Source organism: Luteibacter sp. PvP120 (genome assembly GCF_054055715.1).
The window spans coordinates 1-55540 of sequence record NZ_JBSRXP010000009.1 but is presented as its reverse complement, the minus strand read 5'-3'; the positions used below and the strand labels follow the sequence as shown (position 1 = coordinate 55540).

At 66.5% G+C, this 55540-nt stretch carries 54 protein-coding genes and 1 tRNA gene (1 of these 55 cut by a window edge); 21 read left to right on the top strand and 34 right to left on the bottom strand.

Going from position 1 to position 55540, the window contains the following annotated elements; all coding sequences use genetic code 11:
• On the top strand, positions 1-1691 hold the 3' portion of the coding sequence (dxs, locus tag ACVKN3_RS16540) for a 1-deoxy-D-xylulose-5-phosphate synthase (protein ID WP_354516282.1). 205 nt of this gene lie to the left of the window's left edge; only the last 1691 of its 1896 coding nucleotides appear in the window; its start codon lies off the left edge, out of view; its stop codon occupies positions 1689-1691.
• A gap of 13 nt (positions 1692-1704) precedes the next feature.
• On the opposite strand, the gene prmC is transcribed toward dxs, so the two are convergent.
• Positions 1705-2532: a peptide chain release factor N(5)-glutamine methyltransferase gene (gene prmC, locus ACVKN3_RS16535; protein ID WP_354516284.1), complete on the bottom strand. Its 828-nt coding sequence runs from the start codon at positions 2530-2532 to the stop codon at positions 1705-1707.
• A gap of 65 nt (positions 2533-2597) precedes the next feature.
• Here prmC and ACVKN3_RS16530 point away from each other — a divergent pair, with 65 nt between their 5' ends.
• Positions 2598-3461, top strand: coding sequence for an alpha/beta hydrolase (locus tag ACVKN3_RS16530; protein ID WP_354516286.1), 864 nt, complete (start codon positions 2598-2600; stop codon positions 3459-3461).
• 47 nt (positions 3462-3508) lie between these two features.
• Positions 3509-4426 (top strand): alpha/beta hydrolase, encoded by a 918-nt coding sequence (locus ACVKN3_RS16525; protein ID WP_354516288.1) that lies wholly within the window; start codon positions 3509-3511, stop codon positions 4424-4426.
• Positions 4427-4438: 12 nt separating this feature from the next.
• Here the strand turns inward: ACVKN3_RS16525 and ACVKN3_RS16520 are convergent, their stop codons facing one another.
• The gene (locus ACVKN3_RS16520; RefSeq protein ID WP_354516290.1) at positions 4439-5341 is read right to left on the bottom strand and encodes a phytanoyl-CoA dioxygenase family protein; all 903 of its coding nucleotides are present in this window, start codon (positions 5339-5341) and stop codon (positions 4439-4441) included.
• 140 nt (positions 5342-5481) lie between these two features.
• On the opposite strand from ACVKN3_RS16520, the gene ACVKN3_RS16515 reads away from it, so the two are divergent.
• Positions 5482-6600, top strand: a complete 1119-nt coding sequence (locus tag ACVKN3_RS16515; RefSeq protein ID WP_354516292.1) for a Gfo/Idh/MocA family protein — start codon at positions 5482-5484, stop codon at positions 6598-6600.
• Here the strand turns inward: ACVKN3_RS16515 and ACVKN3_RS16510 are convergent.
• Positions 6597-7619, bottom strand: coding sequence for a LacI family DNA-binding transcriptional regulator (locus tag ACVKN3_RS16510; RefSeq protein WP_285403682.1), 1023 nt, complete (start codon positions 7617-7619; stop codon positions 6597-6599). The two genes, ACVKN3_RS16515 and ACVKN3_RS16510, sit on opposite strands and share 4 nt — an antisense overlap.
• A gap of 436 nt (positions 7620-8055) precedes the next feature.
• Positions 8056-8448: a hypothetical protein gene (locus tag ACVKN3_RS16505; protein ID WP_285403679.1), complete on the bottom strand. Its 393-nt coding sequence runs from the start codon at positions 8446-8448 to the stop codon at positions 8056-8058.
• 241 nt (positions 8449-8689) lie between these two features.
• On the opposite strand from ACVKN3_RS16505, the gene ACVKN3_RS16500 reads away from it, so the two are divergent.
• Positions 8690-9115 carry a DUF4879 domain-containing protein gene (locus ACVKN3_RS16500; protein ID WP_354516295.1) on the top strand — a complete coding sequence of 142 codons (426 nt, stop codon included), beginning with the start codon at positions 8690-8692 and terminating at the stop codon, positions 9113-9115.
• Between the two features lie 357 nt (positions 9116-9472).
• Here the strand turns inward: ACVKN3_RS16500 and ACVKN3_RS16495 are convergent, their stop codons facing one another.
• From ACVKN3_RS16495 to ACVKN3_RS16485, 3 genes are all read right to left on the bottom strand, one after another.
• Entirely contained in the window at positions 9473-12157 is a 2685-nt protein-coding gene (locus ACVKN3_RS16495; RefSeq protein WP_285403669.1) for a M1 family metallopeptidase, read from the bottom strand.
• 179 nt (positions 12158-12336) lie between these two features.
• Positions 12337-12879, bottom strand: coding sequence for a carboxymuconolactone decarboxylase family protein (locus tag ACVKN3_RS16490; protein ID WP_285403667.1), 543 nt, complete (start codon positions 12877-12879; stop codon positions 12337-12339).
• 206 nt (positions 12880-13085) lie between these two features.
• Positions 13086-13634 carry a peroxiredoxin gene (locus ACVKN3_RS16485; RefSeq protein ID WP_036137465.1) on the bottom strand — a complete coding sequence of 183 codons (549 nt, stop codon included), beginning with the start codon at positions 13632-13634 and terminating at the stop codon, positions 13086-13088.
• 152 nt (positions 13635-13786) lie between these two features.
• Here ACVKN3_RS16485 and oxyR point away from each other — a divergent pair, with 152 nt between their 5' ends.
• Positions 13787-14749: a DNA-binding transcriptional regulator OxyR gene (gene oxyR, locus ACVKN3_RS16480; protein WP_354516297.1), complete on the top strand. Its 963-nt coding sequence runs from the start codon at positions 13787-13789 to the stop codon at positions 14747-14749.
• A 13-nt stretch (positions 14750-14762) separates the two neighbouring features.
• Positions 14763-15368, top strand: coding sequence for a hypothetical protein (locus ACVKN3_RS16475; protein ID WP_036137467.1), 606 nt, complete (start codon positions 14763-14765; stop codon positions 15366-15368).
• 4 nt (positions 15369-15372) lie between these two features.
• On the opposite strand, the gene ACVKN3_RS16470 is transcribed toward ACVKN3_RS16475, so the two are convergent.
• Complete coding sequence (locus ACVKN3_RS16470) at positions 15373-15891, bottom strand: adenine phosphoribosyltransferase (protein ID WP_354516299.1); 519 nt, start codon at positions 15889-15891, stop codon at positions 15373-15375.
• A gap of 99 nt (positions 15892-15990) precedes the next feature.
• On the opposite strand from ACVKN3_RS16470, the gene ACVKN3_RS16465 reads away from it, so the two are divergent.
• The 7 genes from ACVKN3_RS16465 (at position 15991) to ACVKN3_RS16435 (ending at position 22969) form a co-directional block, all read left to right on the top strand.
• Positions 15991-17718: a glutamine--tRNA ligase/YqeY domain fusion protein gene (locus tag ACVKN3_RS16465; RefSeq protein ID WP_354516301.1), complete on the top strand. Its 1728-nt coding sequence runs from the start codon at positions 15991-15993 to the stop codon at positions 17716-17718.
• The gene (locus ACVKN3_RS16460) at positions 17718-18275 is read left to right on the top strand and encodes a nucleoside deaminase (protein WP_354516303.1); all 558 of its coding nucleotides are present in this window, start codon (positions 17718-17720) and stop codon (positions 18273-18275) included. The genes ACVKN3_RS16465 and ACVKN3_RS16460 overlap by 1 nt, the downstream gene beginning before the upstream one ends.
• 16 nt (positions 18276-18291) lie before the next feature.
• Positions 18292-18984, top strand: coding sequence for a TVP38/TMEM64 family protein (locus tag ACVKN3_RS16455; protein WP_354516305.1), 693 nt, complete (start codon positions 18292-18294; stop codon positions 18982-18984).
• Positions 18985-19048: 64 nt separating this feature from the next.
• Entirely contained in the window at positions 19049-20959 is a 1911-nt protein-coding gene (locus ACVKN3_RS16450; RefSeq protein ID WP_354516307.1) for an ATP-binding response regulator, read from the top strand.
• An 87-nt stretch (positions 20960-21046) separates the two neighbouring features.
• On the top strand, positions 21047-21775 hold the full coding sequence (locus ACVKN3_RS16445; protein ID WP_285403651.1) for a LuxR C-terminal-related transcriptional regulator: 729 nt from the start codon (positions 21047-21049) through the stop codon (positions 21773-21775).
• A gap of 108 nt (positions 21776-21883) precedes the next feature.
• Complete coding sequence (locus ACVKN3_RS16440) at positions 21884-22828, top strand: DedA family protein/thiosulfate sulfurtransferase GlpE (protein ID WP_354516309.1); 945 nt, start codon at positions 21884-21886, stop codon at positions 22826-22828.
• A gap of 65 nt (positions 22829-22893) precedes the next feature.
• Positions 22894-22969 (top strand) — tRNA-Lys (locus ACVKN3_RS16435).
• A 48-nt stretch (positions 22970-23017) separates the two neighbouring features.
• Here ACVKN3_RS16435 and ACVKN3_RS16430 read toward each other — a convergent pair.
• The 22 genes from ACVKN3_RS16430 to clpB form a co-directional block, all read right to left on the bottom strand.
• Positions 23018-23602, bottom strand: a complete 585-nt coding sequence (locus tag ACVKN3_RS16430) for an RICIN domain-containing protein (RefSeq protein ID WP_354516311.1) — start codon at positions 23600-23602, stop codon at positions 23018-23020.
• A gap of 87 nt (positions 23603-23689) precedes the next feature.
• Positions 23690-24373, bottom strand: coding sequence for a 7-cyano-7-deazaguanine synthase QueC (gene queC, locus ACVKN3_RS16425; protein WP_285403636.1), 684 nt, complete (start codon positions 24371-24373; stop codon positions 23690-23692).
• Between the two features lie 21 nt (positions 24374-24394).
• Positions 24395-25087, bottom strand: coding sequence for a 7-carboxy-7-deazaguanine synthase QueE (queE, locus tag ACVKN3_RS16420; protein WP_285403634.1), 693 nt, complete (start codon positions 25085-25087; stop codon positions 24395-24397).
• Between the two features lie 4 nt (positions 25088-25091).
• Positions 25092-25967, bottom strand: a complete 876-nt coding sequence (ybgF, locus tag ACVKN3_RS16415) for a tol-pal system protein YbgF (protein ID WP_354516313.1) — start codon at positions 25965-25967, stop codon at positions 25092-25094.
• Between the two features lie 3 nt (positions 25968-25970).
• Positions 25971-26480, bottom strand: coding sequence for a peptidoglycan-associated lipoprotein Pal (gene pal / locus ACVKN3_RS16410; protein ID WP_036137489.1), 510 nt, complete (start codon positions 26478-26480; stop codon positions 25971-25973).
• 244 nt (positions 26481-26724) lie between these two features.
• Positions 26725-28053, bottom strand: a complete 1329-nt coding sequence (gene tolB, locus ACVKN3_RS16405) for a Tol-Pal system beta propeller repeat protein TolB (RefSeq protein ID WP_285403629.1) — start codon at positions 28051-28053, stop codon at positions 26725-26727.
• A gap of 111 nt (positions 28054-28164) precedes the next feature.
• Entirely contained in the window at positions 28165-29106 is a 942-nt protein-coding gene (locus ACVKN3_RS16400; protein ID WP_285403626.1) for a cell envelope integrity protein TolA, read from the bottom strand.
• Positions 29093-29545 (bottom strand): protein TolR, encoded by a 453-nt coding sequence (gene tolR, locus ACVKN3_RS16395; RefSeq protein ID WP_036137496.1) that lies wholly within the window; start codon positions 29543-29545, stop codon positions 29093-29095. Before tolR ends, ACVKN3_RS16400 begins: the two co-directional genes overlap by 14 nt.
• An 8-nt stretch (positions 29546-29553) precedes the next feature.
• Positions 29554-30237: a protein TolQ gene (gene tolQ, locus ACVKN3_RS16390; protein WP_036137499.1), complete on the bottom strand. Its 684-nt coding sequence runs from the start codon at positions 30235-30237 to the stop codon at positions 29554-29556.
• Between the two features lie 33 nt (positions 30238-30270).
• A complete protein-coding gene (gene ybgC, locus ACVKN3_RS16385) occupies positions 30271-30675 on the bottom strand; it encodes a tol-pal system-associated acyl-CoA thioesterase (RefSeq protein WP_036137501.1) in 405 nt (134 codons plus the stop codon).
• A complete protein-coding gene (gene ruvB / locus ACVKN3_RS16380; protein ID WP_285403619.1) occupies positions 30672-31712 on the bottom strand; it encodes a Holliday junction branch migration DNA helicase RuvB in 1041 nt (346 codons plus the stop codon). Before ruvB ends, ybgC begins: the two co-directional genes overlap by 4 nt.
• Before the next feature lie 77 nt (positions 31713-31789).
• Positions 31790-32566, bottom strand: a complete 777-nt coding sequence (locus ACVKN3_RS16375) for a hypothetical protein (RefSeq protein ID WP_285403617.1) — start codon at positions 32564-32566, stop codon at positions 31790-31792.
• Between the two features lies 1 nt (position 32567).
• Entirely contained in the window at positions 32568-32930 is a 363-nt protein-coding gene (locus tag ACVKN3_RS16370; RefSeq protein WP_036137510.1) for a hypothetical protein, read from the bottom strand.
• A 195-nt stretch (positions 32931-33125) separates the two neighbouring features.
• On the bottom strand, positions 33126-35027 hold the full coding sequence (locus ACVKN3_RS16365; protein WP_285403614.1) for a potassium transporter Kup: 1902 nt from the start codon (positions 35025-35027) through the stop codon (positions 33126-33128).
• 3 nt (positions 35028-35030) lie between these two features.
• Positions 35031-35630: a Holliday junction branch migration protein RuvA gene (gene ruvA / locus ACVKN3_RS16360; RefSeq protein WP_036137514.1), complete on the bottom strand. Its 600-nt coding sequence runs from the start codon at positions 35628-35630 to the stop codon at positions 35031-35033.
• Complete coding sequence (gene ruvC / locus ACVKN3_RS16355) at positions 35627-36148, bottom strand: crossover junction endodeoxyribonuclease RuvC (RefSeq protein ID WP_354516319.1); 522 nt, start codon at positions 36146-36148, stop codon at positions 35627-35629. Before ruvC ends, ruvA begins: the two co-directional genes overlap by 4 nt.
• 41 nt (positions 36149-36189) lie before the next feature.
• Positions 36190-36939, bottom strand: a complete 750-nt coding sequence (locus ACVKN3_RS16350) for a YebC/PmpR family DNA-binding transcriptional regulator (protein ID WP_285403568.1) — start codon at positions 36937-36939, stop codon at positions 36190-36192.
• A 49-nt stretch (positions 36940-36988) separates the two neighbouring features.
• Positions 36989-37633 carry an esterase/lipase family protein gene (locus tag ACVKN3_RS16345; RefSeq protein WP_285403566.1) on the bottom strand — a complete coding sequence of 215 codons (645 nt, stop codon included), beginning with the start codon at positions 37631-37633 and terminating at the stop codon, positions 36989-36991.
• A gap of 20 nt (positions 37634-37653) precedes the next feature.
• Positions 37654-39423, bottom strand: a complete 1770-nt coding sequence (gene aspS / locus ACVKN3_RS16340) for an aspartate--tRNA ligase (protein ID WP_354516321.1) — start codon at positions 39421-39423, stop codon at positions 37654-37656.
• Between the two features lie 74 nt (positions 39424-39497).
• Positions 39498-40091 (bottom strand): DUF3011 domain-containing protein, encoded by a 594-nt coding sequence (locus ACVKN3_RS16335; protein WP_285403562.1) that lies wholly within the window; start codon positions 40089-40091, stop codon positions 39498-39500.
• 107 nt (positions 40092-40198) lie between these two features.
• Entirely contained in the window at positions 40199-40516 is a 318-nt protein-coding gene (locus tag ACVKN3_RS16330; RefSeq protein ID WP_354516323.1) for an FmdB family zinc ribbon protein, read from the bottom strand.
• An 18-nt stretch (positions 40517-40534) separates the two neighbouring features.
• On the bottom strand, positions 40535-43123 hold the full coding sequence (gene clpB / locus ACVKN3_RS16325) for an ATP-dependent chaperone ClpB (protein ID WP_354516325.1): 2589 nt from the start codon (positions 43121-43123) through the stop codon (positions 40535-40537).
• Positions 43124-43291: 168 nt separating this feature from the next.
• Here clpB and otsB point away from each other — a divergent pair, with 168 nt between their 5' ends.
• Complete coding sequence (otsB, locus tag ACVKN3_RS16320; RefSeq protein ID WP_285403559.1) at positions 43292-44077, top strand: trehalose-phosphatase; 786 nt, start codon at positions 43292-43294, stop codon at positions 44075-44077.
• Entirely contained in the window at positions 44074-45495 is a 1422-nt protein-coding gene (otsA, locus tag ACVKN3_RS16315) for an alpha,alpha-trehalose-phosphate synthase (UDP-forming) (protein ID WP_285403558.1), read from the top strand. The genes otsB and otsA overlap by 4 nt, the downstream gene beginning before the upstream one ends.
• A gap of 7 nt (positions 45496-45502) precedes the next feature.
• On the opposite strand, the gene pgeF is transcribed toward otsA, so the two are convergent.
• Positions 45503-46237, bottom strand: a complete 735-nt coding sequence (gene pgeF / locus ACVKN3_RS16310) for a peptidoglycan editing factor PgeF (RefSeq protein ID WP_354516328.1) — start codon at positions 46235-46237, stop codon at positions 45503-45505.
• Between the two features lie 2 nt (positions 46238-46239).
• Complete coding sequence (gene rluD / locus ACVKN3_RS16305) at positions 46240-47214, bottom strand: 23S rRNA pseudouridine(1911/1915/1917) synthase RluD (RefSeq protein ID WP_354516330.1); 975 nt, start codon at positions 47212-47214, stop codon at positions 46240-46242.
• A 69-nt stretch (positions 47215-47283) separates the two neighbouring features.
• Here rluD and ACVKN3_RS16300 point away from each other — a divergent pair, with 69 nt between their 5' ends.
• On the top strand, positions 47284-48111 hold the full coding sequence (locus tag ACVKN3_RS16300; RefSeq protein WP_036137538.1) for an outer membrane protein assembly factor BamD: 828 nt from the start codon (positions 47284-47286) through the stop codon (positions 48109-48111).
• A gap of 84 nt (positions 48112-48195) precedes the next feature.
• Here ACVKN3_RS16300 and ACVKN3_RS16295 read toward each other — a convergent pair whose 3' ends face one another.
• Together ACVKN3_RS16295 and ACVKN3_RS16290 are read right to left on the bottom strand one after the other, a co-directional pair.
• On the bottom strand, positions 48196-49812 hold the full coding sequence (locus ACVKN3_RS16295; protein ID WP_036137541.1) for an NAD+ synthase: 1617 nt from the start codon (positions 49810-49812) through the stop codon (positions 48196-48198).
• A gap of 71 nt (positions 49813-49883) precedes the next feature.
• Complete coding sequence (locus ACVKN3_RS16290) at positions 49884-50579, bottom strand: M15 family metallopeptidase (RefSeq protein ID WP_354516332.1); 696 nt, start codon at positions 50577-50579, stop codon at positions 49884-49886.
• Positions 50580-50664: 85 nt separating this feature from the next.
• Between ACVKN3_RS16290 and ACVKN3_RS16285 the strand changes: the two genes are divergently transcribed.
• Genes ACVKN3_RS16285 through ACVKN3_RS16270 form a run of 4 tightly spaced genes read left to right on the top strand, consistent with a single transcriptional unit; the run spans position 50665 to position 55133 of the window.
• On the top strand, positions 50665-51822 hold the full coding sequence (locus ACVKN3_RS16285) for a DUF819 family protein (RefSeq protein WP_354516334.1): 1158 nt from the start codon (positions 50665-50667) through the stop codon (positions 51820-51822).
• Positions 51823-51836: 14 nt separating this feature from the next.
• A complete protein-coding gene (locus ACVKN3_RS16280) occupies positions 51837-53252 on the top strand; it encodes an SH3 domain-containing protein (RefSeq protein WP_354516336.1) in 1416 nt (471 codons plus the stop codon).
• 7 nt (positions 53253-53259) lie between these two features.
• Positions 53260-54351 carry a dipeptide epimerase gene (locus ACVKN3_RS16275; protein WP_354516338.1) on the top strand — a complete coding sequence of 364 codons (1092 nt, stop codon included), beginning with the start codon at positions 53260-53262 and terminating at the stop codon, positions 54349-54351.
• 26 nt (positions 54352-54377) lie between these two features.
• On the top strand, positions 54378-55133 hold the full coding sequence (locus ACVKN3_RS16270; protein ID WP_354516340.1) for a L,D-transpeptidase family protein: 756 nt from the start codon (positions 54378-54380) through the stop codon (positions 55131-55133).
• Positions 55134-55540 lie beyond the last annotated feature (407 nt).

The following is a 55540-nucleotide window of genomic DNA, read 5'->3' as shown; positions in this document are numbered from 1 at the left end:
CACGCGATCGTCTTGTCTGGGACGTGGGCCACCAGTGCTATCCGCACAAGATTCTCACCGGTCGTCGCGACCGCATCACCACCATCAAGAAGAAGGACGGCCTGGCGCCGTTCCCGCGCCGCGAGGAAAGCGAATACGACACCTTCGGCGTCGGTCATTCGTCCACCTCGATCTCGGCCGCCCTGGGCATGGCCATCGCGCTGCAGCGCCGGGGCGACCCGCGCAAGGTCGTGGCCGTGATCGGCGATGGCGCGATTACCGCGGGCATGGCCTTCGAGGCGCTTAACCACGGCGGCGACGTCGAACCGAACATGCTGGTGATCCTCAACGACAACGGCATGTCGATCAGCGAAAACGTCGGCGCGATGACCAAGATGATGGCCCGCGCCATGTCCAGCCGGCGGCTCAACGCCCTGCGCGAGCGCGCCAAGAAGGCCATGCCGCGCGAGTCCTTCTTCGGCCGCTTCTTCAAGCGCTGGGAAGAACACGCCAAGGGCATGTTCGTGCCGTCCACCCTGTTCGAGGAACTGGGCTTCCACTACACCGGCCCGATCGACGGGCACAACATGCCCCAACTGGTGCAGGCGCTGGAAACGGTCAAGGACCTGCCCGGCCCCCAGCTCATCCACGTGATGACCACCAAGGGCAAGGGCTACGAGCCCGCCGAGAAAGGCCCCATCGAGTACCACGCCGTCGGCCCGTTCGATCCCGTCGCCGGACTGGTGAAGAAGGGCGCGCCGGCCAAGCCTACCTACACCGACATCTTCAGCGACTGGCTGTGCGACATGGCTGCCAGCGACGAGCGCCTGCTCGGCATCACGCCTGCCATGCGCGAAGGCTCGGGTCTGGTCCGTTTCTCGCGGGAATACCCGCAGCGCTACTTCGACGTGGCCATCGCCGAGCAGCATGCCGTAACGCTGGCCGCGGGCATGGCCGTGGAGGGCGCCAAGCCGGTGGTGGCGATCTACTCCACCTTCCTGCAACGTGCCTACGACCAGGCCATCCACGACGTGGCGCTGCAGAACCTCGACGTCACCTTCGCCATCGACCGCGCGGGCGTAGTGGGGCCGGACGGCGCCACGCATGCCGGCAGTTTCGACCTGTCGTTCATGCGCTGCCTGCCGAACATGGTGATCATGGCGCCGGCCGACGAGAACGACTGCCGCACCATGCTCAGCACGGGCTTCCATTACAAGGGGCCGGCCGCCATCCGTTACCCGCGCGGCACCGGCCCGGGCGCGAAGATGGCCGAGACGCTGGAAACCTACCCGATCGGCAAGGCCGAGGTGCGCCGACGCGGTCGCCACGGCCTGGCGATCCTCTCCTTCGGCACCATGCTGGCCCCCGCCGCCGTGATCGCCGGCGAAATCGATGCCACGCTGGTCAACATGCGCTTCGTCAAGCCGCTGGATGCCGAGCTGATCCTGGAGCTGGCTCGTACGCACGAGGCCTTCGTCACCCTGGAGGACAACGCCATAGCGGGTGGCGCCGGCGCAGGCGTGGCCGAGTTGCTGGCCGCCAATGGCATCACCCAGCCGATCCTGCACCTGGGCCTTCCGGACGTCTATCTGGAACACGGCAGCCGCGAGGAAGTCCTGACCATGGCCGGCCTCGACCTGCCCCAGATCCGCCGCGCCATCCTGGCGCGGTTCCCGCAGTTCGTCGCGAAGGACGTGGCGAGCGCCGGCTGAGTCCGGCGCAGCGTCAGGGTGTGAGGGCCTTGCATCCGCCGGACACCCGGTCACGGTCTTCGAGATCCTGCGCCGTGAACACGTCCTGCAGGCTGCACGATGCCAGCACGGTGCGGACGTCTACCCCCTGGTTCCAGCCATGCTCCACGAGCAACCATCCGCCCGGGTGCAGATGGTCTGGCGCGCCGGATGCGATACGCCGGATGTCGTCCAGGCCGTCGCTGCCCGAGGCCAGCGCGCTGGCAGGCTCGAAACGAAGGTCCCCCTGGTCCAGGTGCGGGTCGTCCGATTCGATGTAGGGCGGGTTGCTGACGATCAGGGCGAAACGCTCGCCCGCCAGCGGCGCGAACCAGTCGCCGGCAAGGAACCTTACCCGCGTCAGGCCGAGACGGTCGGCGTTGCGCCGGGCAACCTCGAGCGCCGCCAGGCTGGCGTCCACCGCCGTCACCGAGAGATCGGGCCGTTCCTTCGCCAGCGCCAGGGCGATGGCCCCGCTGCCGGTGCCCAGGTCGACCACGCTCGCGCCCCGCGGCAGGCGTTCCAGTGCCAGTTCGACCAGCCGCTCGGTATCCGGGCGCGGGATCAGCGTGGCGGCCGTGACCTCGAGCGTCATCGACCAGAAGTCGCGGGTGCCGGTGATATAGGCCACCGGCTCGCCGGCGGCGCGCCGTTGCACTAGGCCGGCGAACCGTTCCGCCATGGCGGGATCCAGAGCGTCGCCCGCATGGGCGAAAAACCAGGCCCGATTTACCCCCACCACGTGCGCGAGCAGCAGCTCGGCCTCGAGGCGATTGCCGAGGTCGATGGTGGACTGGCGCAGGAGGGTGCGGACATCGGTCATCGACGCATTCTAGCCCGCGCACCCTGGGAAGACGCCGGTAAGGTGGCCGCGGCTACAATCGCGCCATGTCGCTTCGCGCCGCCCTCCTCCTGCTGGTCCTGCTCCTCGGCGGGTGCAAGGCCGCGTTCTTCGACGCGGTGAATCTGCGCCAGCCGACCGATGGCGTGGTATCGCATCGGGACATCATCTACGACACCGCGACAGGCACGGCACTGGACGTCTACGCGCCCGCCCACGCCCGGCATGCACCCGTCGTCGTGTACTTCTACGGCGGCAGCTGGATGGGCGGCCGGCGGCAGTGGTTTCGCTGGATGGGCGAGGCCCTGGCCGCGCGTGGCGTGGTGACGGTAGTCGCCGACGTCCGCTTGTGGCCGACCGTGCGGATGAAAGGGTTTCTCCACGATGCCGCCGAAGCCGTGCGCTGGACGCGCGACCACGCCGCCACGTTCGGCGGCGATCCGCACGACGAATTCGTGATGGGGCATTCGTCCGGTGGGCAGATCGCCGCCATGCTCGCCGTGGACAAGCAATGGCTGGCCGCGGTGGACATGCGGCCGCGCGAGCTCGCCGGCATCATTGGCGTGGCCGGCACCTACGACTTCATTCCGTTCGACGAGCCCGCATTCGCCGATATCTTCGGGCACAGCGCCACCGAACAGGCCCTGTCGCAGCCGATCAACTTCGTGGACGGCGACGAGCCGCCCGCGCTCATCCTGCAGGGTGAGGACGACACCATCGTGTCGCCAGCCGAAGCCGTCGCGTTCGAAGGCCGTTATGCCCAGCAGGGCGAATCCGTGGAACTGCGTCTCTATCCCGGCCTCGGCCACGAAGGCCTGCTGCTCGCTTTCGGTCCGCGACGGGCCACAGCCCCCGTACTCGACGACACGCTGGACTTCATCGGCCGCCATCCGGTTGCCCTCGAGCACTGATCCCGCGCCGTGCATCCGTTTTCACGGCCGGTCCGTAAGCTCTGTTCATGACCCGACTCTTCTTTGTCACGCTCGGCACCCTCCTGCTTTCGGGCTGCCAGTCCGTCCTGTTCGGCGCGATCAACGCGCGGCAGTCCTCCACCGGCGTCGTGGCCCACCACGACATCGTCTACGACCCGACAGAGGGCCTGGCGCTCGACGTCTACGGTCCCGTGCAGGCAAAGAACGCACCTGTGGTGGTGTTCTTCTACGGCGGCAGCTGGAAGAGCGGCAAACGCCAGTGGTATCGATGGGTGGGTGAGGCCCTGGCGGCCCGCGGCATCGTCACCGTCGTGCCGGACTACCGCCTCTGGCCGAAGGTGAAGCTGGACGGCTTCATGGGCGATGCGGCCAAGTCGGTACGCTGGGCGCACGACCGGGTGGGCGAGTACGGTGGCGACCCCTCGCGCATCGTCGTGATGGGCCATTCCGCCGGCGGTCATATCGCCGCCATGCTGGCGACCGACGAACACCGACTGGCGATGGTCGGCATGCGTCCCCGCGACCTGGCCGGCTTCATCGGCCTGGCCGGTCCGTACGACTTCCTGCCACTGAAGCAGGACGACTTCATCGACATGTTCGGGCGCAGCGCGGCGGAGCAGGCGCGTTCGCAGCCGGTCAATTTCGTCGACGGCGACGAGCCGCCTGCCTTGTTGCTACAAGGGCAGGACGATTCCACCGTCAGGCCGTCCAACGCGCTGTCGTTGCAGCGGCGCTACCAGGCACAGGGCGAACCGGTCGAGGTAAAACTGTACCCGGACATGGGCCACATGGGCATCCTTTTCGCCCTTCGCGGCGGCAAGGATGCCGCACCGGTACTGGACGATGTGGTCCGCTTCGTCCAGCAGCGGGTTCACCAGCCGGCGGCGCGCCCTGCCGCTGCCGCTGCCGCTGCCGCTGCCGTGCCCGTTCCCGCAGGGCACTGACGCCACCCGGCCTCAGCGCGCCTTCATGACGTCGCGGCCCTCGGCGTTGCCGCCGCGTGCCGCATCCAGCACCTCCGGGTACGGGTAGTTCAACCCCAGCAACTGGCGGATATCCGGACTGGCATCCCTGACGAACGCCGCGGGCAGCGAGGCCGGCAGGTCTTCCATCGGCTTGACGAACTTCGGCAGGTACTGGGTGATGATCGCCGAGCGATCGACGGTGCTTCGATTGGGCATTGCGCAATGCCACACGGCACCGAAGAAGATCACGGTGTCGCCCGGCTGGCCGAGCATGCGCTCGCAGCGTTCGAAGAAACGATCATCGTCCTGCGGGTAATGCAGGTCACGCTGCGAGCCCGGCACGTAGGCCGTCGCACCCGTTTCCTCGGTGAAGGGGTCGAGCATGATGGTCGCCTGCGCGTTGAGCGGAAAGCGTGAATGGATGCGCGCCGGATGCGTCTGCGGCGAGTGGTAATCCCAGTAGGGGTAATCGATGTGTGGCTCCTGCCCCGGACCGCCCGGAAGGATACGATTGGCGGCGATCGATCCCATGATGAACTCGCTGCCGATGAAGGCGCGCATCACCTGCATGATCACCGGATGCGCGGCCATCCGCGAGAACACCTCGCCCTTGGCCAGCAGGTTCCAGACGCGGCGCTGCAGGTTGAGCCGACCGGCCCGCTCCGCATCGCCCTGGAAGTGCGTGACCTTGTCGCCGCGCTGATCGGCGTCGGACTCGCGCATGACGATGGCCCGCGCCTCGGCGATCTCCGCCGGCGTAAACAGACCGCGCAAGGTGATCGCACCGGCACCATCCAGCAACTCGTTGACGATGAATCCGGTGTCGAGCGTGTCTTCAGTAAAGACACGAAGTTCGATCGCAGGACGGCGGGCAGTCTGGGCGGAGGCATTCATGGCAACTCCTGCGCGGGGCGCGTTGGCGTGTCGACCGTTTCAGGCGGCTCGGGCACTACGCTAGGCCGAATTGCAAGCGCTTGCAAACCGCACTGCAGCATCCGTAGAGTCGACACTCCCCCTCTCTGGAAAACCACGCGATGAGCGAGCTGAGGATCGGCCTGATCGGCGCGGGATACATGGGCAAGGCCCACACGCTGGCGCTGCACGGCGTGGCGGCGACGTTCGACACACCGCTGCGCCCCGTGTGCGAGATGCTTGCCACCTCCACCGCCGACGGTGCCGCATCGCATGCCCAACGCTGGGGATGGCGTCGTTCGACAGGACACTGGCGTGAACTCGTCAACGACCCGGCCGTGGATGCCGTGATCGTCGCCACCCCACCGCGCACTCACCTCGACATGGTGATGGCCTGCGTGGCCGCGGGCAAACCGGTGTTCTGTGAAAAACCGCTCGGCGCGAACGTGCGCGAATCACTGGCCATGACGGAGGCGGTCGAAGCCGCGGCTATCGCCAACATGGTCGGCTTCAACTACATCCGCACGCCCGCCAGCCAGCTCGCCCGGCAGATCATCGCCTCCGGGGAGATCGGCGAGGTGATCCAGGTGACCGCGGAGCATGTCGAGGATTACCTGCACGACCCTGCCCTGCCCGCCTCGTGGCGCACGCGCATCGCCACGGGCACCGAGGCCGGTGCGCTCGGCGATGTCGCCTCGCACATCGTCAACGCGTGCCTGCGCCTCGTCGGGCCCGTCGCCAGCCTGGTCGCGGATACCCGCATCGTCCAGGCGACACGCGCGGGCGACACGGGACCGGAGCCCGTGGAGAACGACGACCTCGGCCAGATGCTGCTGCGCTTCGTCAACGGCGCCACCGGCAGCCTCAGTTTCAGCCGCATGGCCGCCGGCCGAAAGATGGGCTACACCTACCGCATCACCGGCACCCGCGGCGCCCTTGCCTTCGACCAGGAAGACCAGAACGCCCTGTGGCTTTACGACGCCAGCCGCGAGCCTGCGCGACGCGGCTTCCAGAAGCTGCTGATGGGCCCCGCGCATCCCGACTACCTGGCTTTCAACCAGGGCACCGGCCACGGCACCGGCTACAACGAGCAGATCGTGATCGAGGCACGCGACTTCCTGCAGGCCGTGGCCACCGGCACGCCGGTCTGGCCGACCTTCCGCGACGGTTACGCGGTGGACCGGGTGATCGACGCGGCGCTGGTATCGAACCGCGAGCGCCGCTGGGTCGATGTGGGCTAGCGCTCGCGCAGGCTTCGGCGCAGCACCAGTTCGCAGGGAAACAGCCTGCTGCGCGGCACCGTGTCGGCATCGTCCATCCAGGCCACGATGCGCTCGATGGCGTGCAGCACCATTGGGCGAATGGGCTGACGCACGGTGGTCAGCGCATAGGACGCCCACGCTGCCAGCGGCATGTCGTCGAAGCCGACGATGCTGATGTCATCCGGCACAGCCAGACCGCGCTCACGGCAGGCGTCGATCGCCCCGAGCGCCAGGACGTCGTCGGCGCAAAACACGCCGTCGATGGCGGCATCGCTGTCGAGCAACGCATGCATCGCCCGCTGGCCGTGCTCGTGCGTGTAGTTGCCCGCGTGTACGGTGTGCCGCAGGGAACGTCCGGCCGCGGCAGCGAAGCCGGTGCTGCGATCGATGGTCGACGCGTCGTGGGCGGAGCCGCCGAGGAAGGCCAGCCGACGCAGGCCACGCTGGCGCATCGCCTCGGCCACCAGGCGACCACCAGCGACGTTGTCCACCGTCACCACGGGCACGGGCGACGAACGCCCCGGGCGGCCGAACACGTGCATGACCGGCAGGCCCGCCTGGCGACAGGACGCCGCGAAGCCCGCCGGCGGTGCCGACGTGGCGATCAGCACGGCGTCGACGTTGTACTGCCGCACCATGTCGATGGCCGCCTGGCCGTCGTCGTCCTCGCCCAGGTTCGCCAGCAGGGGCCGAAGACCTCGCGCCTGCAACTCCCGCGTGAACAGGTCGAAGACTTCCATGAAGGTCGGGTTACCGAAGTGGTTGGAAACCAGCCCGATCAGCTTCGTCCGCCCCGTCATCAGGCTGCGCGCCAGATGGTTCGGCCGGTATCCCAGGCGATCCGCCGCCTCGGTCACACGCTGCCGTGTTTTCGCCGAGACGCTGGCGCCGACGGTAAACGTACGCGACACCGCGGACATGGACACACCCGCCGCCTCTGCGACATCGCGGGCGGTGGCGGTGGCAACGCGCGGCGGCGTGGATGGTCTGGATGACATGGGACAAGGTTAGCGCAAGGGGCGGACGGCCGGGCTAAGTTGATGCACGTACCTGGATTGCACGATCCGATATCTCCGGCTGGAGGGATGACAAGAGCGAAAAGGCTCTTCGCGTATGACGGAGTATCTCCCGAAGCCAATGCCAAAGCCTGAGTCGCTGGCATGGCGCGGCGACGAGGCGCCGGGTGGTCACACTCTGCGCTCGAGCAGCGGCCGCAAGCGGCCGAACTCGCTCAGAGCGTAACCACCCGCCACCTCTGCGACGACAGAGGCAGGCGGGGATGGAGAGCAAAACGTCGGCCCTCGTCATATCGTCGAGATAAGTAACAGTCTTCGTATCCGTTTTTCCTGACTTGAATACGCAACAGAATCAGCGAGGCGCGGACGGATCCATTCGGTACAAGGGAGGGACCACAACGTGGACCCGTATCTTCCATCAGGCCACTACCGAGATATGGACCGAACGATCTTCCATGATTCGCATGCGCTCGGCGAGTCCTTCGTACCAGGCAGCCAAGGCCGGATAGCCATTGTTTCGATCGAATTCGGCGATCGCCTTGATGTTTGAAGAAAAATCGATAGGTACATCCGGTTGATCTGCATACCACTCACCCGGAATGGAATTGAACATAGACGTGGCGTCATCAGGATCGATCTTGTCTTGCGCGATCATGTCGTCAAGATAGGCCTGCAGTTGCCGTGGCGTTATATATGAAAAATCGATCCGTTGTGTCGAACGCGCACTCGACTCCGATTGATCGACAGCAGCGGCACGACTCACCGATGCCTTCATAGTCGCTTCTCCTGGAAGGAGTTGATTGGTCTTCATTGAAGATATTTCCACGATTCGCTTCTCCAGAAAGGTAGACAACGAAAGCAGATCAGCATGTCAAGCAACAGATGCGGGACACATGTCGCGGAAGAAACCTACGTGATGCAAAGGAGTCAAGGTTGGGCACAAGAGCGAAGTGCATTGGCTTACACCAGCAATCACTTGCGGCTGATATCGCCAAAAGCGGTGTAGCCGCACCATCGGCCTCGACCGACCTAGTCGTTCATGAAGAACTTCAATGAAAACATTTCTAATCGCAGCAAGCCTGCTCGTCGTGTCACCTGTGCAAGCAAGGCTTCTGAGCAACAACCTAAACAATGCTTACGTCTACTCGGTGACATCTTCCAAGGGCGGAACCGAGCTTGTTAAAGATCGATTGGCAACAGCACGTGACCACGGCGGCGCATGGATGCAGATCACTACGGACGACGTAGGCTACGGTCACAACGCGCAAGCCCGGTTGCTAGGCACTCCTCTGCGTGAGATCCGCAGTGAGGCGCTGTGCAACGTCAACGGACAACCCCGGCCCTGTCACGGCCGCGGCACCGTCATAGGCTATCGCCGCACCTGGGATGCCAGCGGTCGCGAGGGCGGCAACTTCCAGTACATGGTGATTCCTAACGGCGTGGGCGGTCCGGTGCGCATCGACTTCCAGATCCGCTGATCCCCGAAGGATTCTCCCCCGATTACCGCAGAAGATATGTCGGGCCGCGAAAGTGACACTCGCTGCATCGCCAAAAACGGAGTCTCCCGTGTGGAACCGCCCAAGGTCGCCCACGCTTTGCTCTACGCACACGCTACCTCTGTCGTCGCAGAGGCGCTGGGTGGTTACGCTCTGAGCGAGTTCGGCCACTTGTGGCCGCTGCTCGAGCGCAGAGTGTGACCACCCGGCGCCTCGTCGCCGCACCATGCGAGCGACCGCAGCTCTGGCTTCGGGACAGTCCACACTTACACGCAAAGAACAAAAAAGGCCGGGCGATTTCTCGCCCGGCCTTTGACCGCAACCTACATCAGTTGACGATCAGCGCGTAATCGTCTTCGGGTCCTGCTTGGCCTTCAGCGCCGCGCACAGCAGCGTCTGTTCGCTGGTCTGCGCGAGACCACGATCGGCGCCACTGACCTGGCCAAGGCGGGGCTTGAAGAACGCATCCATGCGATCGGCTTCCGCCTTGGAGCAGCTGCCACCGGCCGCCATTGCCGGCAGCTGGCCACCGGCGAAGCTGCCGGTACGCGCCACGATCTTGTCGTAGTTCGCGGTGAACCACGTCCACAGGTCGTTACGCGTGGCTTCCGTGGCACGACCGCCACGCAGCACCGCCGCCATCTCGCCGACCTTTACATCCTTGCCCAGGGCGAAGTCGCGTGCCTTGTTGGCCAGCGCCGCATCCTTGGTGGAGGCAAGCGCGGAAAGCATCGCGTTGCGCTTGGCCGGATCGGAAGTCTTGGGGATCTCCGCGATCAGCGCATCGACGGCCGGCGCGCCACGTTCCTGCACCGCCACGCCCAGCGCATCGGCCAGCAGGTCAGGATCAGCCGCGTCGAGGTCGAGGTGGCCATCCTTCGTCTGCAGTGCGGCATCGCCCTGCTTGAGCATCTCCGCGCGTACCGAGGGCTCGGCGATGTCGTCGTCGCCCAGGAAACCCACCAGCGCCGTGCGGGTCAGCGTGTCGTTGTCCGCCTCACCGACCTTCTTGCGGAAGCCGAGGCCCTTCAGCTTCGGCAGGTAGGCATCGACGGCCCACTGGCGCAGGTGGCTCTTCTGCGCATCGGTGACGGCTTCGTGGTTGAGGATCCAGTCGAAGGTCATCAGCGGGGCGGTGAACACCTCGCGGGTCTTCGAGGCTGTCAACGGCTTCATCGCGGCAAGCACGTCGCCGGCATCGATGTCGCCGTGCTGGAACGCCGCGCGCACGGCATCGGCGTACGCCAGCTGCTCGGCATCGCTGAGCGTACCCACCACCTTGGCCAACGCCGCGAGGTCACCCTTGCCCTGCGCGAAGCGGTAGTAGCCGCGACCGTCGGCATTGGGCATCACCCAGGTGTTCTTCGCCGCGCCGTCGAGCACCATCGTGCCGGTGGCCTGGTCGAGCAGCTGGCACGCGACCTTGCTGGCTCCCGCGCCGGTACCGTAACGCACGCACATGGGCACGCCCCACACGCGGCTGGCGTCCCCCGTGCTGCCCAGCGGCAGGTAGCGACTCTGCGTCAGGTGCAGCACCGTCTTGCCACCTTCGGTCTTCACCTCGGTGGTGACATACGGCACGCCCGACTGGTCGAGGAAGCTGCGGAACGCCTTCTTGAAGGCATCGCCCTGGCCCGCGGCCTCGGCGATTGCGTCGATCAGGTCGTCGGCCGTGGCATTGGCGAACTTGTGCTTCTGGATGTACGCGCGCATGCCTTTCTGGAACACCGGCTCGCTGACGTAGCCTTCGAACATACCTAAGACGGCGGCGCCCTTCTGGTAAGTGATGCCGTCGAACGCGGTCTCGATGTCGCCGTTACCGGTGATCGGCTGGCGGATCTTGCGGGCGCTCACGAGGCTGTCGTTGTTCATGGCGCCCTGGGCACCGCGGACGCGATCCAGGTCGGCACGGTATTCCGGATGCACCTTGCTGGTGACCTTCTGCTGCATCCAGGTGGCGAACGCCTCGTTTAGCCACAGGTCGTCCCACCAGGCCATCGTCACGGTGTCGCCGGTCCACTGGTGGGCCAGCTCGTGCGCGTTGACGTTGAACGAGCCGCGTACATACTGGGCGGCGGAATCCGGATCGATGAGCAGCAGCCAGTCGCGGAAGGTGACCAGGCCGGCGTTCTCCATCGCACCCGCGCTGAAGTCCGGCGCGGCGAGCAGGTCGAGCTTGTCATACGGGTAGCCGAAGCCGTAATAGTCCTCGAGCGTGTGGATGATGGCGTTGGTCTCACCCAGCACGTGTTGCATGCGATGGCCCTCGCCCTTGGCGGCGATGCCGCGCAGCGGCGTGGCGGTGGGGCGGTAGGCGGTCGGGCTGATGTCCGGGCCCTTCACCACGTCCCACGGGCCCACGGCGAACGCGACCAGGTAGGTGGGCAGCGGCTTGGTGGTGGAGAAGGTGAGGGTTTTCCAGCCGGCGGCGGCTTTCTCTTCCTTGACCTGCGCGGTATTGGCCACGCCCTGGTCGTCGGACGGGATGGTCAGGCTGAGGTCGAACGGCACCTTGAACGACGGCTCGTCGAAGCCGGGGAACGCGTAGCGCGCCGACACCGGCTCCATCTGGGTCATGGCGTAGGGCACGCCCTCGTGGGACACCTTGTACAGGCCCTGCAGCTGCTTGTTCAGTGGCGCGGTGAACGCGATGGCGACGGTGATCTCGCCCTGCAGCTTCGCGCCGAGCTCGACCTTCGCCACGCCTTCCTTCTCGGCGGCGACGGTGTACTTGCCGGTGTGCGTCTTGCCGGCGGCATCGGTCACGGTGACCTTGGAGACCTTAAGGTCCTTGCCGTGCAGCCAGATGAAATCGGACGGCTGCGCCAGCTTGATCCGGATGGTCGAGGAGCCGGAATAGTCTTCCTGCCTGGGATCGACCTTGAACGCGAGCTTGTAGCTTTCCGGCTGGGCCCAGGCCGGCAGGTGGCCGAGCGGCGGCGCGGCGTCCGTGCCGGCGGCGAGCGCTGCGCCACAGCAGGTGGCGAGCGCGGTGAGAACGAGAGGACGGACGAAACGACGCATGATGGGTGGGACTCCCCTTTGGGTAATCCCCCATCCTGCAAACAGGGTGATTTTTGACACAGTGCCAGAAGGCACCCTTTTGTCGTTGCGGTGCGGCATGAAACAGGAGCATCGCCTACATCGTGGCGAGGCAACCTTGGTAAAGCATCGCCCACATCGTGGGCTCCTACATGGCTTGATTAACCGGCCGCTTCGGCTTGCTCGAGGACGACGCCGACGGCGTGGATAACCGAGGCGATGCGTACGGCGCTCTGGATGGCCTGGACGGAAATACCGCCATCGCGCAGCACTTTGTCGTGCGAATCGATGCACATGCCACAGCCGTTGACCGCGGAGACGGCCAGGGAGACCAGTTCGAAATCGTTCTTGGCATCGCCCTTGTAGGCGCCGATGACGTTCATGCGCAGCTTGGCGGGGATGCTGGCGTATTCCGGGTGGCTCACCAGGTGCTGGAAGCGGTAGTAGATGTTGTTCATGCCCATGATCGCTGCCGAGCCCTTGGCGGCGGTCACCTGCTCGGCCGAGGCATGCTCCGCGGCGAAGGCGGCGATGGCCTGGGTCAGCGGCTTGTAGCGGGTGGAATAGGCGGCACCGAGGGCCACCATGGCGATCTGGGCAAGGTTCAGGCCCGGGGCACCCGCTTCGCTCAGGACCGTATCGAGGTTGAGCTTGAGGTCCTTGGCATAGTCGGGAATCTGGCTACGAAGATCGGCGACGCTCATGGGATGCACCTTGTGTCTTTGGAAAGAGGGGAAAGGAGGGCGCGGACGACCGCGGCACGCACGGTGCCGGTTCGCGCGAAGGGCGCGGATCGTGTCCGGGATACCTTGAAAAACGGGCGGCGAAGCGAACTTCGCCGCCCGTGGGGCTGCCCGCGCCACGCGGGGGGAGGGAGCGGAGCGGCGCGGGACTTACAACCGCTGGTGCATCAGGCGACCTTGAGGGTCTCTTCGCCCGACTTCCAGTTGCAGGCGCACAGTTCGTCGGTCTGCAGGGCGTCCAGCACGCGGAGCACTTCGTCCGGGTTGCGGCCAACCGAACCGGCCGTGACGTAGGCGAACTGGATCTCGTTGTTCGGATCGACCAGGAACGTGGCGCGCTGGGCAACGCCGTCGGCCGTGAGGATACCGAGTGCCGAGGTCAGGTCCTTCTTGATGTCCGCCAGCATCGGGAACGAGAGGTCCTTCAGGTCGGCGTGGTCCATGCGCCAGGCGCGGTGGACGAACTCGGAGTCGGTCGAGGCGGCCAGGATCTGGCAGTCGCGGTCGGCGAACTTCTCGTTGAGGTCGCTGAAGCCCTTGATCTCGGTCGGGCAGACGAAGGTGAAGTCCTTCGGGTAGAAGAACACCAGCTTCCACTTACCTTCGTACGACTTGTCGGTGATGGTCGTGAACGCGTCTTCGATCTTGTTGGCCAGGGGGCCACCGTTCACGGCCAGCAGGTTGAATTCCGGGAATTTATCGCCGATGGTCAGCATGTTTTCGACTCTCCGTTACGGGTTGTTGGTTTCGTTGCGCGCTTGGTGACGCGACTGAATACCAAGGTTAGCCCGCTGCGGCGATTATCTCAAATCGATTGTAGGCATCAGTGTGATAGGCTGCATCTATTGATCTGCCTCGAGCCGCCGCCATGAACCTGCGTGACCTGCAGTACCTCGTCGCCCTTGCGGAACACCGCCACTTCGGTCGCGCCGCCGAGGCCAGCTTCGTCAGCCAGCCCACGCTGTCCACCCAGATCCGCAAACTGGAAGACGAGCTGGGTGTCGCGCTGGTAGAGCGCACGCCGCGAAAGGTGCTGCTGACCGAAACCGGCGGAGAAATCGCACGGCGCGCCCGTGGGGTGCTGTCGCAGATCGACGAGATCAAGGCGATCGCCCAGCGCACGCGCGATCCTGAGTCGGGCACGATCCGCCTGGGCATCTTCCCCACGCTGGGGCCTTACCTGCTGCCACACGTGGTGCCGCCGCTGCGGGCGCGCTTCCCCCGCCTCGAGCTGTTGCTGCGCGAGGAGAAGACCGAGCAGGTGCTGCACATGCTGCGCGAGGGCACCCTGGATGCCGGCATCCTCGCCCTGCCCGTCCACGACGATTCGCTGCACGTGGAATTCCTGTTCGAGGAGCCGTTCGTCCTTGCCGTGCCTAGCGGACACCCCCTCGCGGGCCACGCGCCGCTGCGCATGGATGACCTTTCGGACCAGAACCTGCTGTTGCTCGAGGACGGGCACTGCCTGCGCGACCAGGCACTGGAGGTCTGCCACATGGCCGGCGCCGCCGAGAAGACCGGATTCCGGGCGACCAGCCTGGAAACCCTGCGCCAGATGGTGTCGGCCAACGTGGGCATCACGCTGTTGCCTGCCCTGGCCGTGCAGGCCCCGGTAGCCCAGTCGCCCAATGTGGACCTGATCGCCTTCGCCGCGCCGGCACCCAGCCGCCGGATTGCCATGCTGTGGCGCAAGAGTTCCGCCATGACGCCGTTTTTCGAGGCGCTTGCGGCCATCGTCCGCGACCTGCCCGCCGCCCTGTTCGATCCACGGGGAACCGCGCCACGTCAACCAGAAAGGGTTTCGGGCGTTGGCCCCTCATCATCCTACTGACGGTTCTCGCGGCATGCGCTTCTGGCTGGTCCTCCTGCTCATCCTGTGTGGCTGGGGCGGTTACGCCTGGTGGCAGCACCATCCGGTGCACGACGCGCCCGGCGTCCTCGCGGGCGACACTCCCGACCAGGAGGACCTCGGCCCGGGCACGGTGCTCAACCGCGGGCACTACACGCTGGCGCCCCGCGCGAAGTTCGCCATGACCGGCCGCGTGCTGTCACGCGAGGACTACCAGCTGGACGACCTGGCGCCGATCGCCCCGACGGACCTCGCGCTGGGCTGGGGGCGCATGTCGGACACCGCGGTGCTGGACAAGATTCGCATCTCCCAGTCCAACCGCTTCTACTTCTGGTACACGGACCACTTCCCGATACCCCGCAAGGAGATCGAGGACTCCAGCGCCAACATGCACATGATTCCCGCCAACGACAACGCAGCGCGCGAGCTGCGCCACGTGCGCCCGGGCGACGTGGTCCACTTCGACGGTTTCCTGGTGGACGTGCGGCGCGACGATGGCTGGCAGTGGAAGACATCGCTGACGCGCGAGGACACGGGTGCCGGCGGGTGCGAGATCGTGCTCGTGGAGGACCTGCGCGAGGAAGGCCCACCCCGACGCTGAGGCGTCAGGACCCGACCAGGGCGTACAGGGGCGCGTCACCTGACCACCGAGACCGCCCGTTCAATCCCGCCAGTTCCAGCACCACGCTACCGCCGCAGACCTCGGCCCCAAGTCGCTCCACGAGCCGACGCGCGGCTTCCAGCGTGCCACCGGTAGCCAGCACGTCGTCCACCACGATGACCTTCTCTCCCGGTGCGATGGCGTGCGCCCCGATTTCCAGGCGATCCAGGCCGTACTCCAGGCCGTAGTCGAGCCCGACCACGGGCGGCGGCAACTTGCCGGCCTTGCGGACAGGCACGAAGCCGGCGTCCAGCGCCCGGGCCATGGCGGCGCCGAAGATGAAACCGCGCGACTCGATACCGCACACGGCACCGATGCCCTTGCCGAGCCAGGGTGCGCACAAGGCGTCTATGCAGGCGGCAAAGGCCGCCGCATCGGCCAGGAGCGGGGTGATGTCCTTGAACATGATGCCCGGACGAGGAAAGTCGGGAACGTCCCGGACGAGATCGGATAGGGGCGACATGCCGCCAAGCTAACCCGCGTCCGCGCCGGCGGCAAGCGTGTCGCGCCCAAGGAAGGTAAACTTCCGCGTTTGCCGCGCCCTACCTGCCGAGTCCAAGCGATGTCGACCGAAACGCCCGTCCTGCCGCAGAACTTCATCCGCCAGATCGTCCGCGACGACCTCGCCGCCGGCAAGCACGCGACCATCCGCACGCGCTTCCCGCCCGAGCCCAACGGCTACCTGCATCTGGGCCACGCCAAGTCGATCTGCCTGAACTTCGGGCTGGCGACCGACTACGCCGGCGTGTGCAACCTGCGCTTCGACGACACCAACCCCTCGAAGGAGGACGTGGAATACGTCGAGGCCATCCAGCGCGACGTCACCTGGCTGGGCTTCGACTGGGCGGAACTGCGCCACGCCTCGGATTACTTCGAGGTGTTCTACCGTTCGGCGCTGAAGCTGATCCGCAAGGGCGTGGCCTATGTGGACGACCTTTCGGCCGAGGAAGTCCGCGACTACCGCGGCACGCTGACCGAACCGGGCCGCAACTCGCCCTTCCGCGACCGCTCCATCGAGGAAAACCTCGACCTCTTCCAGCGCATGCGCGCCGGTGAATTCGCCGACGGCAGCAAGACGCTGCGCGCGAAGATCGATATGGCCTCGGGCAACATCAACCTGCGCGACCCGGCGCTCTACCGCGTACGCAAGGTGCACCACCAGAACACCGGCGACGCCTGGCCGATCTACCCGATGTACGACTTCGCGCACTCGCTGTCCGACGCGCTGGAAGGCATCACGCATTCGCTGTGCACCCTGGAGTTCGAAGACCACCGGCCCCTGTACGACTGGTGCGTGGACCACGTGGACCTTGCAAACGATCCGGCCCTGTGGGCATCGCTGGCCGCCGCCGGCGTGCCGACCACACCCAGCAAGCCACGCCAGATCGAGTTCTCCCGCGGCAACCTCAACTACACCGTGATGAGCAAGCGCAAGCTGATCACGCTGGTCACCGAGCGCCTGGTGGACGGCTGGGACGATCCCCGCCTGCCGACCATCGCCGGCGTCCGCCGTCGCGGCTTCACCCCCGCGGGCATCCGCCTGTTCTGGGAACGCATCGGCGTCAGCAAGCAGAACAGCACCATCGACATGAGCGTGCTGGAAGGCGCCGTGCGCGACGACCTCGACGGCACGGCACCGCGGCGCCTGGCCGTGATCGACCCGGTGAAACTGGTCATCACCAACCTCGACGCCGCGCACGCCGAATCGCTCACCTTCCTCAACCATCCGAAGGACGACAGCTTCGGTACCCGCAGCGTGCCGTTCTCGCCTGAACTGTGGATCGAGCGCGACGACTTCGCCGAGGTGCCGCCGAAGGGCTTCCATCGCCTGAAGCCGGAGGGCGAGGTCCGCCTGCGCGGCGTCGGCATCATCCGCTGCGACGAGGTCATCAAGGATGCGGACGGTCAGGTCACCGAGCTGCGTTGCACGCTCGACCTCACCTCGCGCACCGGCATGCCCGGCGCCGATCGCAAGGTCAAGGGCACCATTCACTGGGTGAGCGCGCGCGATGCCATCCCGGCGGAGATCCGCCTGTACGACCGCCTGTTCGACGTCACCGACCCCGACGACGATAGCGATGGCAAGACCTACAAGGACCACCTCAACCCGGCATCGCGGCGCATCGTCCGCGGCTATGTCGAACCCGCGGCCGCCGCGGCATCCGCGGAGGAGCGCGTGCAGTTCGAGCGGTTGGGGTATTTCGTGGCCGACATGCACGACCACGCGGCCGACGCGCCGGTGTTCAACCGCATCGTCACCCTGCGCGATTCCTGGGCGAAGCAAGCCTGATGCTGTACGCACAGGTTCATCTCACCCTGCCGGCCTGGGTCCATGAAGCGGTCGATACTGCCGTGCCCTACATCGGCGACGAGGCCAAGGTCGGCCTGGCCATCGACCTGTCCTCGCGCAACGTCGACCTGGCCACGGGCGGGCCGTTCGGTGCCGTGGTGTTCGACGGCGCCGACCGCATCGTCTCGGTCGGCGTCAATCGCGTGGTGCCGCACAGCTGCTCCGTCGCGCATGCCGAGATGATGGCGTACATGACGGCACAGCAACGCCTGCAGCGTTTCCGCCTCAACGAGGACGGCTCGCGCTTCGTGCTGGCCACCAGTTCGCAGCCCTGCTGCCAGTGCTTCGGCGCCACCGTATGGGCGGGTATCGACGAGCTGCTGATCGGCGCCCGCTCCGAGGATGTCGAGGAACTGACCCCGTTCGACGAAGGCCCGCTTCCCGCCGACTGGGTGGGCGAACTGGCGCGGCGCGGCATCGCCGTACGTCGCGACATCCGCCGCGAGGATGCCCGGGAGGTCTTGCGCCGCTACGGTGAATCCGGGGCCGCGTATTGAGCGGCGCACCCGCCCGATGACGCGCTGGCGCGCCGTGCTGCCGCTGGTGCTGCTGATCCTGACCGGTGTCGTCGCGCTGGCCAGCGGCGCCCTGGACCGCTTCCATCCCGAGCATCTGCTTGCCGAGCAGGGCATGCTGCGAGCGGGCATTGCCGCACACCCCGTGCTGTCGCGGGCGACCTACGCGGGCATGCTGGCCCTGGCGATCGCGACCGGGGTGCCCGGCACCATCGTCATCGTACTGGCCGGGGGACTGCTGTTCGGCATCGTCCAGGGCAGCGCGTTGTCGTCGGCGGCCCTCGTCGCGGGTTCGCTCCTGCTGTATGTCGCCAGCCGCCACGCCTTTCGGGCAGGCGGGCGGGCACCGCCCGAGTTCGCGGCGCGCCTGCGCGACGGCTTCGCCCGCCATCCCGTGCGCTATACCTTTGCCCTGCGCTTCGTTCCCGTGGTGCCCCTGGGGGCGATGACGGTCGCCCTGGCCTGGCTGCGCTGCCCGGTATGGCTGTTCATCGGCGCCACCTGGCTCGGTGGCACGGTATCGCTGGTGATCGAGAGCGCGATCGGCGCGGGACTCGCCTCCACCCTGGGTGGCGTGGCGCCTTTCAGCCTGCTGGATGTCCGCATCCTGCTTCCGCTGTGCGCCTTCGTGGTCGTCAGCCTGCTGCCCCTGGTCGTGCGATCGGTACGCGCACGCCGCCGGCGCGCCTGAGCACGGGCAACTGCGCTAGGCTGTAGCCTCGCGGCGTCAGGCAAGGGGCCGTCGGGGGAATGTCATGCGTGACGTATCGGCGTCGTCAGGGCTGGAAAGGGTGTGGCGCCGCACGTCGCTCGTGCAGCGCCTGACCTGCGTCGCCCTGGTGCCTACCGCCATCACTGCCGTGCTGCTGGTGACACTGCTGACCAGCCACCAGATGGACAACCTGCACGACATGGGCCGTTCCACGGCGGATGCGATCGCGCAGCAGTCGGCTTCCGTGTCCGGCGACGCCCTACGCACCGGCGAGCGTCGTGAGATCGCCCGCATTGCGCAGTCCATCGTGCAGTTGCCCCAGGTGTCCCGCGTGCGTATCAGCGACCGCGACGGCGAGATCCTCGCCGACCGCGTCAACGGCACCGCCGGCGACGACGATACGCTCACCGTCGCCCGCGAGGTACTCGATCCGCTGACCCACCGCGTGGTGGGCTCGGTCACGGTGGACGTCAGCATCGAGGACGCCATCGAGGCGCAGCGGGTCAGCATGCACAACGCCCTGCTATGGCTGGCGCTGAGCCTGTTCATCGCGGCCATGATCGGGTGGTCGGCGGCACGCTGGCTAAGCGCACCCCTGCGCAACCTGGCCATCGCCGTGCGCCAGCTCGGCCTGGGCGACCGTACCGTGGTGGTGCCGGTGACCGACGATACCGAGATCGGCGATCTGCAACGCGGCTTCAACGGCGCCGCATCCAAACTGCTTCATGCGCAGATCGGGATGGAGCGTGAGATCGCCGCCGCCACCGAGGAGCTGGCTCGCAAGAACGCCGCGCTGGAAGCGGCCAGCGTCGCCAAGGCCCGTTTCCTCGCCGCTGCCTCGCACGACCTGCGCCAGCCGCTGTACGCCCTGACGTTGTTTTCGTCGGGCCTGGCCGTGGACGAGTTCGACCCGCTCCGACTCAACCGTATCGCGCACATCCAGGAATGCGTCGAGGCGCTGGATCACCTGTTCAGCGAATTGCTGGACCTGTCCCGTCTGGAGACGGGTGCCATGCCGGCCACCCTCCGCGACGTGGCGCTCGACGAGGTGTTCGAGGAAGTGAGCGTCAACTTTCGCATGGTCGCCGAGCAACACGACCTGCGCCTGATCGTCCGCACCACGGGACTGTGGGTGCACTGCGACCGCACGATGCTGGCTCGCATACTCAACAACCTGGTCAGCAACGCCCTTCGCTACACGCGCTGCGGCGGCGTACTGGTGGGCGCCCGAAAACGGCTGGACGGCCGGGTGCGGATCGACGTGTGGGATACCGGCATCGGCATCGGCGACGACCACCTTCGCCATATCTTCGACGAGTTCTACCGCGTGGAGAGCGGCCCGGAAGCCGGTCGCCCCGAGAGCACCCGGCGTGGCCTCGGGCTGGGCCTGTCGACCGTGCAGCGGCTGGCCGGGTTGCTGGGCAGCACGGCATCGGTTCGGTCGCGCCCCGGCAAGGGCAGCGTGTTCTCGCTGACCCTGCCGGAAACACGCCCGGGTATCGTCGAGTTCCGCCAGCCACCGACGCAGGCACCGGCGGCGACACGCGACGTCGCCGGCATGCGGGTACTGGTCATCGACGACGAGCCTTCCATCCTGGCCGGCATCAGTTTTCTCCTTGGCAGCTGGGGCTGCGAGGTGATGACTGCCGCAGATGCGCAGCAGGCCATGGAGGCCGTGCACCAGTGGATGCAGCCACCCGACATCGTGATTTCCGACCTGCGCCTGCGCGAAGGCACCGGCCTGGACGTGATCGCGCTGCTGGATCGCTACTACCGGCGACGTCCGGGCGATCCGCCGCCTTTCGCACGCGTGCTCATCACCGGCGAGACGCGCGTGGACTTCCTGCAGAGCGTAGATACGGCAACAACGCGCGTCCTGTTCAAGCCCGTGTCCCCGGATCGGCTTCATGAAGTCATGGTTTCCGCCTGGGCTGCCCATCATGCGCCGGCATGAGCCGTATGGCCGGCTTGCCGACGGCCATCGACAGGGCTATGTTCGCAGGAACGGGGAAGCCTGCGACCATGCAGGCGGAGGAGCGGTATGCACGTACTGATCGCGGACGATCACCGACTCATCATCGAGGGAGTGAAGCTCAAGCTGCGCGAGCTGGGTGACCACGTCACCTTCGTCGAGGCCCAGACGGTGGCGCAGCTGCAGAAACATCTCAGCGACGGACCACTGCCGGACATTGCCCTGATCGACATGGCCATGCCGGGCGCCGAAGGCGTCGAACACATCAGGCACGCCGTGGCGGCCATGCGTGAGGCCGAAGACGAAACCGGCATAGCACGCATGCGTCCCGTCGTCGTGTTGTCCGGCACCGAGGATTCGTCATCGATCCGGCATGTCCTGGAGCTTGGCGTGCAGGGTTATATCCCGAAGTCATCGCCACCCGACGTCATCCTCAATGCCGTCCGGCTGATCGTGGGCGGCGGCATCTATGTGCCGCCCGAAGCCATGAAAGCCGAAGCCCCCGACGCGGTGCACGCTTTTTCCGTGCCGCGTGCTGCAAGCGACGGGCTGGCGCTGAAGGATCGCCTGGCCAGCATCCTTACCGATCGGCAGCGTGACGTGCTCAAGCTGCTGGCCCTGGGCCGGCCGAACAAGCTGATTGCGCGCGAACTGAAGATCAGCGAAGGCACGGTCAAGATCCACCTGGCGGCGATCTTCCGCGCGCTGCATGTCCGCAACCGGCTGGAAGCCCTTGTCGCCGCGCAGCACCTGGGCGACATGAACGACTTGAGCAATGACGTGTCGACCCACTCGTGATGCCTCCTGGCCGGAAGGCCTAGGCCAAACGGCCTGGGGCGGTCTGTCCGGCGAAACGTCACAAGCGTATCGTGGCGGGGTTGACGGACATGGGCCGAGGTACGAAGCGTGGCGAGCATCAACTGGGCGGACGCGGCGCCGACGGTAGCCTTCCTCGGCGTGTTCGCCGGAGCGATCGGCCTGCCAGTGCCTGCCATGCCCACCCTTATCGTGGTCGGCAGCACCCTGGTCGCTTCGCACGATCCCCTGCTGGTCGTCGCCACGTTCGTGGCCGCACTGGCCGGCGCTTTCCTTGGTGACGTGGCCTGGTTCCTCACCGGGCGGCACTTCGGATACCGCGTACTGGACGGCTTGTGCCGCGTGTCGCTCTCGCCAGACACCTGCGTGCGGCGCGCCAGCGGTTTCTTCGAAAAGCGCGGTGTCAAGCTGCTGCTGATCTCGCGCTTCGTCCCGGGGCTGTCGCTGGTCACCATTCCCATCGCCGGCGCGGGCGACACGCGCTTCGTCCGCTTCACGCTATACGACCTGCTCGGCGCTTCGCTGTGGATCGCCGTGGGCCTGTCGGTCGGCATGCTTTGCTATCGGCAGATCGACGCGGTGCTGGTCGCCCTGCGCGAGTTCGGCATCGGGCTGGCCGCGGTGGCCGTGGCCGTCATGGCGCTGTGGATCGGCTTCCGCTATGCGCGGCGGATGCTGCTCCTGCGACAGATGCGGCGGTCGCGCATCTCCGTCGACGAGTTGTCGCTCCTGCTGGCCAGCGATCCCGGTGCACTGATCGTGGACGTGCGAACGGCGATCAGCCGGCGCGATGATCCGTTCGTGATTCCGGGCTCGCGGCTGTTCGATTTCGCCACGGCGGATGCGGACATCGCCACCCTGCCAAAGCACAGCGCGGTGGTGATCTACTGCTCGTGCCCGAACGAAGTATCGGCGGCGAAGGTGGCCGAACGGCTCGTCAAGCTGGGTTTCCGCAACGTGCGCCCCCTGACCGGCGGCATCGGCGCCTGGCGCGCCGCGGGACGCGAGGTGCAGGCGCTCGTCGCCACCACCTGAACCGACCCACCTCGCGGGTTGTGCGGTCACGGCCGGATCACTAAACTAGCCGGCTTGCCGCGTATGGGTCGTTAGCTCAGTTGGTAGAGCAGCGGACTTTTAATCCGTAGGTCGCCGGTTCGAATCCGGCACGACCCACCATACGCGTCAGTGACTTACCGAAAGCGGCGCGTTCCGCGTTTCGTGTCCCTATTGCTGAATCCAACGTTGGCGCGCCGGGTCACCCAGACCGCAATAAATCTGCAGGACAGCGCTTCCATTGGTGTCGAGACAGTACCCAGTGGAAACATTACGCATGGACCAGCCCAGGCGATCCTGCGTCAAAACCCACCGTTGCGCGTTTCCGCCGTTGCAGGCCTGTGTCGTGACCGACGGGCTGCTGGGGCTGCCACCCTGCAAACAAAGGTCTGACTGCACGTTGCGGATCTCGTCGCCGAGCTGATTCTGCGAGTGGCTCCACATCTGATAGCGGCCGCCATCGCAGATCGAGAGATTTACCTGTCCACCCTCCGTGGCCGTTACGCAACGCGAGGGTGGATTAAGAACGCTGAAATAGGCAACCCACGTAAAGGGGCCGCCAGTGATCATGGCCTGCGCATCCTGCTTATCACTCACTGCCGCCATGGCGGACAGCGAATGTGCAAATGAAACAACAGCCGTCGCAATCAGCAAAACCTTTTTCATGTTCCACGTCCCCATTGAGTCGGCACGTACGGATGACAGAGGTCCAAAGCCCTCGCCGTTGTCATGGCAATCGAAATCGAGCCACGCCATGCGTCGACCTTATCAGCACTTTTCCAAGCACCTCTTTCTGCTGCCGAAAATGGGCCCTGGGAATCACATAAGCTGGCCTTCAGCGCATCAGGCGTAATGCGTGGGGTCCGGCACGCCGGCCTTGGCGAATCCTTCCGCGCGCAGCCGGCAGGCATCGCAATGCCCGCAGGCGCGACCCTGCGCATCGGCCTGGTAGCAGCTGACCGTGGCCGAGAAATCCACGCCCAGGCGCATGCCTTCGCGCACGATGTCGCCCTTGCCCATCTCCATCAGCGGGGCATGGATGCGGATGCCCGCGCCTTCCACACCGGCCTTGGTGGCCACATTCGCCAGGGCCTGGAACGACTCGACGAACGCCGGACGGCAATCCGGGTAGCCGGAGTAATCCACGGCATTGACGCCACAGAAGATGTCCGACGAGCCCAGCACCTCGGCCCAGCCTAGCGCGATGGACAGCATGATGGTGTTGCGCGCCGGCACGTAGGTCACGGGAATGCCTTCGCCGCCGTCCTCGGGCACATCGATGTCCGCCGTCAGGGCGGAACCGCCGATGCTGCGCAGGTCGATGTGCACCGTCTTGTGCGTCACGGCACCGAGCATGCCGGCCACCCGCGCGGAGGCTTCCAGTTCGGAGCTGTGGCGCTGGCCGTAGGCCACGCTCAGGGCGTACACCTCGAAGCCCTGCTCGCGCGCCATGGCGATGGTGACCGCCGAATCCATGCCGCCGGACACGAGGATCACGGCCTTGCGGGGAGAGGTCGAAGCATTCATGGCAATACCCTTGCAGTCGTATCAGTGGCCGGCGGCGTCGTTCCACAGCAGCTTGTGCAGCTGCAGCTGGAAGCGTACGGGCAGACGTTCGGCGAGGATCCACTCGGCGAGTTCGCGCGGCTGGACGTTGCCCCACACCGGGGAAAACAGCACCATCGCGCGGCGGTCCAGCGCATGCTGGCGGACGATGTCGCGCGACCATTCGAAATCGCCGCGGCTGGCGATGACGAACTTCACCTGGTCGTGCGGCAGCAAGTGGTCGAGGTTGGACCAGAGGTTGCGCGCGCTTTCGCCGGAGTCCGGGGCCTTCAGGTCCATGACCTTGCGGACGCGCGGATCGACATCGGCGACATCGAGCGCGCCGGAGGTTTCCAGGGAAACCTCGTGGCCGGCATCGCACAGCTTGCGCAGGAGGATCTGGCAGCGCTTCTGCGCCAGCGGCTCGCCGCCGGTGACGCAGACATGGCGCGCACCGTAACCGGCCACCTCGGCGACGATGGCATCGATGTCGTGCCACTGGCCGCCATGGAAGGAATATTCGGTATCGCACCACACGCAGCGCAGCGGGCATCCGGTAAGGCGTACGAATACCGTGGGCCAGCCGATGGCGTCGGCCTCACCCTGCACGGAATGGAATATCTCGGTGATCCGCAGCCGCTCCGCGACGGGCGAAGCCGGCGGGACAGCCGCCGGTAGTACGGTGCTACCGGTCATGGGATCAGTTGGCCGTCTGGCGCTGCAGGCGACGCAGGCGTTCCTGTGCGAGGCCCGCAGCCTTGGTGCCCGGATACTTGGTGCCCACCTGCTTCAGCGTGGCGATGGCAGCATCCTGCTGCTTCAGTTCGATCTGGCAATAACCGACCTTGAGCAGGCCGTCGGAGACCTTGTCGCTCTGCGGATACTGCTTGACCAGGCGCTGGAAGGCCTCGATGGCCACGGGATAGTTCATGGTCACGTAGTAGGACTCGCCCAGCCAGTAATAGGCGTTGGGGGCGAGCGGGCTATCCGGGTACTTGACCAGGAAGTCGCGGAAGCCACGCGACGCGGTGACGTAATCGCCCGCGCGCAGCGACTTGAACGCGGCGTCGTAAGCGGCTTGCTGGTCGGCATTGGCCGGCTGGGACGGCGCGCCCGCGGGGGGCGCGGCGGCGGCACTGCTGGCAGCCGCGCCTGCGGCACCGGCTGCGGCGTTACCTTGCGACGACGTGGCCGGTGGCTGGGCCACGGCCGGCGGCGTGCCCTGTGCAGCGGCGGGCTGGCCGGCGGGGGCACCGCCCTTTTCGATACGACCCAGCCGCGAATCGACATCCGCGTACTGCGCCTTCTGGGAATCCTGGAGTTGCTGGTTCTGGTGCTGGAGCTCTTCGATCTGGCCCTGCAACTGCGAGACCTGCTGCTGCAGATCGTTCACCTGGTTGACCAGGGTGGTCGTGCCGGCCTGGGCCTGCGACTGCTGCTCGAGCCGCGCAACGCGATCGGCGAGACTGAGACGGGTGTCCTGGGCGGTGACGGGCAAAGCAAAAAGCATGGCGGACGCAAGTGCGCCCGCCATGCCAAGCCTGGCCATGTAACTGGTAGCCAGAGTCTTCTTCATCACTTACTTCGCGGTGTAGACGATCTCGACGCGACGGTTCTTGGACCAGCAGTCATCGTTGTGCTCACGGCAGGTCGGCTTCTCTTTGCCGTAGCTGGTGACGTTGACCTGGCCAGCCGAACCACCGGCAGCCTGGATGGCGCTGGACACGGCATTGCCGCGACGCTCGCCGAGGCCCAGGTTGTATTCACGCGTGCCGCGCTCGTCGGTGTTGCCTTCGAGGGTCATGGCCGACTGCGGACGATCCTGCAGGTACTTGGCGTGGCAAGCGATGATCTGCTGGAACTCCGGCTTCACTTCGTTCTTGTCGAAGTCGAAGTAGACGACGCGCTGACGCAGGCAAGCGTCGGTGTCGAGGTCGGACGGCTGGTACTTGCCGTCGTTCATCGGAGCCTGGGTCTGAGCGACCGGCTGCGATTCGGTCGGAGCGACCGGCTTGACCTGCTTCTTGGAGCAAGCGGCCGCGCCCACGCAGAGCAGGGCAGCCAGGGTGACGGTAACAGTCTTATTCATGGGACGTTCCTTAAAACAGTTGAGTTCCGACAGTCGGTTTTCGGTTTCGGGACAGGCACCGCCGGTTGTCCGGCTGTTTTTCTACTTACATCTACGCCGACGGGGCGCTGTCCCGCACCCTGCGTCTTCGCTCCGGCAACCGCCTTGCAGCGATTGCCGGTTAATTGTCGTCCGCAGAAAAGGCGCGGATGCCCGCGCCCCTCCCTGGACGTTACCGATACCACGTTCCCGTAGAAACGTGGCATCAGCGCTGTCGATAGGGTCCCCACGACGGTTCGCGCACGTCGCCGTCCGAAAGGACAAGGCGCTGACGCACGGCACCGTCTGCCGAAACCGCATACAGGACACCACGCGTACCCTGCGATGCAGCGTAAAGCAGCATGCTGGCGTTGGGCGCGAAGCTGGGCGAATCGTCCACGTTACCCGGGGAAACGAAGCGCACCTGCCCGCCCAGACTGCGGTCCATGATGGCGATACGATACACGTTCCCGTTGCCCTGCACCATCGCAATCTGCTTGCCGTCGTAACTGACCGAAGCGCTGGCGTTGAAACCACCCTGGAAGGTGAGACGCGTGGCGGCGCCGCCGGAAGCCGACATCTGGTAGATCTGCGGCTTGCCCGAGCGATCGGAGGTGAACAGGATGCTCTGGCCGTCCGGGGTGAAGGTCGGCTCGGTGTCGATAGCGAAGTTGTTGGTCAGCCGCGTTTCGGTGTGGCTGGCCACGTCGATCACGAAGATCTCCGGGTTGCCCACATACGACAGGCTGACGGCCAGCTTGCGACCGTCCGGCGACCAGGCCGGCGCACTGTTGATGCCACGCGGATGCGAGGCGATCAGGCTGCGCGAGCCGGTGGAGATGTTCTGCACGTAGACCGCCGAATTGCCGCTTTCAAACGACACATAGGCGATCTTGCTGCCGTCCGGCGACCAGGCCGGCGAGAGCAGGGATTCACGCGAGCGAGCCACCACCTGCGGATTGAAGCCGTCGGAGTCCGCGACGATCAGCGAGTAGGTAGCGTTGTTACCCACGCCCACGGCCGTGATGTAGGCGATGCGGGTCCAGAAGGCGCCGCGCACGCCGGTGATCTTTTCATAGATCTGGTCGGCGATCTGGTGGGCCACGCCGCGCAGGTCACCGGCGGGCGCGGTGAACGACTGGGCCAGCAGGCTCTGCTGCTTGTTGACGTCCCACAGCTCGTAATCGACCTTGAGGTTGCCGCCACCGGCGTCGCTGATGCGGCCGATGGTGATGAAGTCCTGCTTGAGCAGGCGCCACGTGGCGAACTTGATGTCAGCGCCCTGCGACGGGGTTTCGACGATGTCGGCCTTGTCCAGCGAGCGGAACTTGCCCGAGCGGTTGAAATCCGCGCGGATCACGTCGGCCACGTCGGTAGGCAGTGGCGCGCCACCGGCCTGGGCAAACGGCACGACGGCGATCGGAGTGGCCGTCTTCAGGCCGCCCACGATGTCGACGTTCAGCGACTGGGCGGCTGCCGGACCGGCCACGAAGGCAGTCAGGGCAACCAGAAGGAGAGCTAGGCGGGGGAGCATTCTGCGCATGGGCGGATTCATTGCGACCTGGGAAGAGGGGACGGCGACGGCATGTTAACCCGCTGGCGAAAGCCAGCATGACCCGATTATGAACCGCCCCGCCCGGCGCCTGCCGGGCCGGGGCGCGTCACATCATTGCGGCCGGAACGTGAACGTGAGGTTGCGCTGGAACACATCCTCGAAGCCCTGGTACGGCAAGGGCTGGGCGCGCAACACGGCGTTCTCGATCGACGCCCGGCCCGCGGCATCGTACGGGCAGCTGGCGTCCGCCTTCGCACTGAGCACCTGGCCACCCGGGATCTGGGTGATGTGCACCATGCATGGGGCGTCCGGCATGTTGTCAGGCCGCAGCCAGTTGGGTGTCACGGCGTTCTGGATCGCGGCGATGTACAGGGCCTGCTTGCTGTCGTCCTTGCCGGCCTGGCCGGTCTGGACCTTGTCGGCGTACGGCAGGTTTTCACGGCCATCATCCTTGGCGTTGGCGAGGTCCTGCAACTGCTGTTCGGCCTGCTTCTTCTTGCTGTCGGCCTGCTTGGTCTGCGACTTGGCGGCGTCCAGCTGCTTGAAGATCTCGTCGATCTGCTTCTGCTTTTCCTTTTTCTTCTCTTCCTGCTGCGCATCCAGCTCGGCCTGGCGCTGGCGCTGCTGCTCTTCCTGCAGGCGCTTGGCATCCTCAGCCTTCTGCACGGCGTCGTCGACCACCTTTTCCTGGTCCTTCAGGGCCGGCACCTTCGGCGGCGGCGGCAGGGTCTCGACCTTGGGTTTCTCGGGCTGCGGCGGCGTGGGCGTGGGCTGCGCCGGCGGCGGGGGCACCGTGTTGGGCACCGGCTTGGCGGTGTGCTTCGGCGGCGGCGCTCCCGTGGGGCCGATCAGTGTGGCCTCGATGATCTGGCCGGGCAGTTGGATCGGCGCGGGACACTTCAATGGGTTCCATGCCGCGGGCAAGCCCAGGGCGTCGGCCCACTTTTCGTAGTCCGAGCACGGGATGATCGCGAGGCCGAGGAAGGCCACGATGCCGATGTGCAGGAGCGCGGCGAGGACAACCGCGCGCGGCGTACCGTTACGGTTTTCCATTCTGCGCGCCCGACTCCGGCTGGCTCATCAGGCCGATCTTGGAGACGCCCGCTTCCTGGAGGATCGGGAGGATCTGGTAGACCTTGCCATAGCCCACGCGCTGGTCGCCCGCCACCAGGACCTGGAGCTCGGGGTTGGCATCGTGGAAGGCGGTGATCTTGCTCTTGAACTCGTCCGCGCTGACCGGCTCGCGCTTGGTGCCGTTGGCGGTAAGGTAGATCTGGCCACCCTCGTCGACGGAAACGACGACCGGGTCCTTCTTGTCCTGCAGGGACTTGGCGTTGGTCTGTGGCAGCTGGATATCCACGCCCAGGTTCATCATCGGCGTGGTGACCATGAAGATGATGAGCAGGACGAGCATCACGTCGATGTACGGCACGACGTTGATCTCGGATTTCAGCTTCCGCTTGTGGCGGCGGTGCACGTTACGCGTGGCCATGGCGGGGCTCAGGCGACGTCGTCGGCGTGGATCTGGCGCTGCAGCACCGAGGAGAACTCTTCCTGGAACACCTCGTAACGCGACGCGACGCGCTCCACCTTGGTGGCGAAGCGGTTGTAGGCCCAGACGGCCGGGATGGCGGCGAACAGGCCCATGGCCGTGGCGATCAGGGCCTCGGAGATGTGCGGGGCCACCACGGAAATGGTGACGTCCTTCATCTCGCCCAGGCCCTGGAAGGCACCCATGATGCCCCAGACGGTACCGAACAGGCCGATATACGGGCTGATCGAGCCGACGTTGGCCAGGAACTCCAGGTTCTGTTCCAGCTTGCCGATCTCGCGGGTGCCGGCCACGCGCATGGCGCGCTCGGAGCTTTCCATGATGCGGTCGGCATCGCCGGCCCGGCGCTGGCGCTGGCGGGCGAATTCACGGAAGCCGGCCTCGAACACGTTCTCGATGCCGCTCTGGCCTTCGCGGTTACCCACCTCACGGAACAGGGCCGCCAGGTCGGCACCGGACCAGAAGCGATCCTCGAAGGTCTCGGCGTTGTCGTGGGCGGTCTTCAGCTGGCTGTACTTGCGGATGATGATGACCCACGACAGGAACGAGAAGACGAGGAGAAGCAGCATCACCAGCTGCACCGGCAGGCTTGCTTCCGCAACCAGCTTGAAAATGTTCAGTCCACCGTTCATCGCTTGAAGGCTCTCCGCCGGGTATCTGGGGCTTTAGGTAAGGGGGAAGGCTTGGAGGAACAAGCCGGCCGGTATCTGGGCAGGTCGCATGGTGACGAGGTTGACGCACGCCACGCGCACCGTGGCGCGCAACAGCGTCGTGCCCCCGCACACGATCTCCTGACCGAACAGCATACTGGCTGAACGCCGCTCTTTGACGTCTACCGTGACCTGGAGTTCATCATCCAGACGGGCCGGCCGCAGGAAATCGAGGTGCATCTCGCGGACGACGAAGCCGAGCGAGGTGGTTTCGCGCAGGGCCAACTGGTCGATGCCCTGCGCACGCAGCCATTCCGTGCGGGCGCGCTCCATGAAACGGACATAGTTGGCGTGGTACACCACGCCGCCGGCGTCCGTGTCTTCCCAGTAGATGCGCACGGGAAAGCTGAAGGCGCTCATGGGTCGTCTGCGAACAGGTCGGGGACGTCACCCTGGCGCGGCGGCGGGTTGAGGCCGAGGTGGCGCCAGGCCTTCGCCGAGGCCATGCGGCCACGGGCGGTGCGGATCAGGTAGCCCTGCTGGATCAGGTAGGGCTCGACCACGTCCTCGAGGGTGCCGCGGTCCTCGCTGAGGGCGGCGGCCAGCGATTCCACCCCGACGGGACCACCGTCGAAACTCTCGATGATGGTGCTCAGGAGGCGGCGGTCGAGATCGTCGAAACCCTCGGCGTCCACCCTGAGCATGTCGGTCGCGGCACGGGCCAGGGCGTGGGTGATGATGCCATCGCCGCGCACCTCGGCGAAATCGCGCACCCGGCGCAGCAGCCGGTTGGCGATGCGCGGCGTGCCGCGGGATCGCCGGGCGATCTCGATCGCCCCCTCCAGCTCGCACTCGATACCGAAGATTTTCGCGGCGCGGCGGACGATCGCGGTCAGCTCATCCACGCTGTAGAACTCCAGCCGCTGGATGATGCCGAAACGGTCGCGCAGCGGGCCGGTGAGCAGACCCGCACGCGTGGTCGCGCCGATCAGGGTAAAGGGCGGCAGGTCGAGCTTGATCGAGCGGGCGGCCGGGCCCTCCCCGATCATGATGTCGATCTGGAAGTCTTCCATGGCTGGATAGAGCACTTCCTCCACCACCGGGGAAAGGCGGTGGATTTCGTCCACGAACAGGACGTCGTTCTTTTCCAGGTTGGTCAGCAACGCGGCCAGGTCGCCCGCGCGTTCCAGCACCGGCCCGGAGGTGGAGCGGACGTTGACGCCCAGCTCGTTGGCGATCACGTGCGACAGCGTGGTCTTGCCCAGGCCGGGCGGCCCGAAGATGAGCACGTGGTCGAGTGCGCCCTGCCTACGCCGCGCGGCCTCGATATAGATCGACATCTGCTCACGCACCGTCTGCTGGCCGAGGTATTCGGCCAGGCGTTTGGGACGGATGCTGGCTTCCAGCGCGTCGTCATCCATGGCGGCGGCGGTGGAGATGATTCGGTGCTCGGACATCCTCACATTATGGCAGGATTCGCGGACCGGACAGGTCGAACCGACTGCCCGATCCGCTTTGTCAGGCCAGGCGCGGGTCAGTATCGAATAGAACGAGCCATGGTAAGCAAGGCTTCCTGGTTGGGTGCCAGTGCATCGGGGTCGACAGGCTGGAGGTTCAACCTCATGACCTTGTGGTCGGTGACCCAGCCCAGCGAGACCTGCGTGGCGCCGTCAGGCCCACGCATGGTCTGGATGGTGCCTGGTTGACCGTTGATATCGGTGTTGAGCCACTCCTTGATGACCGTAACAGACCCGCCGCCGTCTGCGTATTCGGACTCGTCCAGTTGTACCAGTCCGAGCCCGGCAACTTCCCATGAACGACTGAGGCCGGTCCAGCGACCATCCCTATTCCCGCCCGCCGTGGACACATCCACCAGTGGAAGCCCCTCGAGCAAGGTCTGGGAGATCGATGCCGGCTCATAGTAAAGATGCGGCTTGACCTGGGACAACGTCGTAAAGACTTCCTCATTGCCGCCAAGGGCGCTGCTGCGGACATGGGCAAGCGATGCGCGCACATCCGGGACATCCTCAGCCGTGTGTACGCCCCTGGAAGACTGCTCGGCAATATCCTGCTCGATCTTCGCGGCAAGGGCGCCAACGAAAGGCGATTCATTCAGCGGCACCACGTGAAGCCCCGGGGACATGGGGATGCGCGAAATGTCCAGGTCGCCCTCGCTTGTGGCCGACGTATCATCCGAGACTGCGGACGAATTACCGCTTTGCGCAGGAACGTCGACCAGAGTCGACGAGGCCGAGGCACATGCTGAGAACAGGGAAGCCGACAGGAAAGAAACATAGAGAATCTTCTTCATTTCACCACTCCGTCAGATTGCAGTCGGTCGCAATGGAATACTGAGTCTGCAGGAATCGCAGGTCATCCCCGAATACGTGGACGCCGCGCACAGTGTTGCGCGACGCATCCGCGAGGTCCCCGGCATAAGAGCGCCACGTCATGTTCCAGTCCGCCGTCACGACATGACCCGCCACGGCACCGAAACCCACGTGGGTACCCTGGGTGTACATGAAGTGGCTACGTAACGCGGGTCGATCGTAGGTAATCGACTCATTGATGGTTCCGGCGATGCAATTGGCGCGACTCAGCCATTTGACAGACGCCGATGCCTCGGAACTCACGATCAGCAACGTGAGTAAAACGATTAGCGGTTTGGCTCGCATTCCACACTCCTGAATCGCCCTCCATCGGGCGAATTCAGACTAGAAATCGTGGAGTACTTTGGAGATAGGAATCGGTCGCTACGTTGTGGACGTAAGACGCCGACGTGATAACGGGCACGACCCGCACACCGACGGCGACATGCTATTGCTCGGCTGGTCGCAGCATCGGCTTGGCGATGCTGCGACCACCGCTGCTTATATCTCGACCTGCGCGCCCAGTTCGATCAGCCGGTTGCCCGGAATCTGGAAGAAGGCCGTGGCCGGCATCGCGTTACGGGCGAGGAAGGCGAACAGCTTGTCGCGCCAGAGGGCCATGCCGGGTCGGCGCGCATCCGCCACGATGGTTTCGCGGGACAGGAAGAACGTCGTATCCATCATGTCGAAATCGAGTCCGCGTGCACTAGCGCGCGAGAGCGACAGCGGGATGTTCGGATCCTCGGCGAAGCCGTAGCGCAGCTGCAGGCCGAAGAAGCCGCCGCCGTATTCGATCACTTCCATGCGCTCGTCGAAGTCGGCCACGGGCGTTTCCAGCATCTCGACCGTCAGCAGCACGTTGCGCTCGTGCAGCACCTTGTTGTGCTTGAGGTTGTGCAGCATCGCGTGCGGCACCGAGTTCTGGTTGGCGGTGAGGAACACCGCCGTACCCGGCACGATCAGCGGCGGATGGTCGGCGATGTTCGCCACGAAGGGCTCCAGCGCCAGGCCGGACTGCTTGATCTCGCGCACCACGAGGTCCCTGCCCCGCCGCCATGTAGTCATGACGGTGAAGATCACCACGCCCAGCACCAGCGGGAACCAGCCGCCATGGGCGATCTTCAGCGCGTTGGCGCCGAAGAAGGCCAGGTCGATGACCAGGAAGATGACGCCGACCGTGATGACGGCCGCCCAGTGCCAGTTCCAGCGGCGGCGAGCGACGACCAGCGCCAGCAGCGTGGTCATGGTCATGGTGCCGGTCACGGCGATACCGTACGCCGCACCGAGGTTGTTCGACGAGCGGAAACCAATGACCGCGAGGAACACCAGCACCATCAGCAGACGGTTCACCCAGGGCACGAAGATCTGCCCCGACATCTCGTGCGAGGTGTGCACCACGGCCATGCGTGGCGAGTAGCCCAGCGACATCGCCTCGCGGGTCATCGAGAAGGCGCCCGAGATCACCGCCTGCGAGGCGATCACCGCCGAGGCCGTGGCCAGCGCGATCATCGGGTACAGCAGGTTCTCGGGCACCATCTTGTAGAACGGGTTTTCGATCGCGGTCTGGTCGTGCAGCAGCAGCGCGCCCTGGCCGAAGTAGTTGATGAGGAGCGCCGGCAGCACGAAGAAGAACCAGGCCAGACGGATCGGCTTCTTGCCGAAGTGACCCATGTCGGCGTAGAGCGCTTCGCCGCCGGTCAGCGCCAGCACCACGCCACCCAGCGCGATGAAGGCGGAACGGCCGTGCTCGGTAAAGAAGGTCACCGCGTACCACGGGTTCAACGCCCACAGCACCTGCGGATGCATGACCAGCTGACGCAGGCCCAGCCAGGCCAGCACGAGGAACCACACGGTCATGACCGGAGCAAAGGCCTTGCCGACGATTTCGGTGCCGTGCCGCTGGATGGCGAACAGCGCCACCAGGATGACCAGGCAGATGGGCACCACGTAGGTATCCAGCGAGGGGGCCGCCACTTCCAGGCCTTCCACCGCGGATAGCACGGACATGGCCGGCGTGATCACGCCGTCCCCGTAGAACAGCGACGCGCCGAAGATGCCGATGGCGGCCAGCACCCAGCGCGCGCGGGGCGATCCGCTGACGCTGCGCTGCGCCAGCGCCATGAGCGCCATGATGCCGCCCTCGCCCTTGTTGTCGGCTCGCATCACGAAGGTGACGTACTTCAGCGAGATCACCATCAGCAGCGACCAGAAGATCAGCGACAGCACGCCGAGCACCGCGGCAGGCTGCGGCGTCATGCCGTGCGTGCCGAGGGTTTCCTTCATGGTGTACAGCGGGCTGGTGCCGATGTCGCCGAAAACGATGCCGATGGCCCCGAGCGCCAGCGCGGCAAGTTTCTTGCCGCGGGCGTTCTGCAGTTCTTCGGCGGGATTGTGATGACCCATGACTCAGCTTCCCAGCGCGGCGCGGAGCGCCTTGCGGATAATGGCCTCGGCGGTATCGCCTTCGGCGGCCGCCTTCTGTACCAGACGCGATGCTTCCACCGGCTTGTAACCCAGTTGTTGCAGCGCCACGGTGGCTTCGCTTACCGGGTCCACCGGGATGGCATCGCCCGTGCCCGGTGCCGCCGGCAGGCGGACACCGACCGCATCCACGCGATCGCGCAACTCGACCACCATGCGCTCGGCGGTCTTCTTGCCGATGCCGGGGATCTTGGTCAGCGCCACCACGTCGCCCGCATGCACCTGCCGGGACAGTTCCTCGGTGGACACGCCGGACAGCACGGCCAGCGCGATCTTCGCGCCGATGCCGCTCACCTTCAGCAGGTTGCGGAACATGGCCCGCTCGGTCTCACGCAGGAAACCGTACAGCGCCACGCCATCTTCCTTCACCGCGTAATGGGTGAGCAGGATGACCTCCTTGCCCGTGGCGGGAAGGTCGTAGATGGTGGACATCGGCGCATCGACGTCGTAACCGACCCCGCCCACCTCGATCAGGAGGGAGGGTGGCTGCTTGCTGATAAGAATGCCCCGCAGGCGGCCGATCATCGGCGACGTCTCCATGCCGTGCGCGGGATACCCACGCGTTCGATACTGGACCGGGTGTGGGCGTGGGCGATCGCGATCGCCAGCGCATCCGCGGCATCGGCCTGCAGCGGCCCCTGGATGCCGAGGATCATCCCGATCATGTGCTGGACCTGGGTCTTGTCGGCGCGGCCGGTACCGACCACGGCCTGCTTGACCTCGGTGGCCGCGTATTCGTGCACCACGATGCCCCGGTTGACCACGGCACAGATGGCGGCGCCGCGCGCCTGGCCCAGCTTGAGGGCCGAATCGGGATTGCGCGCCATGAACACCTTCTCGATGGCGGCCTCGGCCGGCGCGTGCGTGGCGATGATGACACCCAGTTCGTCGAAGATACGCTTCAGCCGCAACGGGAAGGTGGCCTCCCCGCCGATGGTGAGCGCACCGTGCCAGACATGCGTCAGCGTCCCGTTGTCGGCGACATCGAGTACACCGACGCCCGTACGCTGGCTACCCGGATCGATACCGAGGATGCGGATCATGACAGCGGGTTAGTAGGCAAGACGATAGGGAGCAGGAGGCCTCACGCCTCGTCCGCATCCTGTGTCGGGAGAACGGCGTTGTGGTAGACCTCGTCGACGTCGTCGAGCGCGCTGAGCCGGTCGAGCAGTTTCTCGAAGTGCTCCAGCGCCTCGCCCGTGGGCGTGACCAGGGGACCGTTCGGACGCATGACCACGTCGGAGCCGTCGATCTCGAAACCCGCGGCGGCCAGCGCCTTGCGCATGGCTTCCACGGCGATGGGATCGGCGGCGAGCAGCACCGTGCCGACACCGTTCTCGATGACGATATCTTCGGCGTTGTTCTCGATGGCCGCTTCTTCCAGCTTCGCCTCGACATCGGCGTCGCCACCGGTGTGCACCAGCACCTGGCCCACGCGGGTGAACTGGAACGCCACCGAATTGGTGGTGCCCATGTTGCCGCCGAGCTTGTTCAGCGCCGCGCGCACGTCGGCGACGGTGCGGGTCTGGTTGTCGGTCACGCAGTCGATGATGAGCGCGGTGCCCGCGGGGCCGTAGCCCTCGTAGCGCACCTCGTGCATGTCGGCGCCGCCTTCGGCACCGGAACCGCGCTTGATCGCGCGCTCGATGGTGTCGCGGGTCATGTTGGCGGCCAGCGCCTTGTCCACGGCGGCGCGCAGGCGCGGGTTGCCGTTGGGGTCGGGCACGCCGCCACGGGTGGCGATGGTGATTTCGCGGATCAGCTTGGTGAACACCTTGGCGCGCTTGGCGTCTTCGGCGTTCTTGCGACCTTCGATGGAAGGGCCTCTACCCATGTTCGATTCCTGGACTTACCGGACGGACGAGGCGCGATTCTAGCTGCAATCAGGCCGGGGGGCTAAGGGGGGCGGCAAAGCGTCCCTCACGGAGGAAGGTCGCGACCTGCCGGGCCACATCCGCCGAGACCAGCAGGCCGGTGTGACTGGTTTCCAGGACGCAGTGGTCGCACAGGCCCGGCAGGCGGGTTTCCTCCACGCCCACGGAGCCATCGTGCTCCTCGCCGATCTCACCTACCAGTGCGCCCAGGCCGACCGGCATGCGCCCGGCGATCATGCCCACCTCGCGCGCGCCGTCCCAGCGATCCAAGCCGTGCTCGAGGAGGCCCTTGGCCTGGCCCAGCAGCATGTCGCCGCCCCAGCGGTGGGTCAGGCCCCGTGCCGCGCCGCTGCCGTTGAGCGGCGAGCCGAGGCAGACGATGCGGGCCGGCGACGGCGCTTCGTCCCGGCAGGCCAGCAGGGCGAGGATGCCGCCCAGGCTGTGCCCGACGATATGCACGGGCTCCGGCGCCAGGTGGCGAATCCGTTTCCGCAGGCGTTCGATGGCCTGCTCCGGCGGCGCGACCACGCTCATGTATTCGAACGGATGGACCCGGAACCCTTCGTCGCGCAGCCGGCGGCTGAGCATCGCCATGGCAAAACCGCGCATCCACAGGCCATGCAGCAACAGCACGTCGATGGGCGAGTCACTCATGGCAGGGCGCCCGACCGAAGTCAGGGTTTGGGCGCCTCCGCGGCGACGCGGACGTGGAGTTCCTTCAGCTGGGGCTCCGACACCGGCGACGGGGCGTCGGTCATCAGGTCTTGCGCGCTGGTGGTCTTGGGGAAGGCGATGACGTCACGGATGGACTCGGTGCCCGCCATGAGCGCCGCGATGCGGTCGATGCCGAAGGCCAGGCCACCGTGCGGCGGGGCACCCATGCGCAGGGCCTTGAGCAGGAAGCCGAACTTGGCTTCGGCCTCGTCGGCGCCGATGCCCAGCAGGCCGAACACGGCACTCTGCATCTCGGGGCGATGGATACGGATGGAGCCGCCGCCGATCTCGTTGCCGTTGAGCACCATGTCGTAGCCGCGGCTGACCGCCGTGGCCGCGTGCTCTCGCAGGTCGGCGATATCGTCGACCTTGGGCGCGGTGAACGGGTGATGCAGGGCGACGAAGCGTTTTTCCTCGTCGTCGTACTCGAACATCGGGAAGTCGGTGACCCACAACGGCTTCCAGCTGTCCTCGATCAGGCCACGGTCGCGACCAAGCTTGATGCGCAGCGCGCCCATGAAATCGGTGACCGTCTTCCATGCGCCGGCGCCGAAGAACACGATGTCGCCATTGGCGGCGCCCGTGAGCGCCAGCACCTGGGCCAGGGCCTCGTCGTCGAGGAACTTGGCCACCGGCGAGTTGATGCCTTCGCGACCCTTGGCCAGGTCGTCGACCTTCAGCCAGGCCAGGCCCTTGGCACCATAGCGGGCGGCGTATTCGGTCAGGCCGTCGATATCCTTGCGCGAGAGGTCCGCCGCGCCAGGCACGCGCAGGGCAGCCACGCGGCCGGCCGGGTCGTTGGCCGGGCCGGAGAAGACCTTGAACTCCACGTGTTTCACCGCCTCGGCGATGTCGGTCAGCTCCAGCGCGATACGCAGGTCCGGCTTGTCCGAGCCGAAGCGGCGCATGGCCTCGGCGTAGGTCATGCGCGGGAACGAGGCATCCAGCTCGACCTTGCGCACTTCGCGGAAGACATGGCGGATCAGGTTCTCGACGAAGTCCTGGACGTCCTGCTCCTCGACGAAGGCGAACTCGAGGTCGAGCTGGGTGAATTCCGGCTGGCGATCGGCGCGGAGGTCTTCGTCCCGGAAGCAACGGGCGATCTGGTAGTAGCGGTCGAAGCCGGCCATCATCAGGATCTGCTTGAACAGCTGCGGCGACTGCGGCAGCGCATAGAACTGGCCCGGATGCACGCGGCTGGGCACGAGGTAGTCGCGCGCGCCTTCCGGCGTGGCCTTGGTCAGGATCGGGGTTTCGATGTCCTGGAAGCCGGCGGCATCCAGGTAACGGCGCAGCTCGCGCACCAGCGCGGTGCGCGTGCGCATCATCTGCTGCATCTCGGGACGGCGCAGGTCGAGGTAGCGGTAGGTCATCCGCATGTCCTCGTTGGGCGTCTCGTGCTGCGCGAACGGCAGGTCACGCGCCTCGTTGAGGATCTGGACGGTGTCGGCGAGCAACTCGACCGTGCCTGTCTTCAGCTTGTCGTTGGCGGACAGGCGGCGACGGAGCTGGCCAGTGACCCGGATGACGAATTCGTTGCCCAGCTCGCCGGCCACGGCGAAGGCCGTGGCGTTCTCGCGCTCGATCACGACCTGGGCGATGCCTTCGTGGTCACGAAGGTCGACGAAGGCCACGTGGCTCTGCAGGCGGAGGGTGTTGACCCAGCCGCAAAGGGTGACTTCCTGGCCGACCAGGGACTCGTCGATGGCTCCGCAAAAATGGCTGCGCATGCGCTTGAAGCTTCGTGGGAAAAGACCCCGGATCGTATCACGACCGGGGTCTGCCAAGCGCCGGCAGGGGCCGCTCAGCGGCCGATATCGAACTTCGCGCGGCAGCCGTGATCGGCCCAGATGCCCTGGGGCGAGAAGCCGTAGCTGTAGCCCTCGCGACAGGCGGCGTCCGAGTTCTGTTCGACCAGGCGGGCGCCGGGACCGACCGGCCAGCGACACAGCACGCGCTTGTTGTCCTCGCTGTCGCAGGACACGATCTGGCCGCTATTGCCGGCGTAGCCGGGACGACCGCCATCGGGCCTGCCGTAACCGGGAGGATACCGATCGCGATCGCGGTCGTTGCCCCAGCCGGGACGACCGCCGTTGTCGCCCCAGCCCGGTCGGCCGCCGCCCCAGCCACCGGCTTCCTGGAAGATGCCGCGGCAGCCATCGTCGACCCACAGGCCGCCGCGATCCATGTCCCAGTTGCGACCGCGGATGCAGGGGGTCTGGGAGTCCTGCCGGACCAGGCGTGCGTCGCGCCATGGCACCTGGCAATAGGCGCGGCGGCCGCTGTCGCTGTAGCAGTTGACCGTGTCGCCGCCGCGCTGGGCGTGCGCCACGTGCGGCGTGACGAACAGCCCCGCGCCCAGCGCAACCATGGCGACCAACCCGAGAATGCGTTTCATGCCCCTGACCTCCGATGTGTGTGTGCAGAAACTATCGGACGCATACGCAACGATGTTTGAACGGATCGCAGGAAAACGATGACGTCGTGCGGCGGGTCAGCGGCGGGTCAGTCGCCGGATGACTTGGCGGGCGCCGGGCTCGGCGCCGGCGCCGGCGCGGAGGCAGGCGCCGGCGCCGCAGCCGCGGGCGCCGCGACGGGTGCACCGGACGAGCCCTCGACGAGGTTGCGCTTCTTGTCGCCGTCCTTCTTGAAGTCGGTCTCGTACCAGCCGCCGCCGGCCAGGCGGAACTGCGGGGCGCTCAGCATGCGTCCCACCTGCGGCTCGCCGCAGGTGGGACACACGGTGGGATCGGCATCGGACATCTTCTGCAGGCGCTCGAAGCGGTGGCCGCAGGCCTTGCATTGGAATTCGTAGATGGGCATCGGGTGGAACCTCGGGAATCAGGCGGGCATTGTCGCAAAAGTAAGGTGGTTGCCGTCCGAATCCACCCGGATGGTCTGCCCGGGCACGAACGCCCCCTGCAGGATGCGCTGCGCCAGCGGGTTCTCCAGTTGCTGCTGCACGGCACGCTTGAGCGGGCGGGCACCGTACACGGGGTCGAAACCCGCGCTGCCCAGCAGGTCCAGCGCCCGGTCGGTGATATCCAGCGACAGCTGTCGATCGGCCAGCCGCTTCGCCAGGTAACCCAGCTGGATACGGGCGATCGAGCGGATCTGCGCCTTGTCCAGCGCGCGGAACACGACCAGGTCGTCCAGCCGGTTGATGAACTCCGGCCGGAAGTGGCCCTGCACCACGCCCAGCACCGACGCCTTCATCTGCATGTAGTCCGCCTCACTGTCGCCCGCCTGCTCCTGGATCAGGTGGGAACCCAGATTGGAGGTCATGACGATCACCGTGTTGCGGAAATCGACCGTGCGCCCCTGCCCGTCCGTGAGGCGGCCGTCGTCCAGCACCTGCAACAGGATGTTGAACACGTCCGGATGGGCCTTCTCCACCTCGTCAAGCAGGATCACGCTGTACGGGCGGCGACGGACCGCCTCGGTCAGGTAGCCGCCTTCCTCGTAACCCACGTACCCCGGCGGCGCACCGACCAGGCGGCTCACCGAGTGCTTCTCCATGAACTCGCTCATGTCGATGCGGATCATCGCGTCCTGCGTGTCGAACAGGAAATCCGCCAGCGCCTTGCACAGCTCCGTCTTGCCGACACCGGTGGGGCCCAGGAACAGGAACGAGCCGTACGGACGATTGGGATCGGACAGCCCGGCTCGCGCGCGACGAATGGCATCGGAGACGGCGCGCACCGCCTCGTCCTGGCCGACCACGCGCTCATGCAGCGCGCTTTCCATCTGCAGCAGCTTCTCGCGCTCGCCCTCCAGCATCTTGTTGACGGGGATACCCGTCCAGCGCGCGACCACCTCGGCAATCTCCTCGGCCGTGACCCGGTCCTGCAACAGGGTGAAGTCGTGCTTCTCCACCTGCTGGGCGGCGGCCAGCTGGGCTTCCAGCGCGGGCAGGCGCCCGTACTGGATCTCGCTCATGGCGCCGTAGTCCTGGCGCCGCTGCGCGGATTCCAGTTCGAGGCGGGCCTGCTCGATCTGCTCCTTGATCTTCGTCGCGCCCTGCAGCATGGCCTTTTCGGATTTCCATACCTCGTTCAGGTCGGAGAACTCCCGATCCAGTGCCTCGATGTCGGTTTCCAGCTGGGCCAGGCGTTGCCGGGATTCGTCGTCGTGTTCCTTCTTCAGCATCTCGCGCTGGATCTTCAGCTGGATAAGCCGGCGCTCCAGGCGATCCAGTTCCTCCGGCTTGGAGTCGATCTCCATGCGGATGCGCGAGGCCGCCTCGTCCATCAGGTCGATGGCCTTGTCGGGCAGCTGGCGGTCGGGGATGTAGCGCGCGGACAGCGTCGCGGCGGCGACGATGGCCGGGTCGGTGATCTCGACGCCGTGGTGCACCGCGTAGCGCTCCTTCAGGCCGCGCAGGATCGCGATGGTGTCCTCGACGCTGGGCTCGCCCACGTAGACCTTCTGGAAGCGACGCTCCAGGGCGGCATCCTTCTCGACGTACTTGCGGTACTCGTCGAGGGTGGTGGCACCGATGCAATGCAACTCGCCGCGCGCCAGCGCCGGCTTCAGCATGTTGCCCGCATCCATCGCGCCGTCGGCCTTGCCGGCACCGACCATGGTGTGCAGCTCGTCGATGAACAGGATGACCCTGCCCTCCTGGCGGGAGAGGTCGTTGAGCACGGCCTTGAGCCGCTCCTCGAATTCGCCGCGGAACTTCGCCCCGGCGATCAGCGCACCCATGTCCAGCGACAGCACGCGCTTGTCGCGCAGGCCCTCGGGCACCTCGCCGTTGACGATGCGCTGGGCCAGCCCTTCGACGATGGCGGTCTTGCCCACGCCCGGCTCGCCGATCAGCACGGGGTTGTTCTTGGTCCGGCGCTGCAATACCTGGATGGTGCGACGGATTTCCTCGTCGCGGCCGATCACCGGGTCCAGCTTGCCCACCTCGGCGCGCTCGGTGAGGTCGATGGTGTATTTCTCGAGCGCCTGGCGTTGTTCCTCGGCGTTCTCGGACTGCACTTTCTCGCCACCGCGAAGCTTCTCGATCGCCGCTTCGAGGCGATCCTTCGTGGCGCCCGCGGCCTTCAGCGCGCCGCCCACCTCGCCGCGGTCCTCCAGCGTGGCCAGCACGAACAGCTCGCTGGCGATGAACTGGTCGCCCCGCTGCTGCGCCAGCTTGTCGGTGAGGTTGAGCAGGCGATTGAGGTCGTTGCCCAGGTTGATGTTGCCTTCCTGCCCGCTGACGCGCGGCAGCCGGTCCAGTATCTCGCCGACCCGCTGGCGGAACGCCGGCACGTTCACGCCGGCCTGCGTCAGCAGCGGGCCGGTGGAGCCGCCCTGCTGGTCCAGCAGCGCGACCATGACGTGGGCGGGCTCGAGCATGTTGTTGTCGCGACCGACCGCCAGCGACTGCGCATCGGCCAGCGCCTGCTGGAAGCGCGAGGTAAGTTTGTCCATTCGCATCGTCGATGTCTCCCTGGAAAGGTTATGGCGCATTCGGGGCGCATCGCCCCGAACCGCCTCTGGCGCAAGACATGCGGGTGATCGTACGACCCTTCAACGGGCCGTGCGCAGCACTTTTTTCACACCCCGGCCGGCATGCTCGGCGAACCGCCGCCCCATGGAGACGCCGTGACAGCCGCCCGCGACACCTTGCCCCCTCCGCCCGTCGACCTGATCGACACCGGCAGCGCCCTTTTCCTCGACGCCGACGGCACCTTGCTGGCCTTTGCCGACGATCCGGACGCGGTGGCGGTGACCGACGGACTCCTGGACACGCTGGACGCGCTGCGCGATCGACTGGACGGTGCGCTGGCACTGGTCAGCGGTCGCGCCATCGCCGGGCTGGACGCCATCTTCGGCCGGCCCGACTGGGCCGCGGCGGGCCAGCACGGCCTGGAGCGCCGCGACGGTGCCGGCCGACTGACCACGGTTCCGGTGGACGAGGCGGAACTGGCCCGACTGCGCCAGACGGTGCACGCCGTGGCCGCCGACATGCCCGGGGTGAGGGTGGAGGACAAGAGCTGGTCCGTCGCGCTGCATTGCCGCGAGCGCCCTGAACACGAGGCCGAACTGGCCCGGCGTGCCCCGGAGATCGCCGCGCGCTTTCCGGGTTTCGAGTTGCAGCCCGGCAGTTACGTCTTCGAGTTCAAGCCGCGCGGCATGGACAAGGGCGTCGCCGTGGCGGCCTTCCTGTCCACCGCGCCGTTCGCCGGCCGCCGGCCGGTGTATCTCGGCGACGACCTGACCGATGAACACGCGTTCGCGGTGGTCAATGCGCAGGGCGGGGTGTCCATCCGGATCGGTTCGCGAACCCCATCGCAGGCCGCTTTCACATTGTCTAGCCCGGCCGATGTCCACCATTGGCTCGATTCCGTGAAAGCCAGACTGACGCAGGGAGCCGCAAGGTCACAATGAGCCGACTAGTCGTCATATCCAACCGTGTGGCGCTGCCCAAGCAGACGCAGACCGGCGGCCTCGCCTCGGCCATGAACGCGGCACTGCAGGAGATGGGTGGCCTGTGGTTCGGCTGGAGCGGCAACATCGCCGCCGAGACCGGCAAGGAGTTGCACGAGGTCAGCGACGGGCATATCGAATACGCCACCATCGACATGTCCAAGCAGGACCACGACGACTACTACAGCGGATTCGCCAATCGCGCCCTGTGGCCGTTGTTCCATTACCGGGGTGACCTGGTCGATTACCGACGCGGCCATCTCGAAGGCTATTTCCGGGTGAACCGCGCTTTCGCCAGGCGCGTGTCGAAGCTGATCAAGAAAGACGACGTCATCTGGGTGCACGACTACCACCTGATCCCGCTGGCTTCGATGCTGCGCGAACTGGGCGTGGAGAACCGGATCGGTTTCTTCCTGCATACGCCGCTGCCGGCCGCGGGTCTGCTGATCACGCTGCCGCGCCACCGCGAACTGCTGGAATCCTTCGCCTCGTACGACCTGGTCGGCCTGCATACCCAGCGCGACCTGCGCGCGCTGGAGGATTATTTCCTGCACGAACTGGGCGCGGCGATGCGCACGGGCGGACGCATCCGCGCCGCCAACGGGCGTATCTTCCGCGCCGGCGTGTTTCCGATCAGCATCGACACCGCCGAGGCGGTGGAACTGGCCCACCGGGCCGAAGACAGCGGCGCCGTGGCCAAGCTGCGGGCCAGCATCGACGACCGCCAGCTCATCATCGGCGTGGACCGCCTGGATTATTCCAAGGGCCTGCCCGAACGCTTCGAAGGCTTCGCGCGCCTGCTGCGCGACCAGAAGGACATGCGCGGACGCGTGTCCCTGCTGCAGATCGCCCCGCCCTCGCGCTCCGACGTGCCGGAATACCGTTCGCTGCGGCGCGAGCTGGAACGCAGCGCCGGGCACATCAACGGGCAGTACGCCGAGCCGGACTGGGTACCCATCCGATACGTCAACAAGTCGTTCGGACACAAGGTGCTGGCCGGCTACTTCCGGGTCGCCAAGGTCGGCCTGGTGACACCCCTGCGGGACGGCATGAACCTGGTCGCCAAGGAATACGTGGCCTGCCAGGATCCGCAGGACCCCGGCGTGCTGGTGCTGTCGCGCTTCGCGGGCGCAGCCCAGGAGCTGGACGCCGCATTGCTGGTGAACCCGTCGGACCTGGACGAGGTGTCCGAGGCGCTGAAGCGGGCACTGGAGATGCCGCTCAAGGAACGCCGGATGCGCTGGCAGTCGATGATGGACGTACTCGAGCGTAACGACATCACCACCTGGCGCAACGCGTTCCTGCACGCCCTGATGGAACCACCCAAGGTGAAGCCCGAGATCTACGTCCAGGCGCCGATGACCGCCTCGCCGGGATGAGGCGCCCTCAACGCGTCCAGATGAGCGTGGCGAAACGCCCGCTGGCCGCGCCATCGCGGCGATAGGAATACAACCTGTCGTCGCGGAACGTGTCGGACCCCCCGCCCGATATCCGATCCACGCCAGCGACGGCCAGCTTCAATCGGGCCAGCGCGTAGAGGTCGCACAGCCAGTGACCCGGCCGGGTTGCCTCGAAGGCCGTGGCGGCGGCCGCATCGGCATCGACGAACGCCGCCCTGACCTCCTCGCCTACTTCATACGACGCCATGCCGATGGCCGGCCCCAGCCAGGCCTGTACCCCAGCCGCGGCCATATGCTCCACGGTCCGCTCGAGGACGCCCGCCGCCAGGCCACGCCAGCCCGCGTGGGCGGCACCGATCGTCTCGCCATCGGCCGAGGCGAACAGCACCGGCAGGCAGTCGGCCGTGAGAATGGCCAGCACCCGTCCCGGGCCACGCGCCACCGCGGCATCCGCTTCCGGCTCGTCGCCAGCGGCAGGGGCGGCCTCCGCCACCTGCGTGCCATGTACCTGGCGCAGCCATAACGGCGCCTCCGGCAGGCCCAGCGCGGGGACGAGTGCGGCGCGATTGGCCCGCACCGCGTCCACGGCGTCACCGGAGCGCAGGCCCAGATTGAATCGGGCATAGGCCCCGCTGGACACGCCCGGCCCGTGCCGGGTCGCCACCGCCGCATCGATCGTGTCGGGCACCGTCCACTCGGGGCGAATCCAGCTGCGCGGCATGCTCAGTCCTCGATGGGGTGCAACTGGGTATCGGCCCGCAGCGACGCGATCAGGGCGTCCTGGTCGGCGGGACGCGGGGAGTCGAACTCCAGCAACTCGCCCGTGACCGGATGCTCGAAGGCCAGCTTCTCAGCGTGGAGCGCCTGGCGCCGGAAGCCGCGCAGCGCGTCGATCAGTTCCTGGCTGGCTCCACGCGGCAGGCGCAGGCCATTGCCATAGAGCTGGTCGCCGACCAGCGGATGGCCGATATGCGCCATGTGCACGCGGATCTGGTGGGTGCGTCCCGTTTCCAGGTTGCATTGCAGGACGCTGTGCGAGCGGAAGCGCTCGCGGACCCGGTAATGGGTGACCGCCTCCTTGCCGCCGTCTTCCACGTCGCGAACGCCCTGCTTCAGGCGGTCGTGCTGGTGACGGCCGATCGGCTGGTCCACCGTGCCGCCGGCCACCATGGTGCCCAGCACCACGGCCTCGTACTGGCGGCGCACGTCGTGCCGCGACAGCATCGCCACCAGCCCCGTATGGGCCGGAAGCGACTTGGCGACCACCATCAGGCCCGCCGTGTCCTTATCCAGGCGGTGGACGATGCCACCGCGGGGCAGCTCGGCCAGGGCCGGGGCGTGGTGCAGCAGCGCGTTGAGCAAGGTGCCCGCCGGATTGCCCGCCCCGGGGTGGACGACCAGGCCCATGGGCTTGTCCAGCACCAGCAGGTCGTCGTCCTCGTAGCGGATATCCAGGGCGATGTTTTCCGGCTGGGCGTGGACCTCCGTCTCCAGCTCGGCCTCCAGCAGCACCCTTTCACCGCCGCGGACGAGGTGCCGGGGAGCCGCCGGGGCCCCGTCCAGCAGCAGTTTGCCCTCCTTGATCCAGCCGGTGAGGCGGGATCGGGAATAATCGGGGAACATCTCGGCCACGGTCTGGTCGAAACGCCGTCCAGCGGCCGTTACCGCTATGGTGGCCTCGTGCCGGACCGTCGTCATACCGACCCGCCCGGCCGAAGGCCGGTTTCGGCTATCATGCCCATTCGCTTAAGCATCCGAACTCTCTCAATGCGTGCAACCAAGATCACCATTCTGCTCGTCCTCGCCCTGTCGATGAGCGCCTGCTCGATGTTCCGCAGCAAGAAGGAGACGATCGACACGATGCCGGTCGACCGGCTTTATGCCAATGCCCACAATTCGCTGGAGCACTCCGACTATTCCGCGGCCGAGAAGGCCTACCAGCGACTGATCGCTCGTTTCCCCTCGGGTGACATCAACGAACAGTCGCAGATCGAACTGGCTTACGCGCAGTACAAAGACAACAAGCCGGACGACGCTTACTCGACGATCAACCGCTTCATCAAGACGTTCCCGACCCACAAGCATGCAGATTATGCCTATTACTTGCGCGGTCTGATCAATTTCGATCGCACCGGCGGCGTGATAGAGCGTTACCTGCAGCGCGACAACTCGGGTTCGACCCGGCGCGACCAGGGCTTCAACCTCACCGCCTTCGACGATTTCAGCCAGCTGACGCGCCGTTATCCCAACAGCGCCTACGCGACCGACGCCCGCCAGCGGATGATCTTCCTTCGCAACCAGCTGGCCCGGTTCGAGGTCAACGTGGCCGAGTACTACCTGCGCACCAAGGCCTATATCGCCGCGGCCGACCGCTCGCAGTACGTGGTGGAGCACTACCAGCAGTCGCCCGAGACGGCCGACGCCCTGGCCATCCTGACCCGCAGCTACCTGGCCCTGGATCGCCAGCCGCTGGCAGAGCAGACCCGCAAGGTGCTGGCCCTGAACTACCCGGACCACCCGTACCTCACGGACCCGAACTGGCCGCACCATCCGTCGATCTGGCGCAAGGCGATCCCGTTCTCGGGTCACCATTGAGGCCTGTCCCCCGGGGTCGACCCGGGGCACCATGAAAAACGCCGGCCCTGGGCCGGCGTTTTTCGTTTCAGGACACGCCGCCGGTCACCGCCAGCCGGAGGTGATGGGGTAGCGGCGCTCGCGGCCGAAGGCCTTGGTGGTGACGCGGGGGCCGGGGGCGGCCTGGCGGCGCTTGAACTCGTTGACGAACACCATGCGGATCACCCGGCGCACCGTGGCATCGTCGTGGCCGGCGGCAATGATGTCCTCGGCCGAGGCCTCGCCTTCGATGAACCGTTCGAGGATCGCATCCAGCTCGTCGTACGGCGGCAGGGAATCCTGGTCGGTCTGCTCGTGGCGCAGTTCGGCCGAGGGCGGTCGCTCGATCACCGCGGCGGGAATGGCGCCGTCGACGTTGGCGCGCCAGCGCGAGAGGGCGTAGACCACTGTCTTGTAGACGTCCTTCAGCGGCGCGTACGCACCGCACATGTCGCCGTACAGGGTGGCGTAGCCCACGGCCATCTCACTTTTGTTGCCCGTGGAGAGCAACAGCCGGCCGGTCTTGTTGGACATCGCCATCAGCAGCACGCCGCGTGTGCGCGACTGCAGGTTTTCTTCCGTGATGTCAGGGGCCCGGCCGGCGAACACGGGCGCCAACGTATCGGTCAGCGCACCGTAGATGCCCTCGATGGGCAGCACGTGGTATTCGACACCCATGTGCTCGGCCTGGGCCTTGGCTTCGCGCAGCGACAGGTCGGAGGTGTACTCCGTGGGCATCATGATGGCCGTGACCTTGTCCTTGCCCAGGGCATCCACCGCCATGGCCAGGGTCAGCGCGGAATCGATGCCGCCGGACAAACCCAGCAACACGCCCGAGAAATGGTTCTTGCCGATGTAGTCGCGGATGCCGCGGACGATGCCCGCATACATCAGTGCCTCCGGCGACCGCGTATCCGGCGCCGGCCAGTCGACCGCGGTGAGGCGCCGCGTGTCGGTGTCGTAGTCCACGGCCAGCAACAGTTCTTCGAACGATGGCGCGCGCGCGGCGATCTCGCCATCGGCCTGCACCAGCAACGAATGCCCGTCGAACAGCAGGTCGTCCTGCCCGCCGACCAGGTTGACGTAGGCGATCGGCAGGCCGGTCTCGCGGGCGCGATCGCGTAGCAGGGCCTCGCGCGTGGCGGCCTGGCGCTTGTCCCACGGCGAGGCATTGATCACCAGGATCAGCTCCGCGCCCGCTTCGGCCACCCGGCGCGCCGGCTCGGCCTCCCAGATGTCCTCGCAGATCAGCATGCCGACCTGCACGCCCTCCATCGCGAACACCCGCGTGTCGCCGCCATGGCGGAAATAGCGTTTCTCGTCGAACACCGTGTAATTGGGCAGGGCCTGCTTGTGGTAAGTCCACTCGCGCTCGCCTTCGCGGATCAGCGAGGCGGCGTTGTAGACCTCGCCCTGCGCATCCGGGTAGCCGACCACGGCGGAGATGCCACGGATCGTCGGCGCCAGCGCATGCAGTTCGCGTTGGCAGGCTTCGAGGAAGCTGGGCCGCTGCAGCAGGTCCTCCGGCGGGTAGCCGGAAAGGGTCAGCTCGGGGAAGGCGATCAGCGAGGCGCCGAGGCGGTCGCGTGCTTCATCGGCCAGCGCCTTGACCCGCCGCGCGTTGTCGGCGGTGGCGCCGACCGGAAAATCGAACTGGGCCAGGGCGAAGCGAAAGGTGGACATGGCAGATCCGTACGGCCGCGGGGACTGTCTATGATAAGCCACCGGTGAGGCATCGCCGTAACCGCGCGGCGTCACCTGACCGGTATGTCATAGATGACCGCCCCCTCCGCGGCACCGGGCAACGTGAAGTGCCACCATTCCTGCGGATAGTTGACGAAGCCCTGTGCTGCCATGGCCTGGACCAGGCGTTGCCGGTTCTCGCGCTGCATCGTCGTCACGCGCGGATCGTCCGTATGCGCCATCGGATCGAAATAGTCGAAGTCCGTGCCCATGTCGAGCGGCGTGCACCGCGTGCCGGTGCACTGCATCAGCGTGAGGTCGACCGTCGCGCCACGGCTGTGGCCGGACACCGGCGCAATGTATTCGCCCAGCAACTGAGTCTTGGCGAGGTTCGGGTAATGCAACGCCTTGGACGTCGGGTCGTCCGGCCGACCCGCCCAGCGCACGAAGGCCGCCACGGCGCGTGCCGGGCGATAGCAGTCCCACAGGTGCAAGCGATAACCCTGAGGGCGCAGCGTGGCCTCTACCCGGGCCAGCGCCTCCGCCGCCACGGTGCGCAGGAGGCAGACCGGCGCGAGATAGCCCGGCACAGGCGCGCCGGTAAAGTTGTCGCTGCCGGCGTACTTCATGTCCTCGGCGATATCGGCCACCTGGTGGCGCACGTCGACGAGGCCGGCCTCGGCAGCGGTGCGCGCATGGGACAAGGGCGGCGTTCCCGCGATGGCGGGAAACGCGCCCAGGGTCAGCGCCAACAGCGGAAGGGGCATCGATCGTCTCGTCATGCGGACATACTGCCATGCTGCCGCGACCCACGATTGCTGACATCATGAGGGTTCGCCGAGGGAGCAGTGCATGATTTCAACGGTGTGGCCCTACCTGGCCGTCATGTTTATCGTGGCGGGCGTGTGGCCCGCGATCGAGCAACGCCATGGCGGGAAGGTCTTCGACATCCTGCCGCCCATCGTGCTCACCTATCTCAGCGTCACCGCGCTGTCGGTGGCTGGCGTGTGGTCCGCCTCGGCCGAGATACGCGCCGCGCAGTCGGCCATCGTGACGCAGCTGGTCCCGGCCCTGATCTTCCTGCTGATGATCGGCTGCGATGTGCGGGCGATCATCCGCCTGGGGCCTCGCGTGCTCGGCGTCTTCGCCTGCACCTCGATCAGCCTCTTCATCGCCTTCATCCTCGCCTTCCTGCTCTACCGTCACTGGTTACCGGGCGATGGCTGGAAACCGCTGGCCGCCCTTTCCGGGAGTTGGGTCGGCGGCACCGCCAACCTGATCGCGGTCAAGCAGGCCATCGGCATGTCCGACACTTCGCTGGCCACGGCGCTGCTGACCGACGCGCTGTGTTACTCGATGTGGGTGGTAGTGCTGTTCTCGGTCGCGCGCCTGGCGCCCGTCTTCAATCGATGGACCCGGGCCACCTCGAGCGCCGACCTGGCCGACCTGGCGATCGCGGACAGCGCACCGCGGCCACCCGCGACGACGGAAGGCGTGCTGCTGTGGCTGGGCATCGCGTTGCTGGCGGCCACGCTGGCCTCCGCCGCCGGCGCGCGGCTTCCCGTCGGCGGCATGGTCTCGGGCACGACCTGGACGATCCTGCTCGCCACGCTCGCCGGACTGGTGCTGGCGCAGACCCCACTGGCACGCCTGCCCGGTGCCCAGGCGGTATCCAGCGCGATGCTGGTCTGCGTCGTCGCCGTGCTCGCCTCGCAGGGCAGCTTTGCCGGCATCGCCGCCGCGCCGGTGTACCTGCTGTGCGGGGTCACGGTGATCACCCTGCATGCCGTCCTGCTGGTCATGGCCGCACGGCTGTTTCGTTTCGACCTGTACCTGTGCGGCATCGCCTCGCTGGCCCACATCGGCGGGGTCGCCGCCACGCCGGTGCTGGCGGCCACCTATGCCCGCTCGCTCGTGCCGGTCGGCATCCTGCTGGCCCTGCTGGGCTATATCCTTGGCACCGGCTTCGGCCTCGTCGTCGCCGCCGTGCTGTCCCGACTCGCCGCCTGACCGGAATTCCACGCATGCCCCTGTTCCGCCATGCCCTGCTCGCCGTCGCCATCGTCATGGCCTCCGGTGGTGCGTGCCCTGCCGCCGATCGTACCGCCGCGGCGAACGAGCCGCCGGCCAGTGGCGCCACGGCCATCCCCGGTGTGCTCGACGCGCAGCTTTCGGCGGACTACTGGGTGTCGCGCCTGCCGGACGCCGACGGTGTCGTGCTCGATCGCGCGGCCATCGATGCGCTGAACCGGACGCTGCTGCGCGTCGATCCGTCGATGCACGACCTTCGACACCTGCCGGCCACGCTCACGCACGCGCAGGTGGCGGCGCTGCTGGCGAAGGTGTCGAAGCGTCCCACGTCACCCTTGTTCGGCACGGACGGCCAGCCCCTGCCCCGCCCGGCCCTGGAAGCCGTCCTGGCCAACGACGCGTCGGATGCGGTGCCCGACCACGTGACGCCGCGTTACGGCATGGCCGTGCGCCGCACGCCGTTGCGCAGCCATGCAACGGCGCTGCGCGTATTCAGCCGGCCCGGCGATACCGATATCGACCGCTTCCAGGAAAGCACGCTGTTTCCCGGCGATCCGGTCGTAGTGGTGCACGCGAGCGCGGACGGGGCCTGGGTGTTCGCGATCAGCACGCGCTACGCCGCATGGACGCCCGCCGATGGCATTGCCTACGGCAGCGCGGCACAGGTGTTCGGGCATGCGGATGCCACGCCCTATCGCGTCATCACCGGCGCCACGCCGCGCACCGTCTTCACACCGGAGGCGCCGGCGCTGTCGGCCCTGCCGCTCGACATGGGCACGCGCGTGCCGCTGGATACCTCACTGCCGCCGGACCAGCCCGTCAATGGGCAGCACCCCTACACGTCATGGGTACTCAGCCTGCCGGTACGCGATGCGCGGGGCCAGCTGTCGTTCCGCCCCGCCCTGCTCCAGCGCAACCAGCCATCGGCCGCCGACTACCTCCCCCTGACCCGGGCGAACATCATCCGCCAGGCCTTCCGTTTCCTCGGCGAGCGCTATGGCTGGGGGCACGACTTCGACGGGCGCGATTGCAGCGGCTTTGTTTCCGACGTTTACCGCAGCATGGGCGTGCAGATGCCGCGCAACACCGGCGACCAGGCATCCAGCCCGGGCCTCGCGCACACCGTGTACACCGACAAGGACACCCACGAGGCACGCCTGGCCGCCGCCATGGCGCTCGATGTCGGCGATCTCGTCTACATCCCGGGCCATGTGATGATGGTGATCGGCAAGGTCGATGGAAAACCGTACGTCATCCACGACGTGGGCGGCATCGGTCTGCGCCAGGCCGATGGCAGCCTGCGCCGCATCAAGCTCAACGAAGTGGCCGTGACGCCGCTGCTACCGCTGATGTTCGACGAGCGCACGAGCTTCCTCGATCGCATGACCAGCATCGTACGCATCCGTTGAGGTAGCCATGAAGATCATCGCATGCCACGTCGCCCTGCTCCGCGTACCCTTGCGCACACCGTTCCGGACAGCCTTGCGCGAGGTGGACAGCGTCGCGGACGTCGTGGTCACGCTGCAGGCCGACGATGGCCGGCTCGGCTACGGCGAGGCGCCGCCGACCGCGGCCATCACCGGCGAAACCCTCGGCTCGATCACGGCCGCGATCACGCAACACATCGCCCCCCGCGTGATCGGCGAGGACGTCGCCGACCTCAACCGCGTCGTGGGGTTGATCCAGACGTCGATGGTCGGCAACCACAGTGCGAAAGCCGCGGTGGACATCGCGCTGCACGACCTATGGGCGCAGCACCACGGCGCACCGCTCTACCGCTTGCTCGGCGGCGGATGTGCCCAGCTGACCACCAACCTCACCATCAGCGTCAACGCCATCGATACCATGGTCGACGATGCGCTCGATGCCCTGGCGCGCGGCTATACCGCATTGAAGATCAAGATCGGCAAGGACACGGATGACGACGTCGCACGGGTCAGGGCCATCCACGCCGCGGTAGGCGACCGCGCCGTGCTTCGCCTGGACGCCAACCAGGGCTGGACGGCCAAACAGGCCGTCAGGGCGATACGGCGACTCGAGGATGCGGGCGTGCCGATGGACCTCGTCGAACAACCCGTGAAGGCGAGCGACCTCGATGGCCTCGGCTACGTTACCCGCCATGTGGCGACGCCGATCATGGCCGATGAAAGCGCCTTCGGGCCGCATGAGGTACTCGACGTGATCCGTCGCGGTGCCGCGGACATCATCAATATCAAGCTGATGAAAGCCGGCGGCATTGCCCATGCCCTGCGCATCGCCGACCTTGCCGGTATGCACGGCGTGCCGTGCATGATGGGCTGCATGCTGGAAAGCAGCGTCAGTGTGGCCGCCGCGGCGCACGTGGCTGCCGCGCGATCACAGGTCATCACCCGCGTGGACCTGGACGGCCCGTCGCTGTGCGCGTTCGATCCCGTCGACGGCGGCGTGCACTTCGATGAATCGCGGATCGCCCTGCCGGATACGCCGGGCCTGGGCATCCGCGCCATCCGTGGCCTCGAACCCTTCTGAGCCCGTGCCCTTATCCAGGTGAACGTATGCCTCGTTTCCTTTTCGCCCTCTTCGGTGGCTTCCTCGTCTCGCTGGCCGCAGACGCGAGCGCCTTCGAGGCGCCGGTGGCCTGGTCCGTTTCGCGGCAGATGATCGTCGTGACCACGGACGACTGGCACACCGACCATGGCACGCTGCGTAGCTACGAACGCGATGCGGGCGGCTGGCACGCGGTCGGCCCACCGGTGTCCGTCGCCATCGGCAAGCATGGCAGCGCCTGGGGCATCGGCCTGCACCCGGCGCCGACCGGGGGCCCGGTCAAGGTCGAAGGCGACGGTCGCAGCCCTGCCGGCATCTTCCGGATCGGCGAAGCCTTCGGTTACGCGGAACACAACGCCACGGCCCTGCCGTATCGCGGCCTGTCCGCCTCGGACTATTGCGTTGACGTCGGCAGTTCGCCTTATTACAACCAACTGGTCGACGAGACCAAGGTGGGCGAGGAAGCGGTCGCCGGCGCGACCGAACCCATGCGCCGCGACCTGCACTTCCATGGCGACCATGCGTATCGGATCGGCTTCGTCATCGAGCACAACGCCGCGGGTCGCAAAGGCGCGGGCAGCTGCATCTTCGCGCACCTGTGGAAATCGCCGACGTCGCCCACCGCAGGCTGCACGGCGATGACCGACGAAGCGATGGAACGTTTGCTCGGCTGGCTCGATCCGAAGAAGAAGCCGGTGTTCGTTTTGTTGCCGCGTGCGGAGTACGGACGACTTCGTGATGCGTGGAATCTACCGGCGCCGTAGCTGGTCACAGAGTGACCAACAGAACGCAAGTGGACGCTACCCAAGGCAAAAAGTGACTTATCCACACGGTTATGCAGGCGGTATCCACATCCGCTGTGGATAAAGCTTTACGAAGCCGAGGCTAACTGGTCACTAACTAATCAGTGCAACTCAAGTCGCTGTTGCCAAAGGCGGATTCGGAGTTATGCACATGGTTATGCAGTCGATGTCCACACAGGTTGTGGATGAAGTCGGACGCAGAGCATGGGACATCCGGGTGGCGGAAACGCTAGCCCGATGCTATGCGTCGCTTCATTCGGTGGCGGAAGATCGAGGGTTCGCGCACGTGCGTGCGCTTGTGTCTTTTCGATGGGGTAGATTCGAAGTCGAGAGCGGAGTGTGGCAGGCCGATTGTGCGCGGTGCCTTG

Bases quoted from the DNA above. Each gene is read 5' to 3' on its own strand.
- ACVKN3_RS16430 (WP_354516311.1), bottom strand. From the start codon at position 23,602: ATGGCGTGGCTCGATTTCGATTGCCATGACAACGGCGAGGGCTTTGGA.
- tolQ (WP_036137499.1), bottom strand. From the start codon at position 30,237: ATGAACGGTGGACTGAACATTTTCAAGCTGGTTGCGGAAGCAAGCCTG.
- ybgC (WP_036137501.1), bottom strand. From the start codon at position 30,675: ATGAGCGCCTTCAGCTTTCCCGTGCGCATCTACTGGGAAGACACGGAC.
- ACVKN3_RS16345 (WP_285403566.1), bottom strand. From the start codon at position 37,633: ATGAGTGACTCGCCCATCGACGTGCTGTTGCTGCATGGCCTGTGGATG.
- pgeF (WP_354516328.1), bottom strand. From the start codon at position 46,237: ATGCCGCGCAGCTGGATTCGCCCCGAGTGGACGGTGCCCGACACGATC.
- clpB (WP_354516325.1), bottom strand. From the start codon at position 43,123: ATGCGAATGGACAAACTTACCTCGCGCTTCCAGCAGGCGCTGGCCGAT.
- ACVKN3_RS16450 (WP_354516307.1), top strand. From the start codon at position 19,049: ATGCGTGACGTATCGGCGTCGTCAGGGCTGGAAAGGGTGTGGCGCCGC.
- ACVKN3_RS16520 (WP_354516290.1), bottom strand. From the start codon at position 5,341: ATGAATGCCTCCGCCCAGACTGCCCGCCGTCCTGCGATCGAACTTCGT.
- ACVKN3_RS16400 (WP_285403626.1), bottom strand. From the start codon at position 29,106: ATGGAAAACCGTAACGGTACGCCGCGCGCGGTTGTCCTCGCCGCGCTC.
- aspS (WP_354516321.1), bottom strand. From the start codon at position 39,423: ATGCGCAGCCATTTTTGCGGAGCCATCGACGAGTCCCTGGTCGGCCAG.
- ACVKN3_RS16455 (WP_354516305.1), top strand. From the start codon at position 18,292: ATGACGCGCTGGCGCGCCGTGCTGCCGCTGGTGCTGCTGATCCTGACC.
- oxyR (WP_354516297.1), top strand. From the start codon at position 13,787: ATGAACCTGCGTGACCTGCAGTACCTCGTCGCCCTTGCGGAACACCGC.
- ACVKN3_RS16495 (WP_285403669.1), bottom strand. From the start codon at position 12,157: ATGCGTCGTTTCGTCCGTCCTCTCGTTCTCACCGCGCTCGCCACCTGC.
- ACVKN3_RS16370 (WP_036137510.1), bottom strand. From the start codon at position 32,930: ATGCGAGCCAAACCGCTAATCGTTTTACTCACGTTGCTGATCGTGAGT.
- ybgF (WP_354516313.1), bottom strand. From the start codon at position 25,967: ATGAAGAAGACTCTGGCTACCAGTTACATGGCCAGGCTTGGCATGGCG.
- ACVKN3_RS16285 (WP_354516334.1), top strand. From the start codon at position 50,665: ATGATTTCAACGGTGTGGCCCTACCTGGCCGTCATGTTTATCGTGGCG.
- pal (WP_036137489.1), bottom strand. From the start codon at position 26,480: ATGAATAAGACTGTTACCGTCACCCTGGCTGCCCTGCTCTGCGTGGGC.
- ACVKN3_RS16270 (WP_354516340.1), top strand. From the start codon at position 54,378: ATGCCTCGTTTCCTTTTCGCCCTCTTCGGTGGCTTCCTCGTCTCGCTG.
- ruvB (WP_285403619.1), bottom strand. From the start codon at position 31,712: ATGTCCGAGCACCGAATCATCTCCACCGCCGCCGCCATGGATGACGAC.
- ruvA (WP_036137514.1), bottom strand. From the start codon at position 35,630: ATGATCGGCCGCCTGCGGGGCATTCTTATCAGCAAGCAGCCACCCTCC.
- tolR (WP_036137496.1), bottom strand. From the start codon at position 29,545: ATGGCCACGCGTAACGTGCACCGCCGCCACAAGCGGAAGCTGAAATCC.
- ACVKN3_RS16335 (WP_285403562.1), bottom strand. From the start codon at position 40,091: ATGAAACGCATTCTCGGGTTGGTCGCCATGGTTGCGCTGGGCGCGGGG.
- ACVKN3_RS16460 (WP_354516303.1), top strand. From the start codon at position 17,718: ATGCTGTACGCACAGGTTCATCTCACCCTGCCGGCCTGGGTCCATGAA.
- ACVKN3_RS16290 (WP_354516332.1), bottom strand. From the start codon at position 50,579: ATGCCCCTTCCGCTGTTGGCGCTGACCCTGGGCGCGTTTCCCGCCATC.
- ACVKN3_RS16445 (WP_285403651.1), top strand. From the start codon at position 21,047: ATGCACGTACTGATCGCGGACGATCACCGACTCATCATCGAGGGAGTG.
- rluD (WP_354516330.1), bottom strand. From the start codon at position 47,214: ATGACGACGGTCCGGCACGAGGCCACCATAGCGGTAACGGCCGCTGGA.
- ACVKN3_RS16295 (WP_036137541.1), bottom strand. From the start codon at position 49,812: ATGTCCACCTTTCGCTTCGCCCTGGCCCAGTTCGATTTTCCGGTCGGC.
- ACVKN3_RS16500 (WP_354516295.1), top strand. From the start codon at position 8,690: ATGAAAACATTTCTAATCGCAGCAAGCCTGCTCGTCGTGTCACCTGTG.
- ACVKN3_RS16485 (WP_036137465.1), bottom strand. From the start codon at position 13,634: ATGCTGACCATCGGCGATAAATTCCCGGAATTCAACCTGCTGGCCGTG.
- queC (WP_285403636.1), bottom strand. From the start codon at position 24,373: ATGAATGCTTCGACCTCTCCCCGCAAGGCCGTGATCCTCGTGTCCGGC.
- ACVKN3_RS16365 (WP_285403614.1), bottom strand. From the start codon at position 35,027: ATGGGTCATCACAATCCCGCCGAAGAACTGCAGAACGCCCGCGGCAAG.
- ACVKN3_RS16470 (WP_354516299.1), bottom strand. From the start codon at position 15,891: ATGTCGCCCCTATCCGATCTCGTCCGGGACGTTCCCGACTTTCCTCGT.
- ACVKN3_RS16300 (WP_036137538.1), top strand. From the start codon at position 47,284: ATGCGTGCAACCAAGATCACCATTCTGCTCGTCCTCGCCCTGTCGATG.
- ACVKN3_RS16505 (WP_285403679.1), bottom strand. From the start codon at position 8,448: ATGAAGACCAATCAACTCCTTCCAGGAGAAGCGACTATGAAGGCATCG.
- ACVKN3_RS16280 (WP_354516336.1), top strand. From the start codon at position 51,837: ATGCCCCTGTTCCGCCATGCCCTGCTCGCCGTCGCCATCGTCATGGCC.
- tolB (WP_285403629.1), bottom strand. From the start codon at position 28,053: ATGAATCCGCCCATGCGCAGAATGCTCCCCCGCCTAGCTCTCCTTCTG.
- ACVKN3_RS16515 (WP_354516292.1), top strand. From the start codon at position 5,482: ATGAGCGAGCTGAGGATCGGCCTGATCGGCGCGGGATACATGGGCAAG.
- ACVKN3_RS16490 (WP_285403667.1), bottom strand. From the start codon at position 12,879: ATGAGCGTCGCCGATCTTCGTAGCCAGATTCCCGACTATGCCAAGGAC.
- ACVKN3_RS16475 (WP_036137467.1), top strand. From the start codon at position 14,763: ATGCGCTTCTGGCTGGTCCTCCTGCTCATCCTGTGTGGCTGGGGCGGT.
- ACVKN3_RS16530 (WP_354516286.1), top strand. From the start codon at position 2,598: ATGTCGCTTCGCGCCGCCCTCCTCCTGCTGGTCCTGCTCCTCGGCGGG.
- otsA (WP_285403558.1), top strand. From the start codon at position 44,074: ATGAGCCGACTAGTCGTCATATCCAACCGTGTGGCGCTGCCCAAGCAG.
- ACVKN3_RS16465 (WP_354516301.1), top strand. From the start codon at position 15,991: ATGTCGACCGAAACGCCCGTCCTGCCGCAGAACTTCATCCGCCAGATC.
- ACVKN3_RS16375 (WP_285403617.1), bottom strand. From the start codon at position 32,566: ATGAAGAAGATTCTCTATGTTTCTTTCCTGTCGGCTTCCCTGTTCTCA.
- ACVKN3_RS16275 (WP_354516338.1), top strand. From the start codon at position 53,260: ATGAAGATCATCGCATGCCACGTCGCCCTGCTCCGCGTACCCTTGCGC.
- ACVKN3_RS16525 (WP_354516288.1), top strand. From the start codon at position 3,509: ATGACCCGACTCTTCTTTGTCACGCTCGGCACCCTCCTGCTTTCGGGC.
- ACVKN3_RS16510 (WP_285403682.1), bottom strand. From the start codon at position 7,619: ATGTCATCCAGACCATCCACGCCGCCGCGCGTTGCCACCGCCACCGCC.
- ACVKN3_RS16330 (WP_354516323.1), bottom strand. From the start codon at position 40,516: ATGCCCATCTACGAATTCCAATGCAAGGCCTGCGGCCACCGCTTCGAG.
- ruvC (WP_354516319.1), bottom strand. From the start codon at position 36,148: ATGATCCGCATCCTCGGTATCGATCCGGGTAGCCAGCGTACGGGCGTC.
- ACVKN3_RS16350 (WP_285403568.1), bottom strand. From the start codon at position 36,939: ATGGGTAGAGGCCCTTCCATCGAAGGTCGCAAGAACGCCGAAGACGCC.
- prmC (WP_354516284.1), bottom strand. From the start codon at position 2,532: ATGACCGATGTCCGCACCCTCCTGCGCCAGTCCACCATCGACCTCGGC.
- queE (WP_285403634.1), bottom strand. From the start codon at position 25,087: ATGACCGGTAGCACCGTACTACCGGCGGCTGTCCCGCCGGCTTCGCCC.